This window comes from Ottowia sp. SB7-C50 (assembly GCF_033110285.1).
GTDB lineage: Bacteria > Pseudomonadota > Gammaproteobacteria > Burkholderiales > Burkholderiaceae_C > Ottowia.
On record NZ_CP136995.1, the window covers coordinates 1,587,862 to 1,644,028 of the forward strand.

A 56,167-nucleotide genomic window follows, 5' to 3' on the forward strand; every position below is an offset into this window, starting at 1 on the left:
GGCCCAGTCGTTGACGGCCACCGCCAGGTCGAACAGCCAGGTGTCGACGCCGGCGAAATACCAGTCGAAAAAGCCGCTCAGCACGGGTTGGTCGGCCGACCCCTCGAACATCACGTTGTCGCGGAACAGGTCGGCATGCACCGCGCCGCGCGGCAGCGCGGCATAGGCGCTGCTGGCGGCAACGTGGTTCTGGTAGGCCAGTTCGGCACGGATCAGCGCGGCCTGCTCGTCCTCGAGGTGCGGCAGCACCACCGGCACGGTGGCGTTCCACCACGCCAGTCCGCGCAGGTTGGGCTGGTGGCGGTCGTAATCGCGTGCCGCCAGGTGCGCGCGCGCCAGCATGTCGCCCACCGCGGCGCAGTGCGCGGGGCCGGGGGCCAGCTCGCTCTTGCCGCGCAGGCGGTTGACCACGGCGGCAGGCTTGCCGCACAGCGTGTGCAGGATGTCGTCCTCACCCGGGCCCACGCGCACGCCTTCGGCCTTGGCCTGCGGGTCGGGCACCGGCACGCCGTGCTCGGCCAGGTGCTTCATCAGGTGCAGGTAGAAGGGCAACTGCGCGTGCGTTAGCCGCTCGAACAGGGTCAGCACCCATTCGCCCCGGTCGGTGGTGGCGAAGTAGTTGGTGTTCTCGATGCCGCCTTCAATGCCGCGCAGCGCCGTCAGCTCGCCCACGCCCAGCGATTGCAGCAACGCGCGTGCCTGATCTTCAGAAACTTCGGTGTAAACCGCCATGGAGCGCTTGTCCAGCCTGCGCAGAGCGCTATCAGAATTGATGCAATTTCCAGACGCGACGGCCCGCGCCGCCGGGGGCGGCTTCGCGGTTGCCGGCGCCGCTGGCGTCGGCCGGCTGCACGTCGTAGGCCGGCACGCCGGCCTTGGGCTTGACGGTGATGCTGCGGGTTTCGCCGCCCACACGCACTTCGTCGACGCGGCTGCCGGCGTCTTCGTGCTGGATGTGCTCGACCCGCTGGGTGCGGCGGTCCAGCACCGGCTCGTCGCGCGCCAGACTGCCGGCGGGGGCCGGGGCGGGCTGCGCCAGCACCAGCGGGGCCAGCAACGCCAGGCCGCACGCGGCGATGAGGGCCTTGAAACCAGAGATGAAATGCATGGCCGTATTCTAGGCGGCGGCCACCTGGGGCGCTGGGCCGCCGTGCACAATGCCGGGATGACCGAGACACCCCCCGCGCCCGACGGCGCGACCGCGCCGCGCCTGCTGCTGGTTGACGGGTCCAGCTACCTGTATCGCGCCTTCCACGCCATGCCCGACCTGCGCGCCGACCCGGCCGATCCGGCCAGCCAGCCCACGGGCGCCATCCGCGGCATGGTCAACATGCTGGGCGCGCTGCGCAAGGACTATCCCGACGCGCCCTACGTCGCCTGCGTGTTCGACGCGCCCGGCAAGACCTTCCGCGACGACCTGTACCCCGACTACAAGGCGCACCGCGCGCCCATGCCCGACGACCTGCGCAGCCAGATCGAGCCGATCCACGAAGTGGTGCGGCTGCTGGGCTGGACGGTGCTGGCCGTGCCGGGGGTGGAGGCCGACGACGTCATCGGCACGCTGGCGCACGTGGCGGCGGCGCAGGGCGTGGACGTGGTGATTTCGAGCGGCGACAAGGACCTGGCGCAGCTGGTCACGCCACGCATCCAGATCATCGACACCATGAGCGGCAAGCGCCGCGACGAAGCCGGCGTGCTGGCCGAATTTGGCGTGCGGCCCGACCAGATGCTGGACTACCAGGTGCTGCTGGGCGACGCCATCGACAACGTGCCGGGCGTCGACAAGGTCGGCCCCAAGACGGCCGCCAAATGGCTGGGCGAACACGGCTCGCTCGACGCCATCGTGGCCAACGCCGCGCAGATCAAGGGCGCCGCGGGCGACAACCTGCGCAAGGCGCTGGACTGGCTGCCCACCGGGCGCGATTTGCTGCGCATCCGCACCGACTGCGACCTGGGCGGGCACGTCGAGGGCCTGCCTGCTCTTGATTCGATAGCTGCCCGCCCACAGCAGACCAGCGCACTGGCCGAGTTTTACGAGAAATTCGGCTTCAGGACACTGGCCAAGTCCCTTCTGGGCGAAGGCGCCGGCGCGCGCGCCAAGCCGGCGCGCAAGGCCGCCGTGGCGGCACCGGTGGACGACCTGTTTGCCGACGCGCCGGCGGCGTCGCAGGTCAGCGGCGAACTGACGTACGAAACCATCCTCGACTGGCCGGCGTTCGACCGCTGGCTGGCGCGCATCGACGCCGCCGAGCTGACCGCGCTGGACACCGAAACCACGTCCATCGACGAGATGCAGGCGCGCATCGTGGGCCTCTCGTTCAGCGTCAAACCCGGCGAGGCGGCCTACATCCCGCTGATGCACGAGGGGCCCGACGCGCCGCCGCAACTGCCGCTGCAGGACGTGCTGGAGCGCCTGCGCCCCTGGCTGCAAGACCCGGCCAGGAAGAAGCTGGGCCAGCACGTGAAATACGACCGCCACGTGTTCGCCAACCACGGCATCGACGTGGCCGGCTACGCGCACGACACCATGCTGCAGAGCTACGTGCTCGAAGTGCACCGCCCGCACAACCTGGCCAGCCTGGCCGACCGCCATCTGGGCCGCACGGGCATCCAGTACGAAGACCTGTGCGGCAAGGGCGCGCACCAGATTTCCTTTGCGCAGGTCGCCGTGGACAAGGCAGCGGCCTATTCGTGCGAGGACTCCGACCAGACGCTGGACCTGCACGGGACGCTGTGGCCGCGCGTGGCGCGCGAGCCCGGCCTGCGGCGCATCTACGAGCTGGAGATGGCCGTCAGCGAGGTGCTGTTCCAGATCGAGCGCCAGGGCGTGCTGATCGACGCCGACCTGCTGCGCCAGCAAAGCCACGAGCTGGGCCAGCGCATCCTGGCGCTGGAGCAGGAGGCGCACGAACTGGCCGGCCAGCCCTTCAACCTGGGCAGTCCCAAGCAGATCGGCGACATCTTCTTCAACAAGCTCGGCCTGCCGGTGGTCAAGAAGACCGCCACCGGCGCGCCCAGCACCGACGAGGAAGTGCTGGAGAAACTGGCCGAGGACTACCCGCTGCCCGCGCGCATCCTGGAGCACCGGGGCCTGTCCAAGCTGAAGGGCACCTACACCGACAAGCTGCCGCAATTGCTGGACGCGAATGGCCGCGTGCACACGCACTACGGGCAGGCGGTGGCGGTGACGGGGCGCCTGTCCAGCACCGACCCCAACCTGCAGAACATTCCGGTGCGCACGGCCGAGGGGCGGCGCATCCGCGAAGCCTTCATCGCGCCGCCGGGACACGTCATCGTCAGCGCCGACTACAGCCAGATCGAGCTGCGCATCATGGCCCACCTGTCGGACGACGAGGCGCTGCTGCGCGCCTTTACCGAAGGGCTGGACGTGCACCGCGCCACCGCGGCCGAGGTGTTCGGGCTGGACGTGGCGCAGGTCAGCAGCGAACAGCGGCGCTACGCCAAGGTCATCAACTTCGGGCTGATCTATGGCATGAGTGCCTTCGGCCTGGCGCGCAACCTGGGGATAGACAACACGGCGGCGCGCAACTACATCGAGCGCTATTTCGAACGCTACCCCGGCGTCAAGCGCTACATGGACGAAACGCGTCTGTCGGCCAAGAGCAAGGGCTACGTCGAAACCGTGTTCGGCCGCCGCCTGATCCTGCCCGAGATCAACAGCCCCAACGGCCCGCGCCGCGCCGCCGCCGAGCGCGCCGCCATCAACGCGCCGATGCAGGGCACGGCGGCCGACCTGATCAAGATGTCGATGGTGGCGGTGCAGGACGTGCTGCACACCCAGCAGCGCGGCACCAAGATGATCATGCAGGTGCACGACGAACTGGTGTTCGAGGTGCCGCAGGCCGAACTCGACTGGGCGCGCGCCGAAATCCCGCGCCTGATGGCCGGCGTGGCCGAACTGAAGGTGCCGCTGCTGGCCGAGGTCGGCGCCGGCCCCAACTGGGAGCAGGCGCATTGACCTGTATCAAGGCCTGAATCGGCGGTTGCCCCGCGCCCCATATTGACGGACAGCTATTCAACTTGTAGCATCTGCCGCACAACCACCAGGGGACATGCCATGAGGAGAGCGGCGCACCCGCATTTCGTCTTCGCGCGCGACGGCTTCTATGACGACATCGCCCGCGTGCACCGGGCGGCTAGGGCGGCGACGTATCACGAGCTGGAACACGTCACCGGCTGGCGCAGCACCAGCGTCTACCACGAGCCCGGCGCCAGGGAAAAGCTGGAGCGCCTGCTGGGCCTGCGCATTACCCGCTGGGACACCGACCCGGCCGAGGAAAACGGCGTCTTCTACCAGGGCTTTGCGCGCGGTGCGAAGGCCGAAGTCCCCGCCATCCACGCCGACTGGCCTGAGGACGACGTCACCATCGTCGTGTACCTGACGCCCGGACTGCCGGCCGACTGCGGCACTTCGCTGTGGCGGCACAAGCGCACCGGCCTGTCGGACGCGCCCACCGCCGCCGACGCGCGGCGCCTGGGCACGCCGCTGGCCGCGCTGCGGAGCGCGTGCGAGCGCGATGCCCGCCACCGCAGCCGCTGGGTCGAGACCGACCGCATCGGCTACGCCTGCAACCGCATGGTGGCCTACCCGTCAGGCTGCTTTCACTCGGCATCGCGCCATTACGGCGCCAGCAACGCCGACGGGCGGCTGTACCAGACCTTCCGCGTGGGGGGTGGACTGGGCGTCGTTCCGCCGCTGAACGGCGGGCGTCAGGCCTTGTGCCGCACGCGGCCGTTGGCGAAGAAGGCCAGCAGCAGCTTCTGGTAGGCAAACACGTCTTTCGGCTTGGCGCGCACCATGCGCGCCAGCAGGCGCGTGCCGTCGGCGTCGCCCACCTTGAGCGTGTGCCAGATCAGGGCCACTTCGGCCAGCACGCGGCGTTCGTCGGCCGACAGGCGCGTGCCCAGTTTGGCTGCCTGGGTGAAGCGCGCCACGCCATCGGCTTCGGCGCGGGGCCGGTCGCCAGCGTAGTCGGCGGCGATCATCTTGGTCACGCGCGTCGTGACGTCGAACAGATGCGGCGGCACCGGTCCGCCGAAGTTGAGCGCGACGTTGCTTTCGGTGAAGCGCAGCAGCGTCTTTTCGGGGCTGCGGTAGCCGGGGCGCCGGTCGATGCGCTCTTTTTCTTGTAGCGACAGCTTCAGCAGAGCGGGCGCCAGCGGCCGGAAACCGTGCCGGAAGTAGAACCAGAACGCGCCCGAAGCGATGCCGTCCGGGTTGTCCAGCCCGAACTGGTGCGCGTCGACCTCGAAGTAGCGCACGCCAAACGCCTGCGCGTAGGTGCGCAGCACCTGGCACATCATGTAGCCCGATTCGCCGCCGCGGAACGGCTCGAAGATGTTCATGCCGAAGGCGGCGCGCTCGCCCATGATCCACGAGCCGCCGTACGCCACCGGAAAGCCGTTCTTGAACAGCGTGAAGCCGACGTAGCTTTCCAGCGGCAACTGGCGATCCGGCGTCATGCCGAAGATGGCGCAGCTCAGGCCGCGCTCCAGGTCGTAAAGGCGCAGGTTGGCCGGGTCAAGGTAGGTGGCCGGGTCGGTCTCGCGGCTGGTCAGGGCCATGGTGTTCTTCAGCACGCGGATGGCATCGGCGCGTTCGTCATCGCTCAGCCGGCGCGGCGCGGGCAGACGCTGCTGCATCAGGGCCAGCGGGTCGAACTTGCGCAGCAGGTCGGGCTGCAGGTACACCGGCTGGCGCAGCGCGAGGCGGTTGAAGGCCTTGCTGAAGGCGGCCGACGTGGGCTGCACGCGCACGTACAGGTCGAGCGCGTCGAACAGCTGGTCCTTGACGTAGGGCAGGGCGTCCAGGCGGCTGAGTTCGGCCACCAGGAAGGCCAGGCGCTGGTCGGGCCTGACCTTGAGCACGTCGAGCAGGGCGTCGTTGCCCAGGCTGGCAGTGGTCTCGTTGCGCTCCAGGCTGGGCAGGGTGAGCTTGAGGATGGCGTTCAGGTCGAGCAGCGGCTCCTCGTAGCGATCGGGCAGCACGCGGCAATGCGGGTGGGCCAGCAGCCAGCGGTTGCAGTCGTGCGTGAAGCGCGTCACCGTGTCGACCCACGGCAGGCCGCGGTCGGCCAGCGCGGCGGGGTGCTTGCCGCGCCTGGACTTCAGCAAGGCGGCCAGGCGCCTGAATTCGGCTTCGACCTGCTTCAACGTGTCGGCGTCGGGCGGATGCGCGGCGATGAACAGCAAGGTGTCAGCGTAGTCCGCCAGCGCGGCATCGGCCACCAGCGGCAGCTTGGCCAGGCGCGCGAGTGCGTCGCGCTTGCGCGCGGCCGAATCGGCGTCGAAGCGGTTGGCGGTTTCGCGCAAGCTGCGCAGCAGGCGGGTGCGCGATTCGTTCTGGCTCATGGTGTCTCCTCCGCCGCGTGTTTTACACGATGGCGGGGCGCGCCGGCTTGTGCGCCATCAAGCCGGGCGCCACGGGCGGTGGTGTGCTTGCAGAAACAAAAAAGCCGGCACACGTGGCGTGTACCGGCCTCTTGGCGTGCAGCGCGCGTCAGGCCGCCGGGGCCGCTTCCTGGTGGTATTGCGTCACGCGCTCCACCTCGTTCTTGCTGCCGAGGATGACGCTCACGCGCTCATGCAACTGCTGCGGCTGCACGTCCAGGATGCGCTGGTGGCCGTTGGTGGCCGCGCCGCCGGCCTGCTCGACCAGCCAGGACATCGGATTGGCCTCGTACATCAGGCGCAGCTTGCCGGGCTTGTTGGGCTCGCGCTTGTCCCACGGGTACATGAAGATGCCGCCGCGCGTCAGGATGCGGTGCACGTCGGCCACCATGCTGGCCACCCAGCGCATGTTGAAGTCCTTGCCGCGCGGGCCTTCCTTGCCCTGCAGGCATTCGTCGATGTAGCGCTTGACCGGCGCGTCCCAGTGGCGCATGTTGCTCATGTTGATGGCGAATTCCTTGGTGTCGGCCGGAATTTCCACCTTGTCCTGCGTCAGCACGAAGCTGCCCATCTCGCGGTCCAGCGTGAACATGGCAACGCCGTCGCCCACCGTGAGCACCAGCGTGGTTTGCGGCCCATAGACGCAATAGCCTGCGGCCACCTGGCACTTGCCAGGTTGCAGGAAGTCGCCTTCCTCCACGCCGCGGTCGCCTTCGGGCATCTTGAGGACGCTGAAGATGGTGCCGATGCTGACGTTGACCTCGATGTTGCTGGAGCCGTCGAGCGGGTCCATCAGCAGCAGGTATTCGCCGCGCGGGTAGCGGTTGGGCACCAGGTAGATGCTGTCCATTTCCTCGCTGGCCATGGCCGCCAGGTGGCCGCCCCATTCGTTGGCCTCGATCAGCACTTCGTTGGCGATGATGTCCAGCTTCTTCTGCACTTCGCCCTGCACATTTTCGCTGCCCGCCGAGCCCAGCACGCCGCCAAGCGCGCCCTTGTTGACGGCATGGCTGATGCTCTTGCAGGCGCGGGCGACGACTTCGAGCAGCAGGCGCAGCTGCGAAGGGATGTGGCCGTCGACGCGTTGTTTTTCGACCAGATAGCGGGTGAGGGAGATGCGGGTGCTCATGCGGATGCCTTGGGTTCGGTATCGGGGGTGGGGGGCGGTGCGCGCCTCGGCGCCGTCGGCCGCCTGCGGCTCGGCAACGGCGTCGTGCGGCGCCAGCGCGCGTGCGATGACTTCACGCACGTCGTTGCTGAGGTCGGCGCGCGCGGCCACGCGCTCGATGGCTTCGCGCGCGGCGCTGCGGTAGGGCTCGGCCAGCTGGGCCCACGAGTCCATGGCGCGGGCCAGGCGCGAGGCGACCTGCGGGTTCATGCCGTCGAGTTCGAGCACGCGGTCGGCCCAGAACACGTAGCCCGACGCATCGCGGCGGTGAAAGCCCGCCGGGTTGCCGTGGCAGAAGCTGGACAGCACGCTGCGTGCGCGGTTGGGGTTGCGCACGCTGAAGTCGGGGTGCTTCATCAGCTGGCGCACCAGCGGCAGGATGTTGCCGCCGCGGTCGGGCGCGGACGCCTGCAGGGCAAACCACTTGTCGAGCGCCAGCGGCTCGTGCCGGAACAGCTGGTAAAAATGCGCCAGCGCGGGCGCGGCCAGCGGGTGGTCGGCATAGACCAGCGCTTCCAGCGCGTTCAGGCGGTCGGTCATGTTGCCGGCGTCCTTCACGCGCTGGTAGGCCTTGCCGGGCCACACGGCGTTGCGGTCGTGGCGCGCGGCCAGCACCAGCATGTGCAGCGCCAGGCCCGCCAGCGCGCGGCGGCCGGCCGACACCGGATCGGGCGTGAACGCGCCGGTGTCGCGGCATTGCTCATAGGCTTGCTGCCAGTCGGTGTGCAGCGCGGTGGCCAGCTGTTCTTCCATGGCGTTGCAGACGGCATGAATGCGCTGCGGGTCCACGTGGTCGAGCTGCTCGGCAATGTAGTCTTCTTCGGGCAGCGTCAGCACCAGCGCCTTGAAGGCGGCGTCGAGTTGCGGGTTGCGCAGCACCGCACGCAGCGCGTCGATGAAGTCATCGCCCAGCGGCTGCTGACGACAGCCATCGCCTTCGCGTTCGATGTGCTCGATGGCGATGCGCAGGCCCAGTTGCTGGGCGGCTTCCCAGCGGTTGAACGGGTCGCTGTCGTGCGCCATCAGGTGCATCAGCTGCGCGGGGGGTCAGGTCAATGTCCAGCTCGACCGGCGCCGAGAAGCCGCGCAGCAGCGACGGCACCGGCTCGGCGTCGACGTGGACCAAGGTCAGCGTCGTCTCAGGCTCGGTCAGCACCACGGTGTGGCTGCCCTGCACGGGGCTGCCCCCGCTGTCGAGCTGCAGCGGCTGGTCGCGCCCATCAGGCCCGACCAGGCCCATGCGCACCGGGATGACAAAGGGCTGCTTGTGCGGCTGGCCCGGCGTCGCGGGGCAGCTTTGCGACAGCTTCAGCGTGTAGGTGCGGGCGGCAGCGTCGTAACAGCCTTCGGCCTTGACCACCGGCGTGCCGGCCTGGCTGTACCAGCGCTTGAACTGCGGCAGCAGGCGCGCCAGATCGCTGTCCGGGTTGGCGTCGGCCATGGCCTGCGCGAAGTCGTCGCAGGTGACGGCCTGGCCGTCGTGGCGCTTGAAGTACAGGTCCATGCCCGCGCGAAAGCCCTCGCGGCCCACCAGCGTCTGGTACATGCGCACCACTTCGGCGCCTTTTTCGTACACCGTGTCGGTGTAGAAATTGCTGATCTCCAGGTACTCGTCGGGCCGTACCGGGTGCGCCATGGGACCGGCGTCTTCGGGGAACTGCGCGCTGCGCAGGTCGATGACGTGCTCGATGCGCTTGACGGCGCGCGCGCTGGGCGTGCCGGCCAGGTCCATGCTGAACTCCTGGTCGCGGAAGACGGTGAGGCCTTCCTTCAGCGACAGCTGGAACCAGTCGCGGCAGGTGACGCGGTTGCCCGTCCAGTTGTGGAAGTACTCGTGGCCGATCACGCTTTCTACCGCGTCGTAGTCGCCGTCGGTCGCCGTCGAGGGCTTGGCCAGCACGTACTTGGTGTTGAAGATGTTCAGGCCCTTGTTCTCCATCGCGCCGGCATTGAAGTCGCTGGTGGCCACCACCATGAAGCGCTCCAGGTCCAGCGGCAGGCCGAAGCGCGCCTCGTCCCACAGCACCGAATGGATCAGCGAATTCATCGCGTGCTCGGTCTTGTCCAGGTCGCCCGGACGCACGTAGACCTGCAGCAGGTGGTCGCTGCCGCTGCGCGTGGTGATGCGCTGCTCGCGCGCCACCAGACGGCCGGCCACCAGGGCGAACAGGTAGCTGGGCTTCTTGTGCGGGTCGTGCCACTTGGCGAAGTGGCGGCCATCGGGCAGGTCGCCTTCGTCGACCAGGTTGCCGTTGGACAGCAGCACCGGGTAGCGGGCCTTGTCGGCGCGCAGCGTGACGGTGTAGCTGGTCATCACGTCCGGCCGGTCGAGGAAGTAGGTGATGCGGCGAAATCCTTCGGCCTCGCACTGGGTGAAGAAGTCGCCGTCGCTCATGAACAGGCCCATGAGCTTGCTGTTTTTTTCGGGGTAGCAGGTGGTGAAGATTTCCAGCTCGAACGGCGTCGTGCCTTCGGGCAGGTTCTCCAGCACCAGCGTCTCGCCATCCATACGGAAGCTGCAGCCCTGCCCGGCCAGCAACACGCGCGACAGGTTCAGTTCGTCGCCATGCAGGCGCAGCGGCTGCGGCGCCACGTCGGGGTTGCGGCGCAGCGTCATCCGGTTCAGGACGCGGGTCTTGGCGGGATCCAGGTCGAACGTCAGATCGACCGAATCGATCCAGAACGCGGGCGGGGCGTAGTCAAGGCGGCGGGTGACGGCGGATTGTCCTTCTCGCATGGCTTGATCCTCTTTACTTCAAAACTAATAGCATACCTCGCTTGATGGACAAGCGCTGGCAGCCGAAAACACCTGAAATCAGACGCCTTGCTTCAGGCTGGCCTCGATGAAGGCGTCCAGGTCGCCGTCGAGTACTTTCTGCGTGTTGCTGATCTCGACGTTGGTGCGCAGGTCCTTGATGCGGCTGTTGTCCAGCACGTAGCTGCGGATCTGGTGGCCCCAGCCGACGTCGGTCTTGCTGTCTTCCAGTTTCTGCTGCTCGTCGAGGCGCTTGCGCATCTCGTGGTCGTACAGGCGGCTGCGCAGGCGCTGCCAGGCCATGTCGCGGTTGCTGTGCTGGCTGCGGCTGTCCTGGCATTGCACCACGATGCCGGTGGGAATGTGGGTCAGGCGCACGGCCGAATCGGTCTTGTTGATGTGCTGGCCGCCGGCGCCCGACGCACGGTAGGTGTCGACGCGCACGTCGGCGGGGTTGATGTCGATCTCGATCGAGTCGTCGATCTCGGGGTAGACGAACACGCTGGCAAAGCTGGTGTGGCGCCCGCCGGACGAGTCGAACGGCGACTTGCGCACCAGACGGTGAACGCCGGTTTCGGTGCGCAGCAGGCCGTAGGCGTATTCGCCCTCGATCTTGACCGTGGCGCCCTTGATGCCCGCGGTGTCGCCGGGGGTTTCGTCCTCGATGGCGGTGCTGAAGCCCTTGCGTTCGGCGTAGCGCAGGTATTGGCGCAGCAGCATGCTGGCCCAGTCCTGCGCTTCGGTGCCGCCGGCGCCGGCCTGGATGTCGAGGAAACAGTTGTTGGGGTCGGCCGGCTGGTTGAACATGCGGCGGAACTCCAGTTCCTCGACCACCTTTTCCAGCTCCGCCACGTCGTCGGCGATGGCCTGCAGGCCGGCCTCGTCGTCCTCGTCGCAGCTCATCTCGAACAACTCGGCGTTGTCAGACAGGTTGCGCGTCAGGTCGTCCAGCGTGACCACCACGCCGTCGAGCGCCTTCTTTTCCTTGCCCAGCTCCTGGGCCTTCTTGGGGTCGTTCCAGACCGCCGGGTCTTCCAGCGCGGCGTTTACCGTGCGCAGGCGTTCGGCCTTGCCATCGTAGTCAAAGATACCCCCGTAGCTCGGCGGTGCGAGCGGTGAGATCCTCGATCTGGCTGCCAATGTGATTGATGTGTTCTGCTTCCATGGTGCTTCAAAAAAAGTGAGGGCGCGGCAGCGCCCCAAAGGGTGAATTTTCTCATGCGCGCCCGCGCCTGCACGTGCCCATGAAAAAGACCGCCGGGGCGGTCTTTTTGCGAATCATCCGAAGGCCGCGGAGCAGGCCATCCGGGGGGCGCGCGAGCCGGGGTCCCCCCGGCGACCCGCGTCGTCCCCCTTTGGGGGAAGGCGCGTCAGCGCCACAGGGGGAGCGTCACTTGACCACCATGCTGGTAAACGGCGGCACATAAGCCTGCAACGTGACCAGAATGCCCACCAGGCTGGCCAGCGCGATCGAGTGGAAGAACACGTAGCGCAGGATGTCGCCCTCATGGTCGAACCAGCGCGTGGCGGTGGAGGCCACCACGATGGACTGCGCGTCGATCATCTTGCCCATCACGCCGCCTGAAGAGTTGGCGGCGCCCATCAGGGTGGGCGACAGGCCCAGCTGCTCGGCCGCCACCTTCTGCATGCCGCCAAACAGCACGTTGGAGGCGGTGTCGGAGCCCGTGAGCGCCACGCCCAGCCAGCCCATCAGCGTGCCGAAGAAAGGGTACAGCACGCCCGTGCCGGCAAAGGCCAGGCCCAGCGTGGTGTCGGTGCCCGAATAGCGGGTAAGCGTGCCCAGCGCCAGCATGAGCACGATGGTCAGCAGCGACCACTTCACCAGGTTCAGCGTGCGGCCGTAGGTGGCCACGATCTGGCCGAACGAGTAGCGCGCGTACAGCCCGCCCACGATGGCGGCCAGCAAAATGCCCGTGCCGGTGGCCGACAGCAGGCCCAGCGTGTAGACCGCGCCTTCCTTGGTGGGCTTGGGCACCACGGGCGGCATCTTCTCGATCAGGTTGTGCAAGCCATCGATCGGGAACTTGGGCGCAAAGAAGCCGTTCAGCCAGGCCTTGACCGCCGGCAGGCCCCAGATGAACACGAACACGGTGAGAAACACCCACGGCATCCAGGCGCGGATCACCGCATCGCGCGGGTGCTTCACAGGCGCCGTTACCGGTCCGCCCTGCCCGCCATCGGCCTCATGCCCTTTCAGCGACACGCTGCGCCAGATCGTGGCGGGCTTCCACACGCGCAGGAACAGCACCAGCGCCGTCATGGAGCACAACGCGGCAATCACGTCCACCAGCTCCGGCCCCATGTAGTTGGACACCAGGAACTGCGGAATGGCAAACGACACGCCCGTCACCAGAATGGCGGGCCAGATTTCCATCATCGCCTTGCGGCCGGCAAAGGCCCAGATCAACCAGAAAGGCACCAGCAGCGAGAAGAAGGGCAACTGCCGCCCCACCATGGCCGACACGGCGTGCACGTCGTAGCCGTGCACGGCCGCCAGCGTGATGATGGGCGTGCCCAGCGCGCCATAAGCCACCGGCGCCGTGTTGGCGATCAGCGAAAGGCCCGACGCCGCCAGCGGCGAGAAGCCCAGGCCGATCAGCGCCGCCGCCGTCACCGCCACCGGCGTGCCGAAGCCGGCCGCGCCTTCAAAGAACGCGCCGAACGAGAACGCGATCAGCAGCAGTTGCAGACGCCGGTCTTCCGTGATGCCGGCAATCGAGTCCTGCAGGATCTTGAAGCTGCCGTTCTGCTCCGTCAGCTGGTGCAAAAAGATGATGTTGAGCACGATCCAGCCAATGGGCAGCAGGCCCGTCAGCCCGCCCAGCAACGCGGCCTTGCCGGCCATGGCGCCCGGCATGCCGTACACGAAGACCGCGATGACGAGCGCCGCCACCAGGCCGGCGCCCGCCGCCAGGTGCGCCTTCATGTGCAAAAAGCCGAGGCCCACCAGCATCACCACGACCGGTATGGCCGCCAGCAGGGTGGACAGCACCATGCTGCCCGTGGGGTTGTAGATTTGTTGCCAGATCATGGGTTCGCCTCGTCCGTCGCGCCGCATGGGGACTGCCCCCCGGGCGCGATCGCTTCCTTTCTGGTGACAAAGCGTAACTCCGGATACCCGGCTTGCCGATCCGTGAAATCCACATCGAAAACCTGCGCGCCGAGCGGCGCCAGGTCAGGTCGCGGTCAGGAAGTTTTCGACCCATCCGGCCAGCGCCTGCGGCTGGTCGTGGTGCAGCATGTGGCCGGCGTCGGCGATCACCTCGCGCCGCACGTCGGGCACGGCCTTCAGCCGCTCGTGGAACTCGGCCCGCGTGAAGCGCTGGCCCCACCAGCCGGCCAGGCTGTCGTCGCTGGCTTCCACCATCAGCGTGGGCGCGGTGATGGCGGCGTACAGCGCCAGCTGCTCGTCCACCCGAAACAGCTGCGCATTGATGATGCGGTGCGCCGCGTCACCCAGGATTTCCCAGCGCGTGCTGCCGTCGGCTTGCGTGCGCGGCGCGGCCCACTGGCGCGCCAGCCAGTCGGCCTTGTCTTGCGGCAGACGCTGGTTGGTCTTCATCAGGCGCGCGGCCACGCCTTCGGCGCTGTCGTAGGTCTTCAGCGCAATGTCGCCACGGTGCAGCGACTTGATCTCGTCCAGCCACTTGGCCGCCCGCGCCGGTGCCTGCGCGGGCCGGGTGGCCGGCATGCCAAAGCCCTCCAGGTTGACCAGGCGGCGGATGCGCTCGGGCCGCGCGCCGGCGTACATCATGGCGATGTTGCCGCCCATGCTGTGGCCCACCAGGTCGACCGCGCGGCCGGGCGCGTAGTGGTCGAGCAGCCATTCCAGATCGCCCATGTAGTCGGGAAAGCTGTAGTGGTCGCACGCCGGCCCGGTGGAATGGCCGAAGCCGCGCCAGTCGGGCGCGATGATGAAGCGCTGGTCGAAAAAGCCGGGCGACAGCGCATCCACCATGAACTGGTAGCTGGCGGCCACGTCCATCCAGCCATGCACCAGCACCAGCGGCTCTGCGGCCGGATTGCCCCACAGGCGAACGTGGTAGCGGTGCAGACGGATCGGGAGAAACTCGCTGCGCGAAGGGCGTTGGGCTTGGTACATTGGCCGAGATTATTGAGGAGACAGGCCATGCCACAGCGTCCGAAGGGCGACACGCCAGACGATCACTACAGTGCCATGCAGGCCGGCTTTCGCTGGCAGGTGCCGCGCCATTTCAACGTCGCGCAGGTGTGCAGCCGGCGCTGGGCGCAGACGCCGGATGCTTCCAAAAGAATAGCTGTCATCGAGCACCAGCCGGGCGCTGGCGGCCGAAATCATTCTTATGCCGAGCTGCAGGCGCAGGCCGACCGCCTGTCCGCCGCGCTGGCGCGACTGGGCGTGGGGCGCGGCGACCGGGTTGCCATCGTCATGCCGCAGCGCTTTGAAACGGCCGTGGCCTACATGGCGGTGCTGCAGATGGGCGCCATCGCCATGCCGCTGTCGCAGCTGTTCGGCCCCGAGGCGCTGGCCTACCGCATCCAGGACGCCGCAGCCCGGCTGGCCTTGTGCGACGAGGCGTCGATCGACGCGCTGCTGTCGGTGCGCGCCGAATGCCCGTCGCTCGAAACGGTGGTCGGCCTGGGCGCTGCCGCCGCGCGCGCCGACCACGACTGGCACGCCTTGCTGGGCAGCGCCGCCGCGCGCTTCGCACCCGTCGACACGCTGGCCGACGACCCCGCCGTCCTCATCTACACCAGCGGCACCACCGGCCCGCCCAAGGGCGCACTGGTGCCGCACCGCGCCATGATCGGCAACCTGCCGGGCTTCGTCTGCAGCCAGAACTGGTTCGGGTTCGATCCGGGCGAAACGTGTCCTCTGAACGGTACTCCCTCCGCCGCGCGGGGGAGGGCGGGGGAGGGGGCGGGCACATCGCGGGCAAAGCCCAGTCTGCCAGATGAAAGAAAGACGCAAAGCGTCTTCTGGAGTCCGGCAGACTGGGCTTGGACCGGCGGCCTGTGGGACGCGCTGCTGCCCACGCTGTACTTCGGCCGTCCCATCGTGGCCTGCAACGCCCGCTTCAGTCCCGAACTGGCGTTCGAGATCCTGCACGTCCACCGGGTCACGCACAGCTTTCTGTTCCCCACCGCGCTGAAGGCCATGATGAAGGCGGTGCCGCGCCCGCGCGAGCGCTACCGCCTGCACCTGGAGGGCCTGATGAGCGCTGGCGAAGCGGTGGGCGACGCCGTCTTCGCCTACTGCCGCGATGAGCTGGGCGTGGTCGTCAACGAGATGTTCGGCCAGACCGAGGTGAACTACATCGTCGGCAACTGCGCCATGAACGTGGCCCCCATGCTCCGCACTGACGTTGCTGCGCTGCCCCCCGAGGGGGCCCAACCCGCCTTGGGGCGGCCCGGCGGCGGGTTGAGGGCGCTGGATCGATCCGTGGTGGGCTGGCCGGCGCGGCCGGGTAGCATGGGGCGCGGCTATCCCGGCCACCTGGTCGCCGTGATCGACGACGAGGGCCACGAATGCCCGGTCGGCACGCCGGGCGAGGTGGCGATCCGCCGCACCAACCTCCATGGCGACCCCGATCCGATCTTCTTCCTGGGCTACTGGGGCAACGATGCCGCGACGCGCGCCAAGTTCACCGGCGACTGGTGGCGCACGGGCGACCTGGCCGTGCGCGACGCCGAAGGCTACCTGTGGTACCAGGGCCGTGCCGACGACGTGTTCAAGGCGGCCGGCTACCGCATCGGCCCCGGCGAGATCGAGAACTGCCTGGTCAAGCACGCGGCGGTGGCCAACTGCGCCGTGGTGCCCAAGCCCGACGCGGCGCGCGGCGCGCTGGTCAAGGCGTATGTGGTGCTGACTCCTGAATTCATAGCTGCTCGCGCAGCAAAGTCGGGCGCTGCAGGCGAATTTGATCGCGAGCTGGTGGCGGCGCTGCAAGAGCACGTCAAGGGGCAGCTGGCGCCCTATGAATACCCCAAGGAAATCGAGTTCATCGACCAGTTGCCCATGACCACCACCGGCAAGGTGCAGCGCCGCGTGCTGCGCCTGCAGGAAGAGGAGCGCGCCCGCCAGCAGAGCGCCTGACGCGGGCGCGACCGGCGCGGGGGGGTTAACCCCGTGCCACCGATGGCGCGCATCGGGAACAATGACGCGCAGCCCTGCGCACGCCGTGCTGGTGTGCGTTGGATTTGTCCGGCCCGGGCGTCTGCCCGGCCATCCTTGCAGGAGACCGTTACCCATGCGCCTTTACCGACTTGCCGTGCCCGCCGTCATGCTGGCCACGTCCGCACTGGCCCAGGCAGGCACCGTGACCGTGCTGACTTCCTTCCCCAAGGAGTTGACCACCGCCTACCAGAAGGCGTTCGAGGCCAAGAACCCCGGCATCAAGGTCGAGATCCTGAACAAGAACACCGTGGCCGGCATCGCCTACGTACGCGAGCTGCCGGCCGGCCAGCGGCCCGACATCATGTGGGCGTCGGCGCCCGACGCCTTCGAGGTGCTGGCGCGCAACAAGCTGCTGCAACCCGCGCCGGAAACGAAGAATGCCGCCGCGCCGGCCAAGATCGGCAACTACCCGCTGAACGACCCCGATGGGCTGTACTACGGCCAGGCGCTGGCCGGCTACGGCATCATGTGGAACACGCGCTACCTGTCGGCCAACAAGCTGCCCGCGCCGAAAGAGTGGAAGGACCTGACCAGGCCGGAATACTTCGGCCACGTCGCCATCTCGTCGCCCTCGCGCTCGGGCACCACGCAGCTCACGGTCGAAACCATTTTGCAAGGCGAAGGCTGGGACAAGGGCTGGGCGCAGCTGCTGGAGATGATGGGCAACGCCGCGGCCGTCACCGACCGCAGTTTCGCGGTGCCGGACGGCGTGAACAACGGCCAGTACGGCATCGGGATCGTGATCGACTTCTTTGGCCTGGCCGGCAAGTTCTCGGGCTTTCCGGTTGACTTCGTCTACCCCAGCATGACCTCGGTGGTGCCGGCCAACATCGCGCTCATCGCCGGCGGCAAGAACCCGGAAGAGGCCAAGAAGTTCATGGCCTTCAGCATGTCCACCGAAGGCCAGCAACTGCTGTTCGATCCCAAGATCAGCCGCCTGCCGATCCTGCCTTACAGCCAGCTCAAGGCGCCGGCCGGCTACCCCGATCCGCAGGAAGTGGCCAAGCGCGCCAAGGTGCAGTTCGACGCCATCCTGTCCGAGGCGCGCTACCAGGTCGTCACCAGCCTGTTTGACCAGATGGTGACCTTTCGCCTGAAGGAGTTGCAGGGCGCGACCAAGGCGATTCAAGAGGCTGAAAAAGCGCTGAAAGCCAAGCCCAATGCGCGCGGCAGCGACCTGGTCCGCCAGGCGCGCAGCCTGGCCTATACGCCGCTGGTGGGCGCCGAGAACGTGAAGAACGAGCAGTTCCTGGAACTGTTCCGCAAGAGCCGGCGCGACGTGGAAGTGTCCAAGCAGCTGTCGGGCCAGGAGCAGCTGTGGGCCAACAAGGCGCGCGAGAACTACGCCAAGGCGACGCAACTGGCGACCGAGGCGCGCGGGTTGGCCAAGTGAGGCCTTGAACGCCGAACAGCCGAACAGCCGAAACGCCGAACAGCCGGACGCGAAGGACGCAAAGGATTTGCGAAGAACGCAAAAGTAAAACCAAAATTTTTGAATTTCTTTTGCGTCCTTCGCGTGATCTTTGCGTCCTTCGCGTCCGGTAGTTTTTTGACCTAAGCACGTCTCCATCATGTCCACACTTACGGCGGCACCCACCGCCTTGCCTCCCGCGCGCGCCCGCATCCGCGGCGCCGGCTGGGGCGTCTGGCTCGCCTTCGGGCTGATCGCCACCTTTCTGCTGGCGTTTCTGATCGTGCCGATCGGGCTGGTCATCTACACCGCCTTTGTTGACGAGAGCAACCGGCTCACACTGGGCCACTTTGCCAACTTCTTCGGGCAGACGGTGTTCGTCGAGTCCTTCCTCAACAGCCTGTGGGTGTCGCTGGCCAGCGTGGCGGTGGCGACGCTGATCGCGGTGCCGCTGGCGTACCTGACGGTGCGCTTCGAGTTTCGCGGTGCGCTGTTGATCCAGACGCTGGGCGTGCTGCCGCTGATCATGCCGCCCTTTGTCGGCGCGGTGGCCATGCAGCTGATTTTTGGCCGCAACGGCTCGGTCAACCTGTTGCTGAACGACTGGTTCGGCTTCACGGTGCCGATCATGGACGGGCTGATCGGCGTGACCTTTGTCGAGAGCATTCACTACTTCCCCTTCATCCTGCTCAACCTGGTCGCCGCCATGCGCAACATCGACGGCGCCATGGAAGAGTCGGCGCTGAACCTGGGCGCGCGCGGCTGGCGGCTGTTTCGGCGCGTGATCTTTCCGCTCGCCATGCCGGGCTACCTGGCGGGCGCCACGCTGGTGTTCGTGAAGGTGTTCGACGACCTGGGCACGCCGCTGGTGATGGGCGTGACCAACATGCTGGCGCCGCAGGCCTACCTGCGCATCACGTCGGTGGGCATTGACGACCCGCAGGGCTACGTCATCAGCGTGATCATGATTGCGTTCTCGGTCCTGGCGCTGGGCCTCGCGGCGAGGGTGATGAAGGGGCGCGACTATTCCACGCTGCAAAAGGGCGGCAATTCGCTGCAGCGCCGGCGCCTGTCGGGGGGGGGAATCGGTGCTGGCCTATGGCTGGATCATCGGGGTGCTGCTCGTCACGCTGGCGCCGCACTTCGGCATCCTGCTGATGTCGTTCGCCAAGGTGTGGAGCTTCTCGGTGCTGCCCGACGCCTACACGCTGGAGCACTACGCCACCGTGTTCACCGACGCGCGCGGCATGATGGGCAACACGCTGCTGTACTGCCTGCTGGCGGCGGGGCTGGACGTGGTGATCGGCACCGCCATCGCCTACCTGATCCTGCGCACCAACCTGCCGGGGCGCCGCTGGCTCGACTACATGGCCTCGGCCGCGCTGGCGATTCCGGGGCTGGTGTTGGCCATTGGCTACCTGCGCCTGTTCAAGGGCGTCAACCTGCCGTTCACCGACACGCCGGTGGTCAGCACCTGGGTGCTGATCATGCTGGCCTACGCGGTGCGGCGCCTGCCTTACGCGCTGCGTTCGTGCATGGCGGCGCTGCAGCAGGTGCACGTGTCGCTGGAAGAGGCGGCGCAAAGCCTGGGCGCCACGCGCGCCAGCACCATTCGCCGCGTGATGGTGCCGCTGATGATGGGCGGCATGCTCGCGGGCTTTGTCACCAGCTTCATCACGGCGGCGGTCGAGCTGTCGGCCACCATCCTGCTGGCTTCGGCGCAAAGCCAGGCGCCGATGAGCTACGGCATCTACCTCTACATGCAGAGCATCGCCGGGCGAGGCCCGGCCGCCGCGCTGGCCGTGCTGGCGGTGGTGGTGGTGGCCGTGGGCACGTATCTGTCGCACCGTTTCGTCGAGCGCTCGCGCGCCACCGTGGCGTCGGCGCGCGTGTAGAGGAGTCACCATGCAAGCACTGCACAAGGTCGCGCTGGAGGCGCGCCACATCAGCCTGAGCTACGGCGCCACCGAGGTGCTGCGCGACGTCAACCTGCGCGTCGAGCCGGGCGAGTTCTTCGCGCTGCTGGGGCCTTCGGGCTCGGGCAAGTCCACGCTGCTGCGGCTGATCGCCGGCTTCAACCAGCACCAGCGCGGCGAGCTGCTGGTCGACGGCAAGGACATCACCGGCGTGCCGCCGCACGCGCGCAACGTGGGCATGGTGTTCCAGAACTACGCACTGTGGCCGCACATGACGGTGTGGGACAACGTGGCCTTTGGCCTGGTCGAGCGGCGCGAGTCGCGCGATGCCATCCGCCGCAAGGTGGGCGACGTGCTGGCGCTGGTGGGTCTGTCGGACTATGCGCAGCGCCGGCCCGCGCAGCTGTCGGGCGGCCAGCAGCAGCGCGTGGCGCTGGCGCGCACCGTGGTGATCGAGCCCAAGCTGCTGCTGCTGGACGAGCCGCTGTCCAACCTCGACAAGCAGCTGCGCGTGCAGATGCGCGAGGAGCTGAAGAACCTGCAGCGCAAGCTGGGCCTGACCACGCTGTTCGTCACCCACGACCAGGAAGAGGCCATGACCACCGCCGACCGCATGGCGGTGCTGGACAAGGGCGTGCTGCAGCAGGTCGGCTCGGCCGCCCGGCTGTACGACTACCCGGCCAACCGTTTCGTGGCCGGTTTCGTGGGCACCACCAACCTGCTGGAAGGGCGGGTGGCGGCGCTGGATGGCCAGACGCTCGACTTCGAGGCGCCGGGCCTGGGCACGCTGCGCCTGCCAAGGCCGTCCGAAGCGCCCGCCGTCGGCCCCGCGACGCTGGCGTTTCGCCCGCACCAGGTCAGCATCGGCGCACGTGGCGAGCCGGCCGATGGCGCGCGCGTGTGGGTCGACGGCGTGGTTGACAGCGCTGAATTCTTGGGTGAATTCTCGCGCTACCGTGTGCGCGTGGGCGACGTGGCGGTGCTGACCGACCACCCCCATTACGCCGGGCTGCCCATGTTCGTGCCGGGCGCGCCGGTGCAACTGGGCATCGAGCCGGGGCAGCTGCGCTACCTGCAGGCTTGACGGGAGCGACAGCGGGGCGGACGGCGCGGGGCGCCGTTTCCGTACACTCGGTGCTCCCTCACGGCTCCCCAATCATGTCTTCGATGCAAACCGTTTCTCTCGGCGCCAGCGATCTGCGCGTCACGCCCATCTGCCTGGGCACCATGACCTTCGGCGAACAGGTCGCGGAGGCCGACGCCCACGCCATCATGGACCGCGCCATCGAGCGCGGCGTGACCTTCTTCGACACCGCCGAGATGTATTCGGTGCCGCCGCGCGCCGAAACCTTTGGCGCTACCGAGACCATCATCGGCCGCTGGTTCGCGGCGCGCCCCGGCATGCGCCAGAAGATCGTGCTGGCCAGCAAGGTGGCCGGCCCGTCGCGCGGCATGCCCTGGGTGCGCGAAGGGCAGGGCATGACCGCTGCCGACATCGAGGCCAGTTGCAACGCCAGCCTCAAGCGCCTGCAGACCGACGTCATCGACCTCTATCAGATCCACTGGCCCGAGCGCCACGTGCCCGCGTTCGGCAGCCTGTACTACAACCCCGCGCAGGAAACGTCGCGCACGCCCATCCGCGAGCAGCTGGAGGCGCTGGCCGGGCTGGTCAAGGCCGGCAAGGTGCGTTACATCGGCCTGTCCAACGAGACGCCCTACGGCGTGCACGAATTCGTGCGCTTGGCCGAACAGCACGGCCTGCCGCGCATCGTGAGCACGCAGAACCCGTACTGCCTGATCAGCCGCGGCTACGACAACGCGCTGGACGAAACCTGCCACCGCCTGCAGGTTGGCCTGCTGGCCTATTCGCCGCTGGGCTTTGGCCTGCTGACCGGCAAGTACGACGCCACGGGCTTTCACGGCCCCGATGCGGCGCGCGGCCGCATGAGCCTGTTCGAGCGCATGAAGTCGCAGCGCTGGGGCCGCGACAGCGCCCTGGCCGCCGCCCGCCGCTACAACCAGCTGGCGCGCGACCACGGCCTGACGCCCACACAGCTGGCACTGGCCTTCTGCTACCGCAGCTGGCGCGTGGCCAGCACCATCATCGGCGTGACCACGATGACCCAGCTGGAGGAAGACCTGGACGCGTGGAGCGTGCAGCTGTCCGACGAGGTGCTGGCCGCCTGCGACGCGATCCGCGCCGAGATGCGCGACCCGGCGAACTGAGCGAGCGGCGGGTGGGCAAGAAGGCGCACGTCAGCGAAACACCCGCCACGGCGCTGCTGAGCGCGCAGGGCGTGGCCTTTACCGAGCACCCGTACGAGTACGTCGAGCACGGCGGCGCCACCCACAGCGCCGACGTGCTGGGTTTCGACCCCTTCGCCGTCGTCAAGACACTCGTCATGCAGGACGAATCCGGCAAGCCGCTGATCGTGCTGATGCATGGCAACCGCAAGGTCAGCACCAAGAACCTGGCCCGGCAGATCGGCGCCAAGTCGGTCGAGCCGTGCGCGCCCGAAGTCGCCAACCGCCACAGCGGCTATCTGGTGGGCGGCACCTCGCCCTTCGGCACGCGGCGCGACATGCCGGTGTATATCGAGCAGACCGTGCTCGATCTGCCACGTATCGCCATCAACGGCGGGCGGCGCGGTTACCTCATCGGCATCGACCCGCAGGTGTGCGTGCAGGTGCTGGGCGCCCGGCCGGTGCAGTGTGCGATCGAGCTGTGACGATGGGTTCTGTGCATCGACCTCACCGACATCCGGACGCGAAGGACGCAAAGGATTCGCGAAGGACGCAAAAGAAACAGCCGAAAGAAATTGATTGGTTTTTTCTGCGGCCTCTGCGCAATCTCTGCGTCCTCTGCGTCCGGCTTTTTGATGTGTGGAGCCAAGCTGCGATGATCGAATTCAACAACAAAATAGGCCGCCAGCGCTTGCCAATACAGCGCAATCAGCTATTGTTTTGGGAGTATTTTTGATGAATGCCACGTCCGCGGTCGCGGTGCTGATCGCCTACCTGATCGGCTCGCTCAGCTTCGCCGTCATCGTCAGCCGCGCCATGGGCCTGTCGGACCCGCGCACCTATGGCAGCGGCAATCCGGGCGCCACCAACGTGCTGCGCTCCGGCAGCAAGCCGGCGGCCATCGTCACGCTGCTGCTCGACGCCGCCAAGGGCTGGTTGCCGGTGATGTTGGTCAAGTGGTTCGGCCCCGCGTACGGTCTGGGCGAGGGCACGCAGGCGCTGGCGGGGCTGGCGGCGTTTCTGGGGCATCTGTACCCGGTGTTCTTCCGCTTCCAGGGCGGCAAGGGCGTGGCGACGGCGGTGGGCGTTCTGCTGGCCTTTCAGCCGCTGCTGGCGCTGGCCACGCTGGTCACGTTTGCCATCATCGTGTTCTTCTTTCGCTACGTGTCGCTGGCGTCCATCGTGGCGTCCGTGTTCGCGCCGGCGTACTACCTGGTCGGTGACGGCGTGGCCTGGCAGGCCAGCGGCTTCAAGACCCTGGCCATGATCGCCATGGGCCTGCTGCTGATCTGGCGCCACCGCGCCAACATCCAGCGCCTGCTGGCGGGCACCGAATCGAAACTGGGGCAGAAGAAACCATGAGCACCATCACCCGCCACGGCATGGCAGCGCGCTATTCGGAGGCGTCGGTCTTTAACGGCGTCATCTACCTGGCCGGCATGGTGCCCGAAGGCCCGGCCGCCGACATTCGGGGCCAGACGCAGGACGTGCTGGCGCAGATCGACGCCCACCTGGCGGCCCTGGGCAGCGACAAGACGCGCCTGCTGCGCGTGCAGATCTACCTGGCCGACATCACCGACATCGGCGCCATGAACGAAGTGTGGGACGCCTGGGTCGCCCCCGGCCACGCGCCGCCCCGCGCCAGCGTGCAGGCCGCGCTGGCCGACCCGGCGTGGAAGATCGAGGTGGTGGCGACGGCGGCGCAGCGTTGAAGTATGCTGCTAAATAGATAGCAGCTTGCGCTTGTCCATCAAGCGCTACCGCCCCAAAAGCCGCATACAGGCTGCGAAGCAAGCCCCTCAAGTGGCCGCGGAGCAGGCCGCACCGGAACGCCGCGGCCGGGCTGGCACCGGCCGCCAGCGTTGTCCCCCTCGGGGGGGAAGGCGCGCAGCGCCACAGGGGGGGTTACCTCTTGATGAGCAGCATCTGGTCGCCCTCACGCCGCATGCTGAAGCGGTTGAGAAAGCTGTTGCCCAGCAATATCGACGGCATGGCCCCAGGGGTGACGACGGCGTCGACGTCGTAGGTGTTCACGTCGCCCACGCGCAGGGTGGCGATCTTGAACAGCCAGCCCGGCGCGGCGCCGTTGGCGGTGTGCATCGTCACGGCCCGACCGGCCTTGTAGTTCAGGCCCAGCCGGTCGGCCTCGCTCTGGCCGATGGCGACCACCGACGCGCCGGTGTCGACCATGAACTGCACCGGCCGCTGGTTGATGCTGCCCTGCGTGATGAAATGCCCGCGCCCGTCGGCGGTCAGCGAAATGCGGTCACCGCCCGCAGGCGCCGCCGCGCCCACGCTGGCCGGCGCTTCGCCCACGCGCAGCGTGACGCGCTGGCCCGCGACCAGCACCACCGCCTGATCGCCGCTGGTCGAAAGCACCTTCACGCCCTGCAGCGTCTCGCCCGGCGCCACTGCACGCGGCGCGCCGCCACCCACCATCAGCAGCGCCTTGCTGCCCAGCATGCCCTGCAGCGCAACCGTCTGCGCTGCAGCGCCCAGCGACAGCGCAGCCAAGCCCGCGGCGATCAGCGAGGCGTGCAGGCGCATGCTATCGATCCGAGCAACATCACTGAGTCGTGGGCCTGTTTCCTCGTCATTCCCGCGAAGGCGGGAATCCACAGACGCTGCCTGTGCCAGCATGGATTCCCGCCTTCGCGGGAATGACGGGTTTGAAGGTTGTTTGAGACTTCCACAAAATCAACGAGTGGCTGAACGAAGGCGCCGCAAGCCGGGATGTGCGTGGCCGGGGTCCCCCCCGGCCGCCGCACATGTCCCCTTGAGGGGAAGGCGCGCAGCGCCACAGGGGTGGGCCAGTCAATCCCTGAAGTTGTCGAACGACAGCGGCAGATCCGCCATGTCCTTGCGCAGCAGCGCCATCACGGCCTGCAGGTCGTCGCGCTTGGCGCCGGTGACGCGCACCGCGTCGCCCTGGATGGCGGCCTGCACCTTCAGCTTGCTGTCCTTGATCAGCTTCTGGATCTTCTTGCCGTCTTCGGTGGCGATGCCGCTCTTGACCTTGACGACCTGCTTGACCTTGTCGCCGCCCACCTTCTGCACGGCGCCCTTGTCCAGAAAGCGCACGTCCACGTTGCGCTTGGTCAGCTTGTTGCGCAGGATGTCCTCGACCTGCTGCAGCTGGAACTCGGCATCGCCCAGCAGGGTGATTTCCTTGTCCTTCAGCTCGATGGCGGCGCTGGTGCCCTTGAAGTCAAAGCGCGTGCCGATTTCCTTGGCGGCGTTCTCCACCGCGTTCTTCACTTCCACCATGTCGGGGTCGCAAACCGTGTCGAATGAGGGCATCAGGCGTTCCTCCTTAAGCAAAGCCGAATGCGACAATTGTCCCATGATCGTGGAGCGCAACGTCCCCCTGCAACCCTTGAACAGCTTCGGCATTGCCGCGCGCGCGGCCGTGCTGGTGCGCGTGCGCGGCGAGGCCGATGTGCGCGCCGTGCGGGCCGACGCCGAACTGGGCGCTCAGCCGACCTTCGTGCTGGGCGGCGGCAGCAACATCGTGCTGACCGGCGACGTGAAGCCGGTGGTGCTGAAGGTCGAGGTGCCCGGCCGCCGCGTGGTGCGCGACACGGCGCGCCACGTCATCGTCGAAGCCGGCGCGGGCGAGAACTGGCACGACTTCGTCACCTGGACGCTCGACCAGGGCCTGCCGGGGCTGGAAAACCTGGCGCTAATTCCCGGCACCGTGGGCGCGTCGCCGGTGCAGAACATCGGCGCCTACGGCGTCGAGCTGCAGGACCGGTTTCACGAGCTGGATGCCATCGACCTGCTGACCGGCGAAGTCTTCACGCTGGGCGCGGCGCAGTGCGGCTTCGGCTATCGCGACTCGGTGTTCAAGCACGCCGCCGCCGCGCCGGGCGACCTGGGGCTGGCCGGCCGCGCGCTGATCCTGCGCGTGCGCTTTGCGCTGCCGAAGGACTGGCAGCCGGTGCTGGGCTACCTCGACATCGAGCGGCGCATGCAGGAAGAGGGCGTGGCCCACCCCAGCGCGCGCCAGCTGTACGACTGGATCGTCGCCATTCGCCGCGCCAAGCTGCCCGACCCGGCCGTCATCGGCAATGCCGGCAGCTTCTTCAAGAACCCCACCGTCACGCCCGAGCAGTGCCAGGACATCATCGGCCGCGACCCGAAGGTAGTGCATTACCCCATGCCCGACGGCAGCGTGAAGCTGGCCGCGGGCTGGCTGATCGACGCCTGCGGCTGGAAGGGCAAGAGCGTCGGAAACGCCGCCGTCTACGAAAAGCAGGCCCTGGTGCTGGTCAACCGCGGCGGCGCGGCGCACCCGGCCACGGGCGGCGAAGTGATGACGCTGGCCAAGGCCATCCAGACCAGCGTGTACGAGCGCTTCGGCATCCGGCTGGAGCCCGAGCCCGTGGTGGTGTGACCGCCACCATCGAACTGTTTCACCTGCGCCGCGTGCGCGACAAGCCGCAGGCCGTGGCGCTGCTCGCGCAGCACGCCCGGTTGACGCCCGACGCCGCGCTGGCCGTGGTGCACCAGGCGGTGGGCGGCGGCAAGCCGCAGGTCAGCGTGCCCGGCGACGCCGGGGCGGGCGAGGGCGCGGACGCAGCGGCGCGGCGGCTCATCGTGGCGCTGGCCGACACGGGCTTCATTGCCCGTCGCGGGACGGGCGCGGGGTTTGACCCGGCCCGGCATGCCACGCAGGCCGTTGCGGCCGCGCTGCCGCGCTGCCCGCCTGAACTGGCCGCGGCCGTGGGCGCGCTGCTGCTGCGCGACGACTGGGCCGAAGCGCTGGCGCTGGCGCTGCAACACCTGCAACGGCACCGCCCGCCGCCCGATGCCGACCGCCAGTCGCTGGAACACGCCGCCATCGACTGCGGCCTGGTGCGCGGCGTGCCGGGGCGGGTATAAGCGCGCGGCCACGCCTTACCATGCCCACAGTCAAAAGAGCGAAAGGAAGGGCGACATGCGCTGGTCCAACGTGATGGGTGTGCTGCTGGCGGGCGCGGTGCTGTACTTCATCATGGCCGTGATCCGCGCCATCGCGGTCGGACGCATGGAAGGCATGCAGGACGAGGCGCTTGCCTATCGCCGCAAGGCCGTGCGTGCGGCCGTTTTCAGCGTGGTGATGCTGGTGTTGGTGGTGCTCAGCGGCGGGTGGTAGCGGTCCCAGGCGGTCAAGACAGCCGGACGCGAAGGACGCGAAGATTCCGCAAAGGACGCAAAAAATCCAAAGAAAAACTCCTGGCTGTTTCTTTCGCGTCCTTCGCGAGTCCTTTGCGTCCTTCGCGTCCGGTATTCGATATCCAGAGAAATAAAAACGGCCCCTGCGCTCGCCAATCAAGCGCCGGAAGCTATCAAAAAAGAAGCAATTTCAGCCCGCCATCCAACGCCCCGTCGGCCCGTGCGTGCGCCAGAACAGCCAGCCGGCGATGCTCAGGTTGAGCAGGTTCCAGCCGATGCCGTTGAGGAACGCCGCGCGGTAGCTGCCGGTCATGTCGAATACCCAGCCGCTCATCCAGCCGCCCAGCGCCATGCCGATCAGCGTGGCCATGATGACGGCGCCGGTGCGGGCGCCGGCTTCGCGCGCCGGAAAGTGCTCGCGCACGATGATGGCGTACGACGGCACGATGCCGCCCTGAAACAGCCCGAACAGCGCCGACACCACGTACAGCGGCACCAGCCCATTCACCGGCAGAAACAGCAGCAGCGCCACGCCCTGCAGCGCCGAGCCCAGCAGCAGCGTGCGGATGCCGCCGATGTGGTCGCAGATCCAGCCCGACACCAGCCGGCTGATGATGCCGGAAAACAGCATCAGCGACAGCATCTCGGCCCCGCGCGCGGCGCCGAAGCCCAGGTCGGTGCAGTAGGCCACGATGTGCACCTGCGGCATCGACATCGCCACGCAGCAGGCCACGCCGGCCAGGCACAGCAGCCACTGCGCCTGCGCGGGCGCCAGCCCAAAGGGCCGGCTGGGCGGCCAGGGTGTGGCGCGCGGCGCGGCGGGGCTGCCGGCGGCCGGCAAGGCCAGCGCGGGCGGCGGCTGCCGCATCAAGAACGCCAGCAGCGCCATGCCCGCGCCGCAGAACAGGCCCAGCGCGATGTAGGTCGGTCGCCAGCCGTAATGGCTGATGCCCCACTGCGCCAGCGGCGGCCACAGCGTGCCGGCGATGTAGTTGCCGCTGGCGCACACCGCCATGGCGATGCCGCGCCGGCGGTTCCACCACAGGCCGGTGTCGGCCATCAGCGGCGCAAACGTGGCCGCGCCGCCCAGCAGGCCCAGCAGCCCATGCGCCAGGCCGAACATCCACACGTTGCCCGACAGCGCCGCCAGCACGTAGCCCGCGCCCACCGCGGCCGAGCCCATCCACAACACCCGCGCAATGCCCCAGCGGTCGGCCCACAGGCCCGTCCACAGGCCGCCCAGGCCCAGGCAGACCATCATGAAGGTGTAGGGCAGCGATGCACTGCCGCGACCGATGCCGAATTCGGCCTGCACCGCCGGCAGCACCACCGACACCACGTACATCGCGCTGTTGCCGAGCGTGACCAGCAGCACCGTCACCAGCAGGCGCCAGGCGGCGGTGCGCGAATCGATCAGGCTGGCGTCGGCGGGCGCGGGGCGTGGCATGCGGGGCAGGGTAGCACGGGCGTCGGCACGGCGTATGTCACGCGCGTGGCGGCAGCGCCGGCCCGGCGGGCGGGCGCGTAGCCAGCCACAGCCCGGCGGCGATGCAGGCCAGCGCCGCCCAGCCCCAGCCGTCGACCCGCTCGCCCAGCAGCGCCCAGCCCAGCAGCGACGCCGTCACCGGGTTGAGCGCCAGAAACACCGTCACCCGGGTCGGGCTTTCGTGCTTCAGCGCATACAGCCACGCCAGGTAGCCCCCGCCGCTGGACACGCCGATGAACACGACCGGCCACCATGCCGCCGCGGACAGCGCCGGCACGCGCTGCGGCCACTGCTCCGCCAGCGCGGCCACCGCCAGAAACACCACCGACGCCGCCATCGCCAGCGCCGACACCGGCAGCGTCGGGTAGCGCTGCAGATACGGCCGATAGGCCACGCTGCACGCCGCGCCCAGCAGTGCGCTGGCCAGCACGGCGGCTTCGGCGCTCCAGGCGTGGGCAGCGCCGGCTTCCTGCATCAGGCGCGGCACCAGCGACAGGCCGACGCCAGTGATGGACACCGTCACGCCCAGCGCCGTGGCGGCGCGAAAGCGCTCGCGCCCCACGGCCACCGCCAGCAGCATGGCCAGCAGCGGAAACAAGCTGAAGATCAGCGCCGCGCGCGCCGCGCCCATGTGCTGCAGCCCGTAGTTCAGCAGCGCAATCAGCACCCCGAACTGGCCGATGCCCAGCGCAGCCATGGCCGCCAGGTCGCGCGCGGGCGGCCAGCGCACGCCGTGGCCGCGTGCGGCGCGCAGCGCGGCGGGCACAAAGGGCAGCAGGCACAGCACGCCGATGGCGTAGCGTAGCAGCGCCAGCGTGAGCGGCGGCACCTCGGCCACCACGTAGCGCGACGCCACGATGGCCGCACCGACCTGCACGCCGGTGGCCGCGGCGGCCAGCAGCGCTAGTGTCCTGGTTTGCAAGTTCGTTGAAGCAATGAATCTGTCGACATCGGCGCCAGGCAAGGCGCGAAATGCAGCGATACCCGGCTGTATCGCGAGGCTTAGCACCGTCGCCTGACGGTGATTGTCGGCGGATTCATTCAACGAACTTGCAATTCAGGACACGGTGTTCAAAGGTCCAGCTCCCAGTGCTCGCCGACCAGGTCGACGCCGAAGCTGTGGTGCGGCTCGCTTGCTATCAATTTGAAACCACGCCGCGCATAGATGGCGCGCGCCGCCAGCAGATTGGCGTTGGTCCACAGCACCAGCCTGGCGTAGCCCTTCGCGCGGGCGAAGGCGATGCACTCGTCCGTCAGCAGCCCGCCCAGGCCCAGGCCACGCGCGGCGGGCGTCAGGATCAGCAGGCGCAGCTGTGCCTCGGTGGCGCTCTTGCGCACCACGAACACGGCGCCCACGCGCTCGCCATCCAGTTCGGCGATCCAGCCGCGCTCCCAGGCCGGGTCGTGCGTGCGGATCATCTGAGCCGCGATCTCGGCCACCAGCGCCTCGAATTCGCGGTTCCAGCCGAATTCGTCCCAGTACAGCGCGCCGTGCTGCTGCACCACCCAGCCCATGTCGCCGGGGCGCGGGTCGCGAAAGAAAATATTGTGGTCACCGAGGACGAGCGCACGCGTGGAATCCATGTCCAATTCATTCATTCGCTAGGGAAGGTCTGCGCAATGCACATTGAGATGCGCTGATGGCGCCCCAATCGATCTGAGATGCTGCTTCGAGCCGCTGCGCAGTGACATCGTTGCCTTCGCGGGCCGGTTTTGAGGCCTTTCGGCCACCTGCAGGCGGACTCATGCCTGCAGGCCCATCAAGGCTTTGCGCGCCATCCACAGATTGGACAGCGCAAACAGCGTGTGCAGTTGCGCCGTGTTCTTGGCCAGGCCCCGATAGCGCACCTTCACATAGCCGAACTGGCGTTTGATCACCCGAAACGGGTGTTCGACCTTGGCCCGGATGCTGGCCTTGATGCGTTCGAGTTGCTCGGTCAACTCGTCTTTCAGGCGGCCGTGATCCAGCAATTTGCGCTTGCCCGGGCGCATGGCGATGTTCCAGCGCACGCCGGCCTTGGCATCGGGCCGTTTGTCGGCGCCCAGGTAGCCGGCATCACCCCAGGCTTGCACTTCCTCGCCGTGCAGCAAGGTGTTGGCCTCAACCACATCATTGACGCTGCCCGCCGTGCCGCGCACGGTGTGCACAAGGCCTGAGTCGGCGTCCACACCGATGTGGGCCTTCATGCCGAAATACCACTGGTTGCCCTTCTTGCTTTGCTTCATCTGCGGGTCGCGCTGGCCCGAGGCGTTCTTGGTCGAACTCGGGGCGGCGATCAGCGTGGCGTCCACCACGGTGCCGGCGCGCAGCAGCAGGCCCTTGGCGCCCAGCAGTTCATTGACCAGCGCCAGGATCTGGGCGCTGAGCTTGTGGTCTTCGAGCAGGCGGCGGAATCGAAGGATCGTGGTTTCGTCGGGTACGGCCGTATCCCAGTTCAGGCCCGCGAACTCGCGAAACAGCGGCACGTCGTGCAGCGCTTCTTCCATGGCTGGATCACTCAAGCCGAACCATTGCTGCATGAAGTGAATGCGCAGCATCGTCTGCACGGCAAAGGGCGGGCGACCCCGTCTGCCTTCAGGTGCGTAGGGCGCGATCAGTTCCACCAACGCCGCCCACGGCACCACGCGTTCCATCTGCGCCAGGAACTCGCGCTTGCGCGTGCGCTTGGTGGTCAGGTTCAGACCCAGCTCGGCTTGCTTCATGGCGGCGATTGTGGCTCGAAATCGCAACGCTCAGCACATCGCAGGACGAATTACGCAGACCTTCCCTAGCTTTCGCTGATTTTCCTTCCCATATCCACGAAGGCGGAGGAGATACGGTACTTCTGGTTGGGATATGACAATATTTGATGGCTCGAATAATTTCTTCAGGAAATGATTCTGGAGTCAATTCATCATCAAAAACCCATTCAAAATACTTCATCAAAATATTGCATAACGCTCGAACGCTGAAGTACCAGAACTCATCAACTGTGACGCCCGGCATCCGATCCATAAAGAAAAATTGATACCAACCGACTTCATGTCCAGAGTGGACGGTCTCGACCTGTCGTAATTTCGCGGAATTTTCCTTTAGTTGAAAATGCTTGCTGCCGTTGGCGATATCTCTGGCGACGCACAACACCCGCTGCATCTCAATCGGGAGTTGTGCTATATCCCGTTTTCCCCGTGAAACTGAGAAATCGGGATCACTCTTTGGCCAATCATTCGGATTAACTAAATGCCATGCTGTGATTAGAAAATTAGTTGCATCGTACGGATGCCAAGAGGCCCGTAGGCGTTGCGCCTCAAACGTAAGCTTGTTGTAGACGTCGAGGCTGTTTTCCAATCCAAAGGTTGGACCGTCGCGTCCGGAAATGGTCTTGCTCACAGCAGGTCGGGAGCCCAGTACAAGTCAGCCGAAGTGGCAGATGTAGTGGTAAGGCTCGGTCACGCGGATGTCGAACGACGAATTGGCCGGGATGCTGAACTTTTCGCCGGGGCCGGATTTCTTCCATTCGTCGCTGCCGGCCAGCCTGTATTCGCAGCTGCCGCCGACGCATTCCATGATTTCGGCGGCGCCGGTGTTGAAGGTCAGCGTGGCGGGCAGCACCACGCCCACGCTCTTTTGGGTGCCGTCGGCCAGCGTGAAGCCGTGGGACACGCATTTGCCGTCGAAATAGACGTTGGCCTGGGTGGTGAGGGTGACGTTGGGCAGGGTCGTGGTGGTCATGTTGCGGAGCGAAGGTTGAGACAAACCGGCAATGTTACGCGGCCGTGGGCCCATCATCGCGCGTCGTGCCCGTTCGGCGGCAGGCGGCGACAATCGACGGCATGGCCGTTCTCCGCACCCGCTTCGTCCTGATCGAAACCAGCCACGCCGGCAACGTGGGCGCGGTGGCGCGCGCGATGAAGGTGATGGGGTTCGACGATCTGGTGCTGGTCAACCCGCGCTGGCCCGACGTGCTGACGCGCCCCGAAGCCATCGAGCGCGCCAGCGGCGCCACCGACGTGCTGCAGCGCGCCCGCACCGTGCCCACCTTGGACGAGGCGCTGCACGGCATGACCCACCTGTGCGCCACCGCGATGACGCCGCGCGACTTCGGACCGCCCACCCGCGCGCCGCGCGCCCATTTCGATTTGCTATTAAATAAAGAGCTGCTTGCGCTGGATGGGCAAGCGCCAGAGCCCGATTTGGCTCAAAACGCCGAACAAGGCGTGGCTTTTCTCTTCGGCAGCGAGCGCTACGGCATGAAGAACGAAGACGTGTACCGCTGCCACGTCGCGCTCAGCATTCCCACGCACCCGGGCTATGGCTCGCTCAATATCGCCGCCGCCGTGCAACTGATCGCGTACGACTGGCGCATGGCGCTGGGCGGCTTTGGCGTCGCACCCGCCCCCGCCGCGCCGGTGCACGCCGACGCCGCGCAGGTGGCCGGCATGCTGGCCCATTGGCAGCAGGCGCTCATCGACATTGATTTTCTCGACCCGGCCGCGCCCAAGAAGCTCATGCCGCGCCTGCAGCAACTCTTCAACCGCGCGCAGCCCACGCCGGAAGAAATCCACATCCTGCGCGGCATCGCCAAGGCCATGCAGGGCACCAAAGCGGGCGCCACGGCAGGCGCGGACAAGCGCTAGCCCGGATATTTCATCGTGGCGGCGTCCAGCGCGCCCGCCGCCGGGATGCGCTGGGCGTCGAGTGTTTTTGCAGGGGACAATCTGGACTCCACCATCTCATCAGCGTTTCACCCGGACACGCCTGGCAAAAACACGGCCACGGTGAAATATCCGGGCTAGACTCGGCCCCCACCATGTTGCAGCGCATTCGTTCGTACACCCAGGCCATCCTAGAGCGCGATCCGGCCGCGCGTTCGGTGTGGGACGTGGTGTTTTCCTACCCCGGCTTTCACGCGCTGGTGCTGCACCGCATCGCGCACGCGTTGTGGCTGCGTGGCTGGCACTGGCTGGCGCGCTGGATCTCGCACTGGGGGCGCTTCCTGACCGGCATCGAGATTCACCCCGGCGCCACCATTGGCGAACGGGTCTTCATCGACCACGGCATGGGCGTGGTGATCGGTGAAACCGCCGAAATCGGCGACGACTGCACCATCTACCAGGGCGTGACGTTGGGCGGCACGTCGCTGGGCAAGGGCACCAAGCGCCACCCCACCTTGGGCAAGGGCGTGGTCGTCGGCGCCAGCAGCCAAGTGCTGGGCGGTTTCACGGTGGGCGACGGCGCCAAGATCGGCTCATCGGCGGTCGTGACCAAGCCGGTACCGCCCGGCGCCACCGCCGTGGGCAACCCGGCGCGCATCATCCTGGCCGAAAGCGATGCCAAGCGCGAGGAAGTCGCGGCGAAGATGGGGTTTTCAGCGTACGGCGTGACGCAGAACGACGACCCCGTCAGCCAGGCACTGCGCGGCCTGATCGACGGCACCGCCAGCCAGGAACATCAGATCATGTTGCTGTGGCAGGCGGTCGAAAAACTCTCGTGCCAGATCGACCCGGATTGCGTGCCCAAAGAGGCGACCCGCGAAGAGAGCTTTGAGGCGGATCGCCTCAATGAACTGATCGGCAAATAGCCCGCCATTGCAGGCCGGGCTGCCCGCATCAACGCTGCTTCTTGCCGACTTCGTTGCCGATCAGCGCGCCGGCTGCGGCACCACCCACGGTGCCCAGCGTGCTGCCAAACAGCACGTTGCCGGCCACACCGCCGGCCACGGCACCGACGCCGGTGCCGATCTGGGCGTCGGTGGGCGAAGTGGAGCAACCTGCGAAGGCCAGCGTGCTGGCGACGAGTGCGGCGAGGCTGAATTGACGCAATTTCATGGCATGACTCCTTGAACAAGCTGCCGCGGCGTCAGGCCGCAGCGCGTGCCTTGAATATGCCCCAGCCGAAAGCCGCGCCAGGTCGGCGTTGTATCCAGGTGCTTGTCGGACACGGCCTTGCTTGCGGCCGGTGACACTTCTTGCCAAAGGCCCGCGCCCTTTCAGGCGCGCCCACGTTCAAGCGCTTGGCGGCCGCACGGCGCTTTTGGGCCGGAACGCGGTGCAGACGGCGTCGTGCGTTTCCAGGTAGGGCCCGCCGATCAGGTCGATGCAGTAGGGCACGGCGGCAAAGATGCCGTGCACGCGCGGCTTGCCTTCGGCGTCTTTCAGGCCTTCCAGCGTCTCGGCGATGGCCTTGGGCTGGCCGGGCAGGTTGATGATGAGGCTCTGCCCGCGAATCACCGCCACCTGGCGCGACAGGATCGCCGTGGGCACGAAGGCCAGGCTGATCTGGCGCATCTGTTCGCCAAAGCCGGGCATTTCCTTGTCGGCCACGGCCAGCGTGGCCTCGGGTGTGACGTCGCGCGGCGCCGGGCCGGTGCCGCCGGTGGTCAGCACCAGCGCGCAGCCGGCGTCGACCAGTTCAACCAGGGTCTGGCTGATGCCGGCCTGCTCGTCGGGGATGAGGCGCGGCTCGAAGGTGATGGGGTTCTTCAGCGCGCGCGTCAGCCAGTCCTGCAGCGCGGGCAGGCCCTTGTCCTCATACGCGCCGCTGGAGGCGCGGTCGCTGATGGAGACGATGCCGATGGTGACGGGGTCGTGGATGCTCATGGGTAACTACTATAAAAACAATAGCTGCCTGCGCTTGTAAGACAAGCGCTGGGGGCTTAAAACACTTGAAACGGCCATCAACCGGCGCGGGCGTCGTCGATGTAGCCCACGTCCTCGGCGTCGATGGGTTGCACCTCGGGCGGGTGCGCCTCGGCCTGTGCCAGCGCGGCGTTGACCAGCTGGAACAGCTCTCGGTAGGCGCGGCCCTGGCGCTGCCCCTGGCCCTTGGCTTCGGCGGCTTGCGCCTCGGCGGGCGAGGGCGCGTCCTTGCGTGCCTGGCGCACCAGGGCGCGCAACTGCTGCACGTCGGTGTCGGGAAACTGCGTGACCCAGGCGTTGACCGCCGCGTCCTCGGCGATCAGCCGCTCGCGCCAGCGTTCAGCGGCGTGCAGGCGCATCGTCTCGGCGGCGGGGCCCTTGCGTTGTTCTTCCAGCGCGTGCTTGACGGCGGCCAGTTGCTCTTCGTCCAGCTGGCGCATCAACTTGCCGACGTACTGGCTCTGGCGGCGCTTGCCTTCAAAGTTGGCGATGCGCTTCAACTCGTCCAGCGCGTCGACCAGCTTGGTGGGCAGATCCAGCGGCTCGAACAGGTCGCGCCGCAGCGTCAGCAGCGCTTCGCCCAGCGCCTGCAATTCGGCGCTCTGCGCCTTCAATTCGGTCTTGCTGGGGCCGTCGCCGCGCAGCTCGGCCTTCAGTTGTTCGTCCAGTTCGCTGCCTTCGGCGACGAATTGGCCGCGCACGAAGTAGCCTTTCTTGGGTTTGCGGGACATCCTTGATCCAGTGACTGACGGTGGTCATCAACAAGTGGCCGCGGAGCAGGCCACGGGCGAGCGCCGTGGCCGGGGTTCGCCCGGCCAACCGCGGGGTCCCCTTCAGGGGGAAGGCGCCGGAGGCGACTGAAGGGGAGCATTATCATCCCTGCATGCAAGACCACTCCCAGCCCCTGGCGGGCTTTTCGTATTCGCGCGCGTTCTTTGAAGGGCTGGTGGACACCGCGCTGGCCCACGCCAGGAAGCTGGGCGCCACCAATGCCGGTGCCGAAGCGTCCGAAGGCTCGGGCCTGAGCGTCAGCGTGCGCAAGGGCGAACTGGAAACCGTGGAGCGCAACCGCGACAAGTCGCTCGGCGTGACGGTGTACCTGGGCCAGCGGCGAGGCAACGCCAGCACGTCGGACTTTTCGCGCGCTGCCATCGAAAGCACCGTGCAGGCGGCCTACGACATTGCCCGCTTCACCGCCGAAGACCCGGTCGCGGGCCTGCCGGACGAGGCCGACATCACCCCGCCGGCCGAGCAGCGCGATCTGGACCTGTTTCACCCCTGGTCCATCACCAGCGAGCAGGCGGCCGAGATGGCGCTGGCCTGCGAAGCGGCGGCGTTCGCTGTCGACAAGCGCATCACCAACAGCGAAGGCGCGGGCGTGTCGGCGCAGCAAAGCCATTTCTTCAGCGCGCACACGCACGGTTTTCGCGGCGGCTATGCGTCGTCGCGCCACAGCCTGTCGGTGGCGCCCATCGCCGGCAAGGGCGACGGCATGCAGCGCGATTACTGGTACAGCTCGGAACGCAATGCGTGCGACCTGGCCGCGCCGGAGGCGGTGGGCCGCTACGCCGCCGAACGTGCACTGAGCCGGCTGAAAAGCCGCAAGATCAGCACCCGCGAATGCCCGGTGCTGTTCGAGTCGCCGCTGGCCGCGGGGCTGCTGGGCAGCTTCACGCAGGCGGTGAGCGGCGGGGCGCTGTACCGCAAGACGTCGTTCCTGGTCGATTCACTGGGCAAGGATGTGTTTCCCGACCACATCGACATCGTCGAAGACCCCTGGATCGTCGGCGGCAAGGGCTCGTCGCCGTTCGACGACGAGGGGGGTGCGCGTCAAGGCGCGCCAGGTGGTCGACGCAGGGCGCGTGCAGGGGTATTTCCTCAGCACCTATTCGGCGCGCAAGTTGGGGCTAAAGACGACCGGCAACGCGGGCGGCTCGCACAACCTGACGCTGTCGTCACGCCTGACGCGCGCGGGCGACGACCTCGACGCCATGCTGCGCAAGCTGGGCACGGGCCTGTTCGTCATCGAGCTGATGGGGCAGGGCGTGAACTACGTCACCGGCGACTATTCGCGCGGCGCCAGCGGTTTCTGGGTCGAAAACGGCCGCATCGCCTACCCGGTGCAGGAGATCACCATTGCCGGCAACCTGCGCCAGATGTTCATGGGTATCCAGGCGGTGGGCGCCGATGCGTACACCTATGGCGCCAAGACCGTGGGGTCGGTGCTGGTCGACCGCATGACGGTGGCGGGCAACTGACGCGCGACGGCGCTGGATGGGCCGTCCATGTTCGACGCGGGGCAGGCGTCTTCGGTTTCGGCCAAATTGCCTGGATAACCCCCCCAACGCGCGGGCTGTTAACCGCTGGGATGGCGGCAAGCCCGGCCTAGCAGTCACTGGGTCGCCCCCACCCCAACCCTCCCCCAGCGGGGGAGGGAGCGGCTCGCCTCACCCGTTGCGGTTGAGCGATCTGTCCTATGGGTCAGCGGCCCGTCAAGCCCGTCGCCGGGTTGAGTTGCGGCTCGCGCATCGGCGCCCGGCCTTCGCCGCCACGGCGCTCCGGCTGCGGCATGGCGGGGCGGTCGATCTGGCGCGGTGGGTGATCGAACGAGGGTCGGGGCGCTGCTGCGGCCGGCGGCGCCATCATGGGCGCCTGGGGCATGGGCTGCATGCGCGGCGGCTCGCGCATCACCGGGGGCTGCGGCTGGGGCTGCGTCTGCCACGGGCGAGCACCCGGCTGGTCCGGCGCGGCAGGACGGGGTGCTGGCGGCGGAAACGGGCGAGCGCCGTCGCGATCCAACCGATCCATGCGTTCCACACGGTCGCCGCGATGGCGCGGAGAACGGTCGCCGTCGCGCGAGCCAAAGTCGGGCGCGGGCTGTGTCACGGACGGCGGTGGCGTGGCCACGCCGGGCGCTGGGCGCGGGCCGTCGCTGCCGCCGAACCGCGGCGGCATGACGCCCGGTGCGGGCAGCACGCCGCGATCGGCGCCGATGCGGGTGTCGCGCGGGTCGCGCATGCCATAGCGGTCGGGGCGTGGCATCGGCGCGGGGTGTTGGCCGCGCTCACCCGGCGTCCAGGCGCGCGGCGGCGGCGCCACGACGCGGCTGTCGCCGAGGGCGCCTGGGGGCAGTCGGCTGCCGTCGCCGAATCGCGGGCGCCGGCCGGTCGTCGCCGCCACCCAGCTGGTGGACGGGCGCCACCGTGATCGCGCCAGGCCGGCGCTGGAAGTAAAAGCCGTCCATCGGCGGACGCGGGCGGTCGCGCCCATCGCCCCAGTTCAGGCCACGGCGGTAGCGGTCGCTGGCGTGGTAGTGCGGCGTCCAGTGTTCGCCGGGGGCCAGCGGAAACCAGGCCGCGCCCGGCAAGCCGCCGCTCAGCGCCACGCTGCCGCCCGCGCCGCCCATGAAGGCCACCAGCGCCGGCGCGTAGACCGGGCGCGTGCCGAAGCGGCCCGGCACCCAGGCCCAGCGCGGGCCGATCTGCGTCCAGCGCCCATAGTGCGACGGCGCAAAACCCCAGGGGGCGTCGTCCACCCAGGTCCAGCCCCAGGGCTCGACCCAGGTCCAGCGGCCGTAGCGGTAGGGCGCCCAGTCGGCCACGGTGACGGAGGGGTACCACACGGCGCCATAGGTCGGGTCCTGCGACCACTGGCCATAGGCGTCGAGCTGCTGGTAGCCCGGCAGATCGCGCGGCACGTACTGGGCCGACAGCGAGCGGTCTTCCAGCGCGTCGCGGCCGGCCGCCCATTGGTCAAAGCCGTCGCGGTAGGCCGCGCCCGACTGGGTGAGGGCCAGCGCCCGTCCGCTGAACTGCGCCTGCTGGCCGGCGCCCATCTGCGACGACTGGCCGGCCTCGCCATAGACCAGCGCCTGGCCCGTGTGCACGGTCAGCCGCGTGGCGTTGGCGCGCGGGTCCACGTCCACGCGGTATTCGCCCGGCTGCGTGGCCACCATGGCCAGCTGCGGGGTGTCGATCTCGACGCGGTCGCCCGGCTGCAGCTGGCGCACGCGCAGCGACAGCGTGCCGTTCATCAGCGCCAGTTGCGTGGTGGTGTCGTCCAGCAGGGTGACGTCCAGGTCGGCGGCGTTGGTCATGCGCACGGCGGTCCAGCCGCTGTGCAGCTCCACGCGCGCGCCGGGGTCGGCGACGATGCGCGTGCCGCTGGTCACCGGCCAGTTGATCGACGCCGGGGCAAAGCTGCGGCCGTCGGTGGCGATCTGGGCCGGGCCGCCCTCCAGCGCGCTGATGGCGGCCACGCGCGCGGGCGGGTCGGCCTGGGCCCAGCCGAGCAGCGGTGCGGCCAGCAGCAGTGCGCCGCCCAGCCAGCGGCGCCATGAAAAGGGAGTGGTGTGCGTCATGGTGTCTGAACGGGGCGCGAAGAGTGGAGGGCTCGCGCACCCAATGTCATAACGCGCGGCGGCCGCGTTCGGTTTGCCCCCACCAGCCGCGCCGTGCAAAGCTGCGGCAGAGTTTGCAAGCAGATGTAGGGTTGGACTACCGTTGTCCACCCACCGGTTTAGGCAGAAAAATCCGGCCCTGGCGCTGATCTATCAAGCCCGGGTAGCTATCAATTCAGGAGTGAAAGCCGCTGACCTTCACCCGGCCAGGGCGGCCTTCACCGCCGCGCTGACGGTGCCCATGTCCGCCTTGCCGGCCAGCCGCTGCTTGACGGCGCCCATCACCTTGCCCATGTCGCCCGGCCCGCTGGCGCCCAGCTCGGCCACGATGGCCTTGACCTCGGCGGCCACCTCGTCGGCCGACAGGCGGGCGGGCAGGTAGGCCTGCAGCACGGTCATTTCGGCGGCCTCGATGTCGACCAGGTCTTGCCGGCCGGCCTTGGTGAAGGCTTCGATGCTGTCCTTGCGCTGCTTGATCAGCTTGTCGACGATGGCGATGATGGCGGTGTCGTCCAGCGTCACGCGCTCGTCCACCTCTTTTTGCTTCATCGCCGCCTGCAGCAGGCGGATGGTGCCCAGGCGCCCGGTGTCCTTGGCGCGCATGGCGGTCTTCATGTCTTCGGTGATCTGGTCTTTCAGGCTCATGGGGTAAGTCCTCGCAAAAACGACAAAGGCTCGCTGAGCGTCCCCGGCGAGCCTTCGTGAAGGTGAAGCGACTGGAATCAGTACAGCTTCTTGGGCAGCTGCTGGCTGCGCACGCGCTTGTAGTGGCGCTTGACCGCGGCCGCCTTCTTGCGCTTGCGCTCGGCGGTGGGCTTTTCGTAGAACTCGCGGGCGCGCAGGTCGGTCAGCAGGCCCAGTTTCTCAATGGTGCGCTTGAAGCGGCGCAGGGCAACGTCAAACGGCTCGTTTTCTTTGACTCGGATGGTGGTCATTCAATTTTCAGAGGATTGCGCGGCCAGCGGGTGCGAAGTAGATCAGGCTTCGCGCCATTCGCCGCAAGTCTTGCCCCGCCTGTTAACTAGTATGCGGCCGGCGGGAGCTTTTGCCAGCAAAACAAGAGATTATACCCCCCTGAGGCGCTGGCGCGCCATCCCCCCGAGGGGGCCAACGCTGGTGGCCGGCGCAGGTCCGGCCACGGCGTTCCCGGATGGCCTGCGCCGCGGCCTTTGGGAGGGCCTGCTGCGCGGCCCCCCAGGGGTGGCGCTGGTTCCGGCGCGACGCCGCTATTTCGCCGCCGGCGCGTTCTATCGGTGCAGCGGCAGCGCCTCGGCGCAGGCGTGGGCGCTGGCCCAGGCCCACTGAAAGTTGTAGCCGCCCAGCCAGCCGGTGACGTCGACCACTTCGCCGATGAAGTACAGGCCGGGCTGGCGGCGGGCTTCGAGGGTCTGGGACGACAACTCGCGCGTGTCGACGCCGCCGACGGTGACTTCGGCCTTCTTGTAGCCTTCGGTGCCGGTGGGGGTGAGCGACCAGCGCTGGATGCGTTCGGCCAGCGCGTGCAGGGCCTTGTCGCTGGCCTCGTTGATGGGGCGCTGCCAGGCGGCGTCCTGCGCGGCCCAGGCGTCGGCCAGGCGTTGCGGCAGCCATGCGGCCAGTTCTTTGGTGATGAGCTTGCGCGATCCGCGCGCCTTGGCGCCCGCCAGTTCGCCCAGCAGATCGACGCCTGGCGTCAGGTCGATCTCCATCGGCGTGCGCGGCTGCCAGTAGCTTGAAATCTGCAGCACCGCCGGCCCCGAGAGGCCGCGGTGGGTGAACAACAGGTCTTCATGAAACGTGGTGCGCTGCTTTTTCACCCCGGTGCTGATCGCCACCGGCAGCGACAGGCCCGCCAGCTGCGCGTAGGGCGCCCATGCGGTGCCGTCGAACGTCAGCGGGACCAGGCCCGGGCGCGTGTCGGTCACCTTCAGGCCAAACTGGCGCGCCAGATCGAAGCCGAAACCGCTGGCGCCGATCTTGGGGATCGACAGCCCGCCCGTGGCGACCACCAGCGACGGCGCGCTGACCGGGCCGCGATCGCTATCAATCAAATAGCTGTGCGCGCTTTCTGCATCAGCGCTGGGCGGCGATTTGTCTTGAAATTCGACGCGCCGCACCTGGCACGGTTGCCAGCGGGTGACTTCTCCACCGTGGTCGCGTGCAGCGGCGCACTCGTCCAGCAGCAGCTGGATCAGGTCTTCGGCCGACCGGTCACAGAACAACTGGCCCTTGTGCTTTTCATGCCAGGGCACGCCGTGGCGGTCCAGCAGGTCGATGAAGTCGCGCGGCGTGTAGCGCGCCAGTGCCGAGCGGCAGAAATGCGGGTTGGCACTGAGAAAGTGCCGGTGCGGCGCGGCCGGGTCGAGGTCGCGGTTGGTGAAGTTGGCCCGCCCGCCGCCCGAGATGCGCACCTTTTCGGCCACGCGCTCGCTGTGGTCGATCAGCACCACGCGCGCGCCGCGCCGGGCGGCCTGCGCGGCACAGAACAGGCCGGCAGCGCCTGCGCCGAGGATGACGACATCGCAATGAAGCATGGCGCGAGTGTAGGTTCGCGTGGGTGGGGCTTTCGCGATTCATGCCGCGCCGCGGGCCCGCGCGCGCTGCCTTGAGCGAGGGAAATGACGCGCTGATGCGGCGATCAGGCCGCCAGCGTCGCTGCTTGCTGCAGGGCGGCGCGCACGCCGCGCACCACGTCGCCCACCACCATCACGGCGGGGCTGCCCAGGCCGGTGGCGGACAACTGGTCGACCAGGCCGCCCAGCGTGGTGATGCACTGACGTTGCGACGGCAGGCTGGCGCGCTCGATCACGGCCACCGGCGTGTCGGGCGGCAGCGCGGACAGCAGGCCGGCCTGGATGCGCGCCGCGCTGCTGATGCCCATGTAGATCACCAGCGTCAGGTGCAGGTCGCGCGCCGATTCGCCCAGGCGCGCCCAGTTCAGGCCGGGGCCGTCCTTTTGCGGGTGGCCGGTGACGAACACCACGCCGTGGGCGCGGTCGCGGTGCGTCAGCGGCGCGCCCAGGCCGGTCATGGCCGCCAGCCCGGCGGTGACGCCGTTGACGACGACCGGCTCGATGCCCGCGCGGCGCAGGCTTTCCACCTCTTCGCCGCCGCGGCCAAAGATGAACGGGTCGCCGCCTTTCAGGCGCACCACGTTTTCGCCGGCGTGCGCGGCGTCCAGCATCAGCTGCTCGATGGTGGCCTGCGGCGTGCTCTTGCAGCCGCCCCGCTTGCCGACGTAGGTGATGCGCGCATCCGGCCGCGCGTGGGCCAGCACACCATCGCCCACCAGGTCATCGACCAGGATCACGCTGGCCGACTGGATGGCCTTGACGGCCTTGAGCGTCAGCAGCTCGGGGTCGCCCGGGCCGGCGCCGACCAGGGTGACACGGCCAAGGGGAATGGCGGAAGAGGCGCTCATGCGGCAACGGTGGGTGGAAGGGACGAAGCGCCCGCCGCCGGGATGGCCCGGCAGGCCTGCACGATGTGATCGACCTGGCGGACGATGGGCTCGGGCGGTGCCACCGCGCCTTGCAGCACGGCGCGGATGTAGTCGGCCGTGGCGGCGGCGTCGGTGGTGGGCGGCAGCGCGGGCAGGGTGGCCAGTGCGCCCGGCTGGGCGGGCTGCACTTCACGCATGTCGCCGCCCAGCAGCAACTGCATGCGCGGCGTGCGGCGGGCGTCGGCCACGGGTTCGCCTTCGGTGCCGCGCAGCAGCAGGGCGGGCGTGCCGGTCAGCCGCAGCGTGGCGGCCATGGATTCGGCGTATTCGGGGTGGGTGTAGCTGCTGACCACCAGCGCCGGGCCGGCGACCGGATTCATCAGCTTCACCAGCGCGTGCGCGCTGTTGCGCAGGCCGATGGCGCGGCGCACGTCCAGCAGGCGCTGCAGGCCAGCGTGCAGCGCGCCGGTGGGGACGAGGTGGACGCTGCCGCGGGCGATGCGCTCCGTCGGCAGGCGGGGCCCGATGTTTAGCGCGGCCAGCACGGCGGCGCTGGGCACGCGGCTGTCCTCGGTGGGCGTGCCGTGCACCAGCACGGGCAGGCCCTGGCGCGCCAGCAGCAGCGCCAGCAGGGGGGGTCAGTACCGGCAGCTTGCGCGCGCCGTTGTAGCTGGGCAGCACGACCACCGGCGAGTCGCTGGCGGGCAGGCGGGCCAGGCGGGCTTCGGTGGCGTCCAGAAAGCCGGCCATTTCGTCGGGCGTTTCGCCCTTGATGCGCATGGCCACGCAGAAGGCGCCGACTTCCAGGTCGGTGCACTGGCCGTCCAGCACCTGGCCCAGCAGGTCGGCCGCCTGTTCGCGCGACAGCGCCCGCGCGCCCTGCGCGCCGCGGCCGATTTCCTTGAGGTAGGGGCTGATTCCCATGGTGGCATTGTGGGCCGGCACCTTCACCGGCTCAATTGACCCGAGTCAAGGATAAAACAGTTGCTCGCGGGCCGCGCGCGTCACAGCCCCAGGCTGTGCAGCAGCCGCGCGATCTGCCCCGGCTGCGGCAGCACCGGGCCGGCAAAGCGCACGGCGCCGTCGCGCCCGCCCACCAGCAGGGTGGGAAAGGTTTCGATGTCGACGTCGCCCAGCGCGTCGGCTTCTTCCTCGATGTCGACCCAGCGGAACGCCACCCGCGGGTGCGCGGCCGCGGCTTGCCAAAAGCCGGCCTCGAAGTCGCGGCAGGTGCCGCACCAGGCGGCGCACAGGCAGATGACGGCGCCATCGGCGGCGCCGTCGGCCAGGGTGCCGGCCAGCAGGGCGCGCAGGTCGGGGTCGGTCAGGGAAAGGCTCATCGCACGGGCGCCGGCGACGGCGAAGGTCGCTGCAGCGGGTGCGGCGATTGTCCTCCGATTGGCGGGCGCTGGCCCGCGTTAGCCCGCGACGCCCTTGGCCACCCGCCGCCCGGGCACCGCCATGCGCGCCATCAGCACGTTGCCGTGGGTCGAATCGGTGCAGTACACGACGTGCCGGTCGGCACCGAACGCCAGGTTGGTGATCGACGCGCCGCGCGGGCCCTGCAGCACGACTTCGGGTTCGGCCAGCCGATTCAGCACCCACACGCAGCCCAGGCCGGGGTTGGCGACCAGCAGGCGGCCGTCTTCGTCCACGGCCAGCCCATCGGGGCCGCTGGGGCCGTAGGAGGTGAAGAACTGACCCACCTTGGACACGCTGCCGTCGGGCAGCAGCGGCATGCGCCACACGCAGTTGCCGCGCGTGACGGCCACGAACAGAAAGCGCTCGTCGTCCGACAGCACGATGCCGTTGGGGCTGGACACGTTGGTCAGCAGCAGGTCGAGCCGGCCGTCACGGCCCAGGCGGTACACCCGGCCGGTGGGGTCGTGCAGGCCGGTCTGGCCCTGGTCGGTGAAGTACAGGTTGCCCGCGGCGTCGAAAGTCAGGTCGTTGACGCCCTTGAAGCTTTCGCTGTTGCGGCGCTGCAGGTAGGGCGTGACGGCGCCGGTGGCTATGTCGAGCCGCATCAGGCCGTTCTTGTAGTCGGTGATGAGCAGCGTGCCGGCGTCCAGGAACTTCATGCCGTTCGGCTCGCCGTCGTATTCGGCCACCAGCGTCCACGCGCCCTGCGGGTCGATGCGGAAGACGCGGCCCCAGGGGATGTCGGTCAGGTACAGGTTGCCGGCTTCATCGACGACCGGGCCTTCCAGGAAAGAATCGGTGATGACGCCGCCGCGGTTGGCATCGGCCCATGCGCTGCGCTCGGCGCGCCGGAAGGCGGCGGGCATGGTGGTGAACACATCGAGGTCCCGGACCTCAGGGGCTTGCAGCAAAAACATGGCGGAGGCTTTCGGATCGTTCAGTGAGGGTCGCTCAGGCAGCGGAATCAAAACCATACAGCCGCGCCGGGTTGTCGACCAGGATGCGGTCCATGGCCGCGTCGCTGGCAGACCAGGCCTGCAGCAGGTCCACCAGATCGGCGTCGTTCACGGTGCCGGGTGTCTCGGTGGTGTGCGGCCAGTCGCTGCCCCACACCAGGCGGTCGGGCGCGGCCTGCACCAGAGCTTGGCCCAGCGGCAGGGTATCTGCATAACTGGGGCCATGCACGGTTGATCGCATGTAGGCGCCCGAGAGCTTGACCCAGGTGTTGCCACCATCCAGCAGCCTCCGCACCACGCCATAGGCCTGCGCAGCTGGGCCTTGGGCCGGATCAATGCGGCCCAGATGGTCGATGACCAACGGCACGGGCAGGGTTTGCAGCTGGGGCACCAGTTCGATGAGTTGCTCGGGGTGCACAAAGATCTGGATGTGCCAGCCCGCACAGGCCGGGTGCTCGGCCACCTTGCGCGCCAGCGTGGCGAGCATGTCGGGCGTGGTCTCGCCCCACGACTGCGGCGACACGAAATTGACGCGCAGCCCGCGCACGCGCCGCGCCGCCAGGCGGGCCAGTTCGGCATCGGTCACGTCCTGCGCCACCACGGCCACGCCGCGCGCGCTGTCGCCCAGCTGGTCCAGCGCATCCAGCGTGCAGGCGTTGTCGGTGCCATAGGTCGACGGCGTCACCACCACCGCGCGCGACGTGCCCAGGCGCTGCTGCAGCAGGCGGTAGGCGGCCACGGGCGCGTCGGGCGGCGTGCGCGGCCAGTGCGGCGACGGCGCAAAGCGCGGGTCAAAGATGTGCATGTGGCTGTCGCACGCGCCGGGCGGCAACTGGCGCTGCGGGCGGTTCAGGCCCACCGAGTGGGGCACCGGGGTCATTGCTTTTCAATACCCACTTTGACTGCCACCGACTCCCACAACTGGGCATCTGCCTTCAGCTTGTCTGCAAAGGCGGTTCCACTGAGCACGCTGGGCACGGCACCGAGGTCTGTGGCAAAGGTCTGAACATCCGCGCTGGCCATGGCTTTTGTGATTTCCTGGCGCAGCTTGTTCAGTACGGCTTCTGGAGTGCCTTTGGGCGCCCACAGGCCGGTGAAATTGACCACTTTGTAGCCCGGCGCCCCCGCCTGGGCAAACGTGGGCACATTGGGTACGGCCTTGAGCCGCTGCTCGCCGCTCACTGCCAGCAGGCGCACTTTGTCGGCACGCACTTGCCCCATCACACCAGGAGTGGATGCGATCTGGAAATCGATGGTCCCGCCCAGCAACGCCAAGGTGGCTTCACCAGCGCCTTTGAAGGGCACGTGGGTGGCCTTGAGGCCGCTGGCAACTTGCAGTGCTTCGGTTGCGAAGTGGGGCATGGTGCCCGCTCCGCCGGTGCCGTAGTTGAGCTTGCCCGGGTTGGCTTGGGAATATGCCACCAAGTCGCCCAGCGTTTTGAATGGGGAGTTGGCGGCTACCACCAAGGAGGTCGGGGCGAAGTTGAAACCAGCCACAGGCACCAGGTCGTTGGCGTAGTCCCAAGGCAGCTTCTTGAACACCTGGGGAAGGATGGAGTAGGTGGTGTCGTTGGCCAAGAGCGTGTAGCCATCACTTGGCGAACGCGCCACCTGGTTGGCACCGATGGTGCCCGTGCCACCCGCCTTGTTTTCGACAAAGAAGCTCTGGCCGGTTTGCTCTGTGAGCTTTTGGGCTATGCGTCGGGTTACCTGATCGACCGCACCGCCGGGCGGGTAGGGCACCACGATCTTGACGGCTTTGTCCGGGTAGCCGGTTTGTGCCATGGCATGGGCCATGGCGAAAGTCAGCGCGAGGGCTGCGCTCAGTGAGGTGTGAATGCGTTGCATGAGCGTCTCCTTGTCTGTAGTTCAATCAGCTTTGAGGTCGAGTGCCTTGGCGATCTGGCCATAAGTGGTCGCCTCGCGGGCCACGCGGCTGGCAAAGGCATTGCCGCAGACCGATTCAGCGTCCAGCCCCAGGCCGCGCAGCTTGTCGACGGCCGATGCGCTCTTGGCAAAGTCGGCAGCCGTGCGCTCCAGCGCCTGGGCAATGGGCTCGGGCAGGCCTGCGGGGGCCAGCAGGCCGTACCAGGCGTCGGCCGAATAGTTGCCGCCGCCAGACTCGGCAAACGTCGGCACGTCGGGCAGCAGCGTCGACCGCTTGGGCGACGCCACGGCCAGCGCCGCCAGCTTGCCGCTGCGAATCTGCGGAAGCACCGAGCCCAGCGTGGCGAACGAGCTGTCGAGCTGGCCGCCCATCAGGTCCGTCACCACGGGTGCAGCGCCCTTGTAGGGCACATGATTGAGCTGAAGCCCCTGGGCGCGGGCAAACATCTCGGTGGCAAAATGGCCTGAACTGCCCACACCGGCCGTGCCTGCGGTCACGCGGCCGGGTTCGGCACGGGCCTTGGCTTGGTAGTCGGCCAGGGTCTTCACCGGCAGGCTGGGGGCCACCACCAGCACCGTGGGGCTGCTGGCCACCGTGCACAGGGGGCGGAAGGACTTCACCGCATCAAACTTGACGCGTCCGCTGTACAGGGCGGGAATCATGGTGTGGTTGGTGGCGCCAAACAGCAGCGTGTAGCCATCGGCCGGTGCGCCGGCCACCGCCTGCGCGGCCAGGATGGTGTTGGCGCCGGGCTTGTTGTCGACCACGAAGGGCTGGCCCAGCACGCGGCTGGCGTGTTCGGCAAAGGCGCGCGCCACCACGTCGGTGGGGCCGCCCGCCGCAAAGCCCACCACCAGCTTGACGGGCTTGGCGGGATACGCGCCGGCTTGCGCAAGGCAGACGCCGGATGCTATGGATAACGTAGCTGCCAGCGCTTTGGCCATAAGCGCTGCAGGCCGTTTTGGCATGATATTCACGGTGTGTGTCCTGAACAGGGGCGCGGCCTCAGTCCGTGCGGATGCCGCTCTGGCGGATCACGCGCGCCCATTTCGTGGTCTCAGATTGCAGGAACGCGCGGAAGTCCTGCGCGCTGGAGCCGACGCCGCTCACGCCCAGCTCGGCGAAGCGCTTTTTCACGTCGGGGCTGGCGACGATGGCGCGGGTTTCGGCTTCGAGCCGCTGCAGCACGGGCTGCGGCGTGCCGGCGGGTGCGAACAAGCCGTTCCACTCGCTGACCTGAAAGCCCGGCAGGCCGGATTCGGCCACCGTCGGCACCTGTTCCCAGCCCTCGACCCGCTTGGGCGACGTCACCGCCAACGCACGCAGCTTGCCGCCCTTGACGAACGGGCCGCTGGCCGTGGTGGCGCTGAACATCAGGTCCACCTGGCCGCCGATCAGGTCGGTCAGCGCCGGCGCTCCGCCGCGGTACGGGATGTGGGTGATCGACACCCGCGCGCCCTGCTTGAACAGCTCGCCCGCCAGATGCTGCGCACCGCCATTGCCGGCCGACGCGTAGGTCAGGTGGCCGGGCTTGGCGCGCGCCGCCTGGGTCAGGTCGGCCACCGACTTCAGCGGCGACGCGGTCGGCACCACCAGCAGCAGCGGCGCCTGCATCACCAGCGAAATCGGCGCGAAGTCCTTGGCCGCGTCGAAGGGCATCTTGGGCAGCAGGCTGGGGTTGACGGTGAAGGCCGTCGCGTCCAGCAGCAGCGTGTAGCCGTCGGGCGCCGCCTTGGCCACCGCCGCCGCGCCGATGGTGCCGCTGCCGCCGGGCCGGTTGTCCACCACCACCTGCTGGCCCAGCCGGCTGGACAGCTGCGTGGCCAGCAGGCGCGCGGTGTTGTCGGCGTTGCCGCCCGCGGGGTAGGGCACGATCAGCTTGAGCGGTCGGTCGGGCCAGGCCGCCTGTGCGTAGGTGGGCTGCGGGCTGGCCGCGCCAACTGCAAAAGTGATAGCTGCCAGCGCTTTCGTAGCAAGCGCTGCAGGCCATTTTGGCATGTTCAAATCCTTGAAAACAGCCGGACGCAGAGGACGCAGAGATTCCGCAGAGGACGCAGAAAAAATCTTCATGTGGCTGTTCCTTTCGCGTCTTTCGCGAGCCTTTTGCGTCCTTCGCGTCCGGTTTTCGGGATGGGGCGCCAACGCACATCCGCGCGTCAGTGATCGTTTCAAGCTTTCGTGCATGGTGTCTTCGTCCGAGTGGCAAAGGGCCAAGGCCACGCTCAGGCCGCGGCAGCCGGTGTGCTTTCCAGCACCGCCAGCACGTTGCGCGCCGCGCCCACGCCCATGTTGATGTAGGCGTCGCTCGTCACGCCGCCAATGTGCGGGCTGAGGACGAAGTTCGGCTCGCCCTGGAACGGGTGGCCGGCGGTCATCGGCTCAACCGCAAAGCTGTCCAGCCCCGCCACAGCCACCTGGCCCGAACGCACGGCCTGCAGCAGCGCGTCTTCATCGATCAGGCCGCCGCGTGCCGTGTTGACCAGCAGCACGCCGCGCTTGCAGGCGGCCAGCGTCTGCGCGTTGAGCAGGTTGGCGTTGTCGGCCGTCAGCGGGCAGTGCAGCGAAATGGCGTCGGATTCGCGCCAGATCGTGTCCAGGTCCACGGGGCGGATGTACGGCGGCAGGTCCTTGGCAAACGGGTCGTGCCCCAGCACCGTCATGCCCATGGCATCGCACATGCGCGCGAAGCGCTGGCCGATGGCGCCCAGGCCGACCAGGCCAATGGTGCGCCCGCCCAGTTCCACGCTCTTGTGCGTGGCCTTGTCCCAGTGGCCGGCATGCATGCGCGCGTTGAGCGGCACCACCGACTTGGCGCAGGCCAGCAGCAGCGCCAGCGCCTGCTCGGCCACGGCGGCGGCGTTGGCGCCCACGGCGGCGCGCACTTCGATGCCACGCGCCTTGGCGGCGTCCTTGTCGATGGTGTCGGTGCCGCTGCCGTGCTTGGAGATCACGCGCAGCGAAGGCGCGGCGTCCATCACGGCCGCGCCGACCTTGCCGTAGCGCACGATCATCGCCACCGGGTCGTGCTGGCGGCACAGGGCCACCAGATCCGGCTCGGTGGGCGTCTTGCCGGCGTAAACGATCTCGAAATCGCGCAGGATGTCGAGTGCCTGCGATGCCAGGTCGGCACCGGTGACGATGAGGGCGGGGCGTGTGCTCACAGCTGTTCTCCTTCTTTCAGTACGCCGGCGGCGCGCAGGGCAGCGGGCAGCCACTTCGATGCGGTGTCGCCGCGCGAAATCGCGTCCAGCCGCGCGGCCTCATCGGCCACCTTCTTCACGGCCAGCGCCAGCATGGCGGGCGCCTTGGCGCGCTCGATCACCACCACGCCGTCGGCATCGCCGACCACCAGATCACCCGGGTTCACCACCGCGCCGCCGACGCTGATGGGGTGGTTGATGCGTCCCGGCACGAACTTGGTCGGCCCGGCGGGGTTGAAGCCCGCGCTGAACACCGGAAAGCCCAGTTCCAGCAGTTCCAGCCGGTCGCGGATCGCGCCATCGACCACCACGCCGGCCAGGCCGAGCTTCTTGCAGGCGCTGAGCATCAGCGTGCCCATCAGCGCGGCCGTCTGGTCGCCCTTGCCGTCGATCACCAGCACATCGCCCGGCTTGGCCAGCGCGATGGCGGCGTGGATCATCAGGTTGTCGCCCGGCCGCACCTCGACCGTGAAGGCCGGCCCGGCCACGGCCATGGTGTGGTGCACCGGCGCCACGCGCGCATGCATGGTGCCGCGACGGCCGGCCACGTCGGACAGGATGGCGGCCTGGTACTGGGCGGCCTGGGCCACCACGTCGGCGGGAACGCGCTCGATGTCGCGGATGATTTCGGGGAGTTGGCTCATGGGATGTTGTTTTGGAAGTGGTTGAGTGGATGGGGGAGCGTCAGTCGGCCTTGATGTTTCCCTTGCGGATCACCTCGGCCCACTTGGCGGAGTCGGACTTCTGCAGGTCGCCCAGTTGCTGCGGCGTGCCGCCGACCAGCGTGACGCCCAGCTTGTCGGCCAGCGCCACGATGGACGGCTCTTTCAGCGCGGCGTTGATCTCGCGGTTCAGGCGATCCACCACGGCGGCGGGCGTGGCCTTGGGCGCGAACACCGCCTGCCATTGCTCGACCACGAAGTCCTTGAGGCCGGCTTCGGCCATCGTCGGCACGTTGGGCAATGCCGGCAGGCGCGCCGACGACGTCACGGCCAGCGCGCGCAGGTTGCCGGCGCGCACATGCGGCAGCGCGGCGGCGGCCGGCGCGAACATGAAGTTGACCTGCTCACTCAGCGTGTCCTGCAGCGCCGGCGTGTCACCCTTGTAGGGAATGTGGGTGAACTGGGTGCCGGTCTTTTGCTTCAGCAACTCGCCCTGCATCTGCAGGATGGTGCCGTTGCCGCCCGAGGCGAAGGCCAGCTTGCCCGGCTGCGCCTTGGCGGCTGCAATCAGGTCGGCCACGGTTTGGAACGGCTGCTTGGCGCCGACCACCAGGATGTGCGGGATGGTGCCGAGGGTGACCACGGGCGCAAAGCTCTGGATCGGGTCGTAGGGCAGCTTGCCCATCAGGTGCGGTGCAATGGCCTGCGGCCCGATGGACGTGCCCAGCAGCGTGTACCCGTCGGGCGCGGCCTTGGCGACATAGGCGGCGCCAATGGTGCCGGCGGCGCCGGCCTTGTTGTCCACGATGACGTTCGTGCCCAAGGCCTGCGCCACGCGCTGCGCCAGGTTGCGGCCCAGTACGTCGGTGCTGCCGCCGGGCGGATACGGCACCACCCAGGTAATGGTGCGGCCCGTGGGCCAGGTCTGGGCGTGGGCGGCGGATGCGAGCAGCGCCAGGCTGCCGACCAGCAGCGCACGCCGGCGCTTGGAGAGCGTGAGAACAGGGGGCATGACGGTCCTTCAGTGAGACGTGGGCGCCGATGGAAAGTCGTACAGGCGCTGGGGGTTGTGAACGAGAATTTGCGCGAGCGCCGCGGCGTCGCCTGCCCAGCGCGCCAGATGGTCGAGCTGGCGCGCGTCGTCGGGCAGCGGCTGCAGGCCGGCCGATGCCGTGGCGTGCGGCCAGTCGCTGCCCCACAGCACCCGGTCGGGCGCGACGTCGAGGTAGCTGCGGGCCAGCGCGTGCAGGCCGGGGTCGTCCACCGAGCCGCTGGCGCTGACGATGTAGCCGCCCGACAGCTTGATCCAGGCACGGCCTTCCGCCAGCAATTGAAGCAGCAGCAGGTGGGCGGGCCGGTGCGCGTCGGCGCCGGGCTGGATGCGGCCGAAATGGTCGAACACCAGCGGCACGGGCGACTGGCGCAGCACGTTGCCGAGCGTGGCCAGCACTTCCGGCGCCATCAGCAACTGCAGGTGCCAGCCTAGGTCGGCCAAGCGGCGCGACAGCGGGACGATGGCGTCCACGCTGCCCGACACGCCCAGCGACAGGTTGAGCCGCGCGCCACGCACGCCGGCGTCGTGCAGGCGTTGCAGTTCGGCATCGCTTTCGCTGCCGTCGATGACGGCGATGCCGCGCGCCTGCGGCCCCAACCGATGCAGCGCGTCCAGCAGGCTGCGGTTGTCGGTGCCGTAGGTCGATGGCGTGACGACCACGGTGCGCGCCGTGCCCAGTCGCCGCTGCAGCAGTCGATAGTCATCGACCGATGCGTCGGGCGGCCGCAGGCGCGCACCGGCGACGGCGGGGTAGGCGCTGTCGTAGACGTGCATGTGGCAGTCGCAGGCCAGGGGCGGCGGCACGAAACCTGGCGGCTGCGTGCCCGCCGAAAACGGCACGGCGGTGCGAGCGGTAGCCATCATGGCCTGCCAGCGGGCTGCGCGGTGGGAATCAGTCGACCTTGGCGCCCGATTCCTTGACGATGCGTCCCCAGCGGACGATGTCGTCGCGGATCAGCTTGCCGAACTGGTCGGCGCTGCTGCCGGCCACGTCCGCGCCCTGGTCGCCGAGCTTCTTCTGCAACTGGGCGTCGGCCAGCGCCTTCTGGATGTCGGCGTTGAACTTGGCGACCACGTCCTTGGGCAGGTTGGCCGGGCCGAGGATGCCGAACCACGTGACGGCCTCGAAGCCCTTGTAGCCCGATTCGGCCACCGTGGGCACCTGCGGCAGGTCGTCGGCGCGCTTGGCGGACGTGACGGCCAGCGGGCGCATCTTGCCGTTCTTGATGTGGCCGATCAGCGTGGGGATGGACGACACGTACATGTGCACCTGGCCGCTGATCACGTCGGTGGCACCCTGGGCCGCACCCTTGTAGGGGATGTGCACCAGCTTGATGCCGGCTTCCTTTTGCAGCGATTCGGCCGCCAGGTGGGCCACCGTGCCGTTGCCCGACGTCGCGTAGTTGATGGTGCCCGGCTTGGCCTTGGCGGCGGCCACCACCTCGGCCAGCGTCTTGTAGGGCGAATTGGCGCCCACCACCAGCGCCAGCGGCGCGCTGGCGACCAGGCTGACGGGGGTCAGGTCCTTCACCGGGTCGTAGGGCAGCTTGCTGTACAGCGTGGGGTTGATGGCTAGGTTGCTGGTCTGGCCGATGACGAAGGTGTAGCCGTCGGGCTGCGACTTGGCCACGGCGTCGACGCCCAGGTTGCCGCCCGAGCCGGGCTTGTTCTCGACCACGAAGGTGTAGCCCGACGTGGCCAGCTTGTTCGTCACTTCGCGCGCAATGGCGTCGGTGCCGCCGCCGGCCGGGAAGGGCACGATCAGGCGCACGGGCTTGGCGGGCCACGCCTGGGCTTGGGCGGCGCAGGCCAGGGCGAGAAGGGCGGCGCCGAATGTGGCGCGGCGGAATGTCGTCATGGGTCTTGTCTCCAGAAAGGGCGCCGCACCAAGGTGGCGTCGCTTGCGGCGTATCGTAGGCAGGCGTTGCGATAGGTACAATAGCGGTGCGTCTAGTGAAACGGGGTGCACCATGGGAAACGAATCCGGCGCGGCGTTGGCCGCACCAGAAGGCGGCGGCGTGACCGCTGTGACGCGCGCGCTGTCGCTGATGGAGGCGTACGAGGTGGGTGAATCGGCCCTGTCGCTGGCCGAGTTGAGCCGCCGCACGGCGATGCACAAGACCACTGTGCTGCGGCTGGCGCGCACGCTGGCGGCGTCGCACTACATGGTGCAGACCGACTCAGGCCAGTGGCGGCTGGGCCCGGCGGCGGGCTGGCTGGGCACGCGCTACCAGGCGGGCTTCGACGTCAACAACGTGGTCGAGCCGACGCTGCGCGCGCTGGTGGCCGAAACGGGCGAGAGCGCGTCGTTCTATGTGCGCGAGGGCGACATCCGTGCCTGCGTGTCGCGCGTGGAAGGCCCGCAGTCGGTGCGCCACCACGTGCGCATCGGCGAGCGCCTGCCGCTGGACCAGGGCGCGCCGGGCCGGGTGATCCTGGCGTTCAGCGGCGCACGCGGCGAGCCGTACGAATCGATCCGCCAGTGCGGCTACCACCTGTCGATGGGCGAGCGCGAGCCCGAGGTGTCGAGCGTGGCGGCGCCGGTGTTCGCGCTCAACTGGAAGCTGCTGGGCTCGATGTGCATCTCGGGCCCGACGGCGCGGCTGACGCGCGCCAGGCTCGATCAACACGCCCAGACGGTGATGACGGCGGCCAACCAGCTGTCGTACGCGCTGGCCGGCAGCCGCTCGGCCGCCACGCCGGTGGCGGTGTCGCGCTGGCACCCGTGAAGGGCGCAGACTCCTAATCCAGCGTCACCCCGGCGGCCTTCACCACCTGGCCCAGGCGCACCGCTTCCTTGCGGATCAGATCGCCAAACTGCTGCGGCGTGCCGCCCACCACGGGCGTGCCGATGGCTTCCCATTTCTTGCGGAACTCGGGCTCGTTGAAGATCGCGTTCAGCGTGCCGTTGAGTTTGGCGACGATGGGCGCCGGCGTGCCCGCGCGCACGGCAATGCCGTGCCAGCCGGTGACTTCGTAGCCGTCGATGCCAGCTTCATGCAGCGTCGGCACCTGCGGCAGTTGCGGGCTGCGGCGCGCCGACGTCACGGCCAGCGGCACCAGCTTGCCGGCCTGGATGTGCGGCAGCGAACTGCCCAGCACGTCGAACATCACCTGCACCTGCCCGCCCAGCAGGTCGTTCAGCGCCGGGCCGGCACCCTTGTAGGGGATGTGCGGCATCTTGGTGCCGACCTGCGTGTTGAAGATTTCGCCCGCCAGGTGCTGCGGCGTGCCGTTGCCGGCCGACGCGAAGGCCAGCCGGCTGTCGGGCTTCTTCACCGCGGCGATCAGGCCCTTCACGTCCTTGATGCCGGTGGACGGATGCACTTCCAGCACCAGCGGGAAGGCCGAGATCTGGATGACGGGCGCCAGGTCCTTCTGCGGGTCGAAGGGCATGCTCTTGTACAGCGACGGGTTCACCGCCATCGGCCCGCTGGCGGCCAGCAGCAGCGTGTGCCCGTCGGCCGGCGCCTGCCGGGCGACCTCGGCGCTGCCGACGTTGCCGCCCGCGCCAGCCTTGTTCTCGATCACCACGGTGGCGCCCAGGCGCGACTGCAGTTCGGGCTGCAGCGCGCGTGCCATCAGGTCCGTCGGGCCGCCCGGCGGGTAGGGCACGACGAAGCGGATCACCTTGCTGGGCCAGCCGTCCTGCGCGGCGGCCGCGCCAGCGGCGACCAGCAAGGCGGCCGTGAGGGCGGCCTTGGCCCGTGTCTTGATGTGCATGCGTGTCTCCTGTGTGAATTTGTGGGTGAACGAGGCTCAGGCGGCGTCCATGCCGTGCGCGCGCTTGGTGGCCGCCGTGCCGGGCGACGCCAGATGCA

At 68.3% G+C, this 56,167-nt stretch carries 51 protein-coding genes and 5 pseudogenes (2 of these 56 running past the window's edge); 17 read left to right on the top strand and 39 right to left on the bottom strand.

Features of this window, described 5'->3' with window-relative positions:
* Together R0D99_RS07570 and R0D99_RS07575 are read right to left on the bottom strand one after the other, a co-directional pair.
* Nucleotides 1-732, bottom strand: the 5' portion of a protein-coding gene (locus R0D99_RS07570) for a homoserine kinase (RefSeq protein WP_317750785.1). The gene continues 255 nt to the left of window position 1, outside the view; the window shows 732 of its 987 coding nt (coding positions 1-732); it begins with the start codon at nt 730-732; its stop codon lies off the left edge, out of view.
* A 31-nt stretch (nt 733-763) separates the two neighbouring features.
* Nucleotides 764-1,108, bottom strand: a complete 345-nt coding sequence (locus tag R0D99_RS07575) for a hypothetical protein (protein WP_317750786.1) — start codon at nt 1,106-1,108, stop codon at nt 764-766.
* Between the two features lie 57 nt (nt 1,109-1,165).
* Here R0D99_RS07575 and polA point away from each other — a divergent pair, with 57 nt between their 5' ends.
* Nucleotides 1,166-3,979, top strand: a complete 2,814-nt coding sequence (polA, locus tag R0D99_RS07580; protein ID WP_317750787.1) for a DNA polymerase I — start codon at nt 1,166-1,168, stop codon at nt 3,977-3,979.
* 99 nt (nt 3,980-4,078) lie between these two features.
* Nucleotides 4,079-4,789: a DUF6445 family protein gene (locus tag R0D99_RS07585; RefSeq protein ID WP_317750788.1), complete on the top strand. Its 711-nt coding sequence runs from the start codon at nt 4,079-4,081 to the stop codon at nt 4,787-4,789.
* Here the strand turns inward: R0D99_RS07585 and R0D99_RS07590 are convergent.
* The 6 genes and pseudogenes from R0D99_RS07590 to R0D99_RS07615 all read right to left on the bottom strand — a co-directional run bounded on the left by R0D99_RS07590 (nt 4,732) and on the right by R0D99_RS07615 (nt 14,457).
* Nucleotides 4,732-6,372: a hypothetical protein gene (locus R0D99_RS07590; RefSeq protein ID WP_317750789.1), complete on the bottom strand. Its 1,641-nt coding sequence runs from the start codon at nt 6,370-6,372 to the stop codon at nt 4,732-4,734. The two genes, R0D99_RS07585 and R0D99_RS07590, sit on opposite strands and share 58 nt — an antisense overlap.
* Nucleotides 6,373-6,520: 148 nt before the next feature.
* Nucleotides 6,521-7,540, bottom strand: coding sequence for a class 1 fructose-bisphosphatase (locus R0D99_RS07595; protein WP_317751037.1), 1,020 nt, complete (start codon nt 7,538-7,540; stop codon nt 6,521-6,523).
* A gap of 90 nt (nt 7,541-7,630) precedes the next feature.
* Nucleotides 7,631-10,316, bottom strand: a pseudogene (gene pepN, locus R0D99_RS07600) (aminopeptidase N); the annotation flags it as partial.
* Between the two features lie 78 nt (nt 10,317-10,394).
* A protein-coding gene (gene prfB / locus R0D99_RS07605) for a peptide chain release factor 2 (protein ID WP_317750791.1) occupies nt 10,395-11,499 on the bottom strand; the annotation gives its coding sequence in 2 pieces (ribosomal slippage) (nt 10,395-11,417 and nt 11,419-11,499; 1,104 coding nt in all).
* Between the two features lie 225 nt (nt 11,500-11,724).
* Nucleotides 11,725-13,386: an L-lactate permease gene (locus R0D99_RS07610; RefSeq protein WP_317750792.1), complete on the bottom strand. Its 1,662-nt coding sequence runs from the start codon at nt 13,384-13,386 to the stop codon at nt 11,725-11,727.
* 144 nt (nt 13,387-13,530) lie between these two features.
* Nucleotides 13,531-14,457 carry an alpha/beta hydrolase gene (locus R0D99_RS07615; RefSeq protein ID WP_317750793.1) on the bottom strand — a complete coding sequence of 309 codons (927 nt, stop codon included), beginning with the start codon at nt 14,455-14,457 and terminating at the stop codon, nt 13,531-13,533.
* A 27-nt stretch (nt 14,458-14,484) separates the two neighbouring features.
* Here R0D99_RS07615 and R0D99_RS07620 point away from each other — a divergent pair, with 27 nt between their 5' ends.
* The 8 genes and pseudogenes from R0D99_RS07620 to R0D99_RS07655 all read left to right on the top strand — a co-directional run bounded on the left by R0D99_RS07620 (nt 14,485) and on the right by R0D99_RS07655 (nt 23,795).
* Complete coding sequence (locus R0D99_RS07620) at nt 14,485-16,431, top strand: acyl-CoA synthetase (protein WP_317750794.1); 1,947 nt, start codon at nt 14,485-14,487, stop codon at nt 16,429-16,431.
* A gap of 154 nt (nt 16,432-16,585) precedes the next feature.
* On the top strand, nt 16,586-17,905 hold the full coding sequence (locus R0D99_RS07625) for an ABC transporter substrate-binding protein (protein ID WP_317750795.1): 1,320 nt from the start codon (nt 16,586-16,588) through the stop codon (nt 17,903-17,905).
* A 178-nt stretch (nt 17,906-18,083) separates the two neighbouring features.
* Nucleotides 18,084-19,818 (top strand): annotated as a pseudogene (locus R0D99_RS07630) (ABC transporter permease).
* A gap of 19 nt (nt 19,819-19,837) precedes the next feature.
* Complete coding sequence (locus tag R0D99_RS07635) at nt 19,838-20,923, top strand: ABC transporter ATP-binding protein (protein ID WP_317751038.1); 1,086 nt, start codon at nt 19,838-19,840, stop codon at nt 20,921-20,923.
* 83 nt (nt 20,924-21,006) lie between these two features.
* Nucleotides 21,007-22,065, top strand: coding sequence for an aldo/keto reductase (locus R0D99_RS07640; protein ID WP_317750796.1), 1,059 nt, complete (start codon nt 21,007-21,009; stop codon nt 22,063-22,065).
* 11 nt (nt 22,066-22,076) lie between these two features.
* Nucleotides 22,077-22,568 carry an aminoacyl-tRNA deacylase gene (locus R0D99_RS07645; RefSeq protein ID WP_317750797.1) on the top strand — a complete coding sequence of 164 codons (492 nt, stop codon included), beginning with the start codon at nt 22,077-22,079 and terminating at the stop codon, nt 22,566-22,568.
* Nucleotides 22,569-22,818: 250 nt separating this feature from the next.
* A complete protein-coding gene (plsY, locus tag R0D99_RS07650) occupies nt 22,819-23,445 on the top strand; it encodes a glycerol-3-phosphate 1-O-acyltransferase PlsY (RefSeq protein ID WP_317750798.1) in 627 nt (208 codons plus the stop codon).
* Nucleotides 23,442-23,795 carry a RidA family protein gene (locus tag R0D99_RS07655; RefSeq protein WP_317750800.1) on the top strand — a complete coding sequence of 118 codons (354 nt, stop codon included), beginning with the start codon at nt 23,442-23,444 and terminating at the stop codon, nt 23,793-23,795. The genes plsY and R0D99_RS07655 overlap by 4 nt, the downstream gene beginning before the upstream one ends.
* A 193-nt stretch (nt 23,796-23,988) precedes the next feature.
* Here the strand turns inward: R0D99_RS07655 and R0D99_RS07660 are convergent, their stop codons facing one another.
* Both R0D99_RS07660 and R0D99_RS07665 read right to left on the bottom strand, forming a co-directional pair.
* Complete coding sequence (locus tag R0D99_RS07660) at nt 23,989-24,630, bottom strand: retropepsin-like aspartic protease family protein (protein ID WP_317750801.1); 642 nt, start codon at nt 24,628-24,630, stop codon at nt 23,989-23,991.
* Nucleotides 24,631-24,897: 267 nt separating this feature from the next.
* Nucleotides 24,898-25,383, bottom strand: coding sequence for a YajQ family cyclic di-GMP-binding protein (locus tag R0D99_RS07665; protein WP_317750803.1), 486 nt, complete (start codon nt 25,381-25,383; stop codon nt 24,898-24,900).
* 43 nt (nt 25,384-25,426) lie between these two features.
* On the opposite strand from R0D99_RS07665, the gene murB reads away from it, so the two are divergent.
* The 3 genes from murB to R0D99_RS07680 are packed head-to-tail and all read left to right on the top strand — an operon-like array spanning nt 25,427 to nt 27,220.
* Entirely contained in the window at nt 25,427-26,479 is a 1,053-nt protein-coding gene (gene murB / locus R0D99_RS07670) for a UDP-N-acetylmuramate dehydrogenase (RefSeq protein ID WP_317750804.1), read from the top strand.
* The gene (locus tag R0D99_RS07675) at nt 26,476-26,967 is read left to right on the top strand and encodes a hypothetical protein (RefSeq protein ID WP_317750805.1); all 492 of its coding nucleotides are present in this window, start codon (nt 26,476-26,478) and stop codon (nt 26,965-26,967) included. Before murB ends, R0D99_RS07675 begins: the two co-directional genes overlap by 4 nt.
* A gap of 55 nt (nt 26,968-27,022) precedes the next feature.
* Entirely contained in the window at nt 27,023-27,220 is a 198-nt protein-coding gene (locus R0D99_RS07680; RefSeq protein ID WP_317750807.1) for a hypothetical protein, read from the top strand.
* A 210-nt stretch (nt 27,221-27,430) separates the two neighbouring features.
* On the opposite strand, the gene R0D99_RS07685 is transcribed toward R0D99_RS07680, so the two are convergent.
* The 6 genes and pseudogenes from R0D99_RS07685 to R0D99_RS07710 form a co-directional block, all read right to left on the bottom strand.
* Entirely contained in the window at nt 27,431-28,687 is a 1,257-nt protein-coding gene (locus R0D99_RS07685; protein WP_317750808.1) for an MFS transporter, read from the bottom strand.
* Nucleotides 28,688-28,724: 37 nt separating this feature from the next.
* A complete protein-coding gene (locus R0D99_RS07690) occupies nt 28,725-29,648 on the bottom strand; it encodes a DMT family transporter (RefSeq protein ID WP_317750810.1) in 924 nt (307 codons plus the stop codon).
* Between the two features lie 149 nt (nt 29,649-29,797).
* Nucleotides 29,798-30,271 (bottom strand): annotated as a pseudogene (locus R0D99_RS07695) (GNAT family N-acetyltransferase); the annotation flags it as partial.
* A 198-nt stretch (nt 30,272-30,469) separates the two neighbouring features.
* The gene (locus R0D99_RS07700) at nt 30,470-31,414 is read right to left on the bottom strand and encodes an IS5 family transposase (protein ID WP_317751039.1); all 945 of its coding nucleotides are present in this window, start codon (nt 31,412-31,414) and stop codon (nt 30,470-30,472) included.
* The gene (locus R0D99_RS07705; protein WP_317750811.1) at nt 31,302-32,096 is read right to left on the bottom strand and encodes a hypothetical protein; all 795 of its coding nucleotides are present in this window, start codon (nt 32,094-32,096) and stop codon (nt 31,302-31,304) included. The genes R0D99_RS07700 and R0D99_RS07705 overlap by 113 nt, the downstream gene beginning before the upstream one ends.
* A gap of 24 nt (nt 32,097-32,120) precedes the next feature.
* The gene (locus tag R0D99_RS07710; protein WP_317750812.1) at nt 32,121-32,438 is read right to left on the bottom strand and encodes a pyrimidine/purine nucleoside phosphorylase; all 318 of its coding nucleotides are present in this window, start codon (nt 32,436-32,438) and stop codon (nt 32,121-32,123) included.
* Nucleotides 32,439-32,539: 101 nt separating this feature from the next.
* Here R0D99_RS07710 and R0D99_RS07715 point away from each other — a divergent pair, with 101 nt between their 5' ends.
* Together R0D99_RS07715 and cysE are read left to right on the top strand one after the other, a co-directional pair.
* Nucleotides 32,540-33,343 (top strand): RNA methyltransferase, encoded by an 804-nt coding sequence (locus R0D99_RS07715; protein WP_317750813.1) that lies wholly within the window; start codon nt 32,540-32,542, stop codon nt 33,341-33,343.
* Nucleotides 33,344-33,516: 173 nt separating this feature from the next.
* Nucleotides 33,517-34,287: a serine O-acetyltransferase gene (cysE, locus tag R0D99_RS07720; protein ID WP_317750814.1), complete on the top strand. Its 771-nt coding sequence runs from the start codon at nt 33,517-33,519 to the stop codon at nt 34,285-34,287.
* A gap of 28 nt (nt 34,288-34,315) precedes the next feature.
* On the opposite strand, the gene R0D99_RS07725 is transcribed toward cysE, so the two are convergent.
* The 3 genes from R0D99_RS07725 to yjgA form a co-directional block, all read right to left on the bottom strand.
* Nucleotides 34,316-34,534, bottom strand: coding sequence for a glycine zipper 2TM domain-containing protein (locus R0D99_RS07725; RefSeq protein WP_317750815.1), 219 nt, complete (start codon nt 34,532-34,534; stop codon nt 34,316-34,318).
* Between the two features lie 177 nt (nt 34,535-34,711).
* Nucleotides 34,712-35,305 carry a molybdopterin adenylyltransferase gene (gene mog / locus R0D99_RS07730; RefSeq protein ID WP_317750817.1) on the bottom strand — a complete coding sequence of 198 codons (594 nt, stop codon included), beginning with the start codon at nt 35,303-35,305 and terminating at the stop codon, nt 34,712-34,714.
* A gap of 77 nt (nt 35,306-35,382) precedes the next feature.
* A complete protein-coding gene (gene yjgA / locus R0D99_RS07735; RefSeq protein ID WP_317750818.1) occupies nt 35,383-36,075 on the bottom strand; it encodes a ribosome biogenesis factor YjgA in 693 nt (230 codons plus the stop codon).
* 152 nt (nt 36,076-36,227) lie between these two features.
* Between yjgA and pmbA the strand changes: the two are divergent.
* Nucleotides 36,228-37,602: pseudogene (gene pmbA, locus R0D99_RS07740) on the top strand (metalloprotease PmbA).
* Nucleotides 37,603-37,825: 223 nt separating this feature from the next.
* Here the strand turns inward: pmbA and R0D99_RS07745 are convergent.
* The 18 genes and pseudogenes from R0D99_RS07745 to R0D99_RS07830 all read right to left on the bottom strand — a co-directional run bounded on the left by R0D99_RS07745 (nt 37,826) and on the right by R0D99_RS07830 (nt 54,204).
* Nucleotides 37,826-38,386 (bottom strand): hypothetical protein, encoded by a 561-nt coding sequence (locus tag R0D99_RS07745; protein WP_317750819.1) that lies wholly within the window; start codon nt 38,384-38,386, stop codon nt 37,826-37,828.
* A gap of 22 nt (nt 38,387-38,408) precedes the next feature.
* Nucleotides 38,409-39,704, bottom strand: a complete 1,296-nt coding sequence (locus R0D99_RS07750) for a DUF6600 domain-containing protein (RefSeq protein WP_317750820.1) — start codon at nt 39,702-39,704, stop codon at nt 38,409-38,411.
* A 237-nt stretch (nt 39,705-39,941) separates the two neighbouring features.
* The gene (locus R0D99_RS07755; protein ID WP_317750822.1) at nt 39,942-40,388 is read right to left on the bottom strand and encodes a GatB/YqeY domain-containing protein; all 447 of its coding nucleotides are present in this window, start codon (nt 40,386-40,388) and stop codon (nt 39,942-39,944) included.
* Between the two features lie 77 nt (nt 40,389-40,465).
* Nucleotides 40,466-40,678, bottom strand: a complete 213-nt coding sequence (gene rpsU / locus R0D99_RS07760; protein ID WP_180549300.1) for a 30S ribosomal protein S21 — start codon at nt 40,676-40,678, stop codon at nt 40,466-40,468.
* A 312-nt stretch (nt 40,679-40,990) separates the two neighbouring features.
* Nucleotides 40,991-42,256 (bottom strand): NAD(P)/FAD-dependent oxidoreductase, encoded by a 1,266-nt coding sequence (locus R0D99_RS07765; protein WP_317750823.1) that lies wholly within the window; start codon nt 42,254-42,256, stop codon nt 40,991-40,993.
* Between the two features lie 104 nt (nt 42,257-42,360).
* A complete protein-coding gene (gene cobA / locus R0D99_RS07770) occupies nt 42,361-43,143 on the bottom strand; it encodes a uroporphyrinogen-III C-methyltransferase (RefSeq protein ID WP_317750825.1) in 783 nt (260 codons plus the stop codon).
* A pseudogene (gene ybiB, locus R0D99_RS07775) lies at nt 43,140-44,088 on the bottom strand (DNA-binding protein YbiB). Before ybiB ends, cobA begins: the two are co-directional and overlap by 4 nt.
* 80 nt (nt 44,089-44,168) lie before the next feature.
* Entirely contained in the window at nt 44,169-44,504 is a 336-nt protein-coding gene (locus R0D99_RS07780) for a thioredoxin family protein (protein ID WP_317750826.1), read from the bottom strand.
* A gap of 78 nt (nt 44,505-44,582) precedes the next feature.
* The gene (locus tag R0D99_RS07785) at nt 44,583-45,503 is read right to left on the bottom strand and encodes an SMP-30/gluconolactonase/LRE family protein (protein WP_317750827.1); all 921 of its coding nucleotides are present in this window, start codon (nt 45,501-45,503) and stop codon (nt 44,583-44,585) included.
* A 34-nt stretch (nt 45,504-45,537) separates the two neighbouring features.
* Nucleotides 45,538-46,422, bottom strand: coding sequence for an amidohydrolase family protein (locus R0D99_RS07790; RefSeq protein WP_317750828.1), 885 nt, complete (start codon nt 46,420-46,422; stop codon nt 45,538-45,540).
* Complete coding sequence (locus R0D99_RS07795) at nt 46,419-47,390, bottom strand: tripartite tricarboxylate transporter substrate binding protein (protein WP_317750830.1); 972 nt, start codon at nt 47,388-47,390, stop codon at nt 46,419-46,421. The genes R0D99_RS07790 and R0D99_RS07795 overlap by 4 nt, the downstream gene beginning before the upstream one ends.
* A 21-nt stretch (nt 47,391-47,411) precedes the next feature.
* Entirely contained in the window at nt 47,412-48,374 is a 963-nt protein-coding gene (locus R0D99_RS07800; RefSeq protein WP_317750831.1) for a tripartite tricarboxylate transporter substrate binding protein, read from the bottom strand.
* Between the two features lie 61 nt (nt 48,375-48,435).
* The gene (locus R0D99_RS07805) at nt 48,436-49,428 is read right to left on the bottom strand and encodes a tripartite tricarboxylate transporter substrate binding protein (protein ID WP_317750832.1); all 993 of its coding nucleotides are present in this window, start codon (nt 49,426-49,428) and stop codon (nt 48,436-48,438) included.
* Between the two features lie 224 nt (nt 49,429-49,652).
* Nucleotides 49,653-50,591 (bottom strand): NAD(P)-dependent oxidoreductase, encoded by a 939-nt coding sequence (locus R0D99_RS07810; RefSeq protein WP_317750833.1) that lies wholly within the window; start codon nt 50,589-50,591, stop codon nt 49,653-49,655.
* On the bottom strand, nt 50,588-51,274 hold the full coding sequence (locus R0D99_RS07815; RefSeq protein ID WP_317750834.1) for an RraA family protein: 687 nt from the start codon (nt 51,272-51,274) through the stop codon (nt 50,588-50,590). Before R0D99_RS07815 ends, R0D99_RS07810 begins: the two co-directional genes overlap by 4 nt.
* A gap of 40 nt (nt 51,275-51,314) precedes the next feature.
* Nucleotides 51,315-52,304 carry a tripartite tricarboxylate transporter substrate binding protein gene (locus tag R0D99_RS07820; RefSeq protein ID WP_317750835.1) on the bottom strand — a complete coding sequence of 330 codons (990 nt, stop codon included), beginning with the start codon at nt 52,302-52,304 and terminating at the stop codon, nt 51,315-51,317.
* Between the two features lie 9 nt (nt 52,305-52,313).
* On the bottom strand, nt 52,314-53,210 hold the full coding sequence (locus R0D99_RS07825; protein WP_317750836.1) for an amidohydrolase family protein: 897 nt from the start codon (nt 53,208-53,210) through the stop codon (nt 52,314-52,316).
* A 28-nt stretch (nt 53,211-53,238) separates the two neighbouring features.
* Nucleotides 53,239-54,204 (bottom strand): tripartite tricarboxylate transporter substrate binding protein, encoded by a 966-nt coding sequence (locus tag R0D99_RS07830; protein ID WP_317750837.1) that lies wholly within the window; start codon nt 54,202-54,204, stop codon nt 53,239-53,241.
* Nucleotides 54,205-54,316: 112 nt separating this feature from the next.
* Between R0D99_RS07830 and R0D99_RS07835 the strand changes: the two genes are divergently transcribed.
* A complete protein-coding gene (locus R0D99_RS07835; RefSeq protein WP_317750838.1) occupies nt 54,317-55,075 on the top strand; it encodes an IclR family transcriptional regulator in 759 nt (252 codons plus the stop codon).
* A gap of 13 nt (nt 55,076-55,088) precedes the next feature.
* On the opposite strand, the gene R0D99_RS07840 is transcribed toward R0D99_RS07835, so the two are convergent.
* Together R0D99_RS07840 and R0D99_RS07845 are read right to left on the bottom strand one after the other, a co-directional pair.
* The gene (locus tag R0D99_RS07840) at nt 55,089-56,069 is read right to left on the bottom strand and encodes a tripartite tricarboxylate transporter substrate binding protein (protein ID WP_317750839.1); all 981 of its coding nucleotides are present in this window, start codon (nt 56,067-56,069) and stop codon (nt 55,089-55,091) included.
* 36 nt (nt 56,070-56,105) lie between these two features.
* Nucleotides 56,106-56,167: the end of a substrate-binding domain-containing protein gene (locus R0D99_RS07845; RefSeq protein ID WP_317750840.1), read on the bottom strand. Its footprint extends 622 nt past the window's final position; 62 of the gene's 684 nt are visible here — the last part of the coding sequence; the start codon falls outside the window, past its right edge; it ends in the stop codon at nt 56,106-56,108.

Coding starts and splice junctions, on each gene's coding strand:
- murB (WP_317750804.1), top strand. CDS start 25,427: ATGATCGTGGAGCGCAACGTCCCCCTGCAACCCTTGAACAGCTTCGGC.
- R0D99_RS07800 (WP_317750831.1), bottom strand. CDS start 48,374: ATGGCCAAAGCGCTGGCAGCTACGTTATCCATAGCATCCGGCGTCTGC.
- R0D99_RS07575 (WP_317750786.1), bottom strand. CDS start 1,108: ATGCATTTCATCTCTGGTTTCAAGGCCCTCATCGCCGCGTGCGGCCTG.
- R0D99_RS07615 (WP_317750793.1), bottom strand. CDS start 14,457: ATGTACCAAGCCCAACGCCCTTCGCGCAGCGAGTTTCTCCCGATCCGT.
- R0D99_RS07830 (WP_317750837.1), bottom strand. CDS start 54,204: ATGACGACATTCCGCCGCGCCACATTCGGCGCCGCCCTTCTCGCCCTG.
- R0D99_RS07655 (WP_317750800.1), top strand. CDS start 23,442: ATGAGCACCATCACCCGCCACGGCATGGCAGCGCGCTATTCGGAGGCG.
- R0D99_RS07755 (WP_317750822.1), bottom strand. CDS start 40,388: ATGAGCCTGAAAGACCAGATCACCGAAGACATGAAGACCGCCATGCGC.
- R0D99_RS07815 (WP_317750834.1), bottom strand. CDS start 51,274: ATGAGCCAACTCCCCGAAATCATCCGCGACATCGAGCGCGTTCCCGCC.
- R0D99_RS07680 (WP_317750807.1), top strand. CDS start 27,023: ATGCGCTGGTCCAACGTGATGGGTGTGCTGCTGGCGGGCGCGGTGCTG.
- R0D99_RS07750 (WP_317750820.1), bottom strand. CDS start 39,704: ATGACGCACACCACTCCCTTTTCATGGCGCCGCTGGCTGGGCGGCGCA.
- R0D99_RS07745 (WP_317750819.1), bottom strand. CDS start 38,386: ATGCCACGCCCCGACCGCTATGGCATGCGCGACCCGCGCGACACCCGC.
- rpsU (WP_180549300.1), bottom strand. CDS start 40,678: ATGACCACCATCCGAGTCAAAGAAAACGAGCCGTTTGACGTTGCCCTG.
- cysE (WP_317750814.1), top strand. CDS start 33,517: ATGTTGCAGCGCATTCGTTCGTACACCCAGGCCATCCTAGAGCGCGAT.
- R0D99_RS07725 (WP_317750815.1), bottom strand. CDS start 34,534: ATGAAATTGCGTCAATTCAGCCTCGCCGCACTCGTCGCCAGCACGCTG.
- polA (WP_317750787.1), top strand. CDS start 1,166: ATGACCGAGACACCCCCCGCGCCCGACGGCGCGACCGCGCCGCGCCTG.
- R0D99_RS07585 (WP_317750788.1), top strand. CDS start 4,079: ATGAGGAGAGCGGCGCACCCGCATTTCGTCTTCGCGCGCGACGGCTTC.
- R0D99_RS07785 (WP_317750827.1), bottom strand. CDS start 45,503: ATGTTTTTGCTGCAAGCCCCTGAGGTCCGGGACCTCGATGTGTTCACC.
- R0D99_RS07840 (WP_317750839.1), bottom strand. CDS start 56,069: ATGCACATCAAGACACGGGCCAAGGCCGCCCTCACGGCCGCCTTGCTG.
- R0D99_RS07790 (WP_317750828.1), bottom strand. CDS start 46,422: ATGACCCCGGTGCCCCACTCGGTGGGCCTGAACCGCCCGCAGCGCCAG.
- R0D99_RS07590 (WP_317750789.1), bottom strand. CDS start 6,372: ATGAGCCAGAACGAATCGCGCACCCGCCTGCTGCGCAGCTTGCGCGAA.
- R0D99_RS07765 (WP_317750823.1), bottom strand. CDS start 42,256: ATGCTTCATTGCGATGTCGTCATCCTCGGCGCAGGCGCTGCCGGCCTG.
- R0D99_RS07660 (WP_317750801.1), bottom strand. CDS start 24,630: ATGCGCCTGCACGCCTCGCTGATCGCCGCGGGCTTGGCTGCGCTGTCG.
- R0D99_RS07710 (WP_317750812.1), bottom strand. CDS start 32,438: ATGACCACCACGACCCTGCCCAACGTCACCCTCACCACCCAGGCCAAC.
- R0D99_RS07595 (WP_317751037.1), bottom strand. CDS start 7,540: ATGAGCACCCGCATCTCCCTCACCCGCTATCTGGTCGAAAAACAACGC.
- R0D99_RS07780 (WP_317750826.1), bottom strand. CDS start 44,504: ATGAGCCTTTCCCTGACCGACCCCGACCTGCGCGCCCTGCTGGCCGGC.
- R0D99_RS07715 (WP_317750813.1), top strand. CDS start 32,540: ATGGCCGTTCTCCGCACCCGCTTCGTCCTGATCGAAACCAGCCACGCC.
- R0D99_RS07795 (WP_317750830.1), bottom strand. CDS start 47,390: ATGCAACGCATTCACACCTCACTGAGCGCAGCCCTCGCGCTGACTTTC.
- R0D99_RS07825 (WP_317750836.1), bottom strand. CDS start 53,210: ATGATGGCTACCGCTCGCACCGCCGTGCCGTTTTCGGCGGGCACGCAG.
- R0D99_RS07805 (WP_317750832.1), bottom strand. CDS start 49,428: ATGCCAAAATGGCCTGCAGCGCTTGCTACGAAAGCGCTGGCAGCTATC.
- R0D99_RS07665 (WP_317750803.1), bottom strand. CDS start 25,383: ATGCCCTCATTCGACACGGTTTGCGACCCCGACATGGTGGAAGTGAAG.
- R0D99_RS07620 (WP_317750794.1), top strand. CDS start 14,485: ATGCCACAGCGTCCGAAGGGCGACACGCCAGACGATCACTACAGTGCC.
- R0D99_RS07640 (WP_317750796.1), top strand. CDS start 21,007: ATGCAAACCGTTTCTCTCGGCGCCAGCGATCTGCGCGTCACGCCCATC.
- yjgA (WP_317750818.1), bottom strand. CDS start 36,075: ATGTCCCGCAAACCCAAGAAAGGCTACTTCGTGCGCGGCCAATTCGTC.
- R0D99_RS07820 (WP_317750835.1), bottom strand. CDS start 52,304: ATGCCCCCTGTTCTCACGCTCTCCAAGCGCCGGCGTGCGCTGCTGGTC.
- R0D99_RS07835 (WP_317750838.1), top strand. CDS start 54,317: ATGGGAAACGAATCCGGCGCGGCGTTGGCCGCACCAGAAGGCGGCGGC.
- cobA (WP_317750825.1), bottom strand. CDS start 43,143: ATGAGCGCCTCTTCCGCCATTCCCCTTGGCCGTGTCACCCTGGTCGGC.
- R0D99_RS07610 (WP_317750792.1), bottom strand. CDS start 13,386: ATGATCTGGCAACAAATCTACAACCCCACGGGCAGCATGGTGCTGTCC.
- mog (WP_317750817.1), bottom strand. CDS start 35,305: ATGAGCATCCACGACCCCGTCACCATCGGCATCGTCTCCATCAGCGAC.
- plsY (WP_317750798.1), top strand. CDS start 22,819: ATGAATGCCACGTCCGCGGTCGCGGTGCTGATCGCCTACCTGATCGGC.
- R0D99_RS07625 (WP_317750795.1), top strand. CDS start 16,586: ATGCGCCTTTACCGACTTGCCGTGCCCGCCGTCATGCTGGCCACGTCC.
- R0D99_RS07685 (WP_317750808.1), bottom strand. CDS start 28,687: ATGCCACGCCCCGCGCCCGCCGACGCCAGCCTGATCGATTCGCGCACC.